52 protein-coding genes, 1 tRNA gene and 2 pseudogenes (1 of these 55 running past the window's edge) are annotated in these 57671 nt (G+C 55.6%); 27 read left to right on the top strand and 28 right to left on the bottom strand.

What is annotated here, in order from left to right; translation table 11 throughout:
- The 4 genes from DOU50_RS22475 to kbl all read right to left on the bottom strand — a co-directional run.
- Positions 1-212: the start of an O-antigen ligase family protein gene (locus DOU50_RS22475; protein ID WP_322742068.1), read on the bottom strand. It extends 1048 nt beyond the left edge of the window; the window shows 212 of its 1260 coding nt (coding positions 1-212); its start codon is at positions 210-212; the stop codon falls past the left edge of the window.
- A 66-nt stretch (positions 213-278) separates the two neighbouring features.
- Complete coding sequence (locus DOU50_RS22470) at positions 279-1859, bottom strand: phosphoethanolamine transferase (RefSeq protein ID WP_024906615.1); 1581 nt, start codon at positions 1857-1859, stop codon at positions 279-281.
- 176 nt (positions 1860-2035) lie between these two features.
- The gene (gene tdh / locus DOU50_RS22465; protein ID WP_024906616.1) at positions 2036-3061 is read right to left on the bottom strand and encodes an L-threonine 3-dehydrogenase; all 1026 of its coding nucleotides are present in this window, start codon (positions 3059-3061) and stop codon (positions 2036-2038) included.
- A 9-nt stretch (positions 3062-3070) separates the two neighbouring features.
- Positions 3071-4267, bottom strand: a complete 1197-nt coding sequence (kbl, locus tag DOU50_RS22460) for a glycine C-acetyltransferase (protein WP_024906617.1) — start codon at positions 4265-4267, stop codon at positions 3071-3073.
- A gap of 215 nt (positions 4268-4482) precedes the next feature.
- Between kbl and rfaD the strand changes: the two genes are divergently transcribed.
- The 5 genes from rfaD to DOU50_RS22435 are packed head-to-tail and all read left to right on the top strand — an operon-like array spanning position 4483 to position 9656.
- Positions 4483-5415, top strand: a complete 933-nt coding sequence (gene rfaD / locus DOU50_RS22455) for an ADP-glyceromanno-heptose 6-epimerase (protein WP_148770331.1) — start codon at positions 4483-4485, stop codon at positions 5413-5415.
- Between the two features lie 2 nt (positions 5416-5417).
- Entirely contained in the window at positions 5418-6464 is a 1047-nt protein-coding gene (gene rfaF / locus DOU50_RS22450) for an ADP-heptose--LPS heptosyltransferase RfaF (protein WP_032650733.1), read from the top strand.
- A 3-nt stretch (positions 6465-6467) separates the two neighbouring features.
- Positions 6468-7454 (top strand): lipopolysaccharide heptosyltransferase RfaC, encoded by a 987-nt coding sequence (gene rfaC / locus DOU50_RS22445; RefSeq protein ID WP_024906620.1) that lies wholly within the window; start codon positions 6468-6470, stop codon positions 7452-7454.
- Entirely contained in the window at positions 7447-8550 is a 1104-nt protein-coding gene (gene rfaQ / locus DOU50_RS22440; protein WP_148770330.1) for a putative lipopolysaccharide heptosyltransferase III, read from the top strand. The genes rfaC and rfaQ overlap by 8 nt, the downstream gene beginning before the upstream one ends.
- The gene (locus tag DOU50_RS22435; protein WP_148770328.1) at positions 8547-9656 is read left to right on the top strand and encodes a glycosyltransferase family 4 protein; all 1110 of its coding nucleotides are present in this window, start codon (positions 8547-8549) and stop codon (positions 9654-9656) included. The genes rfaQ and DOU50_RS22435 overlap by 4 nt, the downstream gene beginning before the upstream one ends.
- On the opposite strand, the gene DOU50_RS22430 is transcribed toward DOU50_RS22435, so the two are convergent.
- A complete protein-coding gene (locus tag DOU50_RS22430) occupies positions 9635-10738 on the bottom strand; it encodes a glycosyltransferase family 4 protein (protein ID WP_148770327.1) in 1104 nt (367 codons plus the stop codon). The two genes, DOU50_RS22435 and DOU50_RS22430, sit on opposite strands and share 22 nt — an antisense overlap.
- A gap of 157 nt (positions 10739-10895) precedes the next feature.
- On the opposite strand from DOU50_RS22430, the gene DOU50_RS22425 reads away from it, so the two are divergent.
- From DOU50_RS22425 to coaD, 4 genes are all read left to right on the top strand, one after another.
- The gene (locus DOU50_RS22425) at positions 10896-11879 is read left to right on the top strand and encodes a glycosyltransferase (protein ID WP_024906624.1); all 984 of its coding nucleotides are present in this window, start codon (positions 10896-10898) and stop codon (positions 11877-11879) included.
- Between the two features lie 66 nt (positions 11880-11945).
- Entirely contained in the window at positions 11946-13220 is a 1275-nt protein-coding gene (gene waaA, locus DOU50_RS22420) for a lipid IV(A) 3-deoxy-D-manno-octulosonic acid transferase (RefSeq protein ID WP_024906625.1), read from the top strand.
- On the top strand, positions 13220-13990 hold the full coding sequence (locus DOU50_RS22415) for a glycosyltransferase family 2 protein (RefSeq protein WP_032650712.1): 771 nt from the start codon (positions 13220-13222) through the stop codon (positions 13988-13990). The genes waaA and DOU50_RS22415 overlap by 1 nt, the downstream gene beginning before the upstream one ends.
- A 3-nt stretch (positions 13991-13993) precedes the next feature.
- Positions 13994-14473, top strand: a complete 480-nt coding sequence (coaD, locus tag DOU50_RS22410) for a pantetheine-phosphate adenylyltransferase (RefSeq protein WP_024906627.1) — start codon at positions 13994-13996, stop codon at positions 14471-14473.
- Positions 14474-14475: 2 nt separating this feature from the next.
- On the opposite strand, the gene mutM is transcribed toward coaD, so the two are convergent.
- The 4 genes from mutM to radC all read right to left on the bottom strand — a co-directional run bounded on the left by mutM (position 14476) and on the right by radC (position 16671).
- Positions 14476-15285, bottom strand: coding sequence for a bifunctional DNA-formamidopyrimidine glycosylase/DNA-(apurinic or apyrimidinic site) lyase (gene mutM, locus DOU50_RS22405; protein WP_032643723.1), 810 nt, complete (start codon positions 15283-15285; stop codon positions 14476-14478).
- Positions 15286-15357: 72 nt separating this feature from the next.
- Positions 15358-15525 carry a 50S ribosomal protein L33 gene (rpmG, locus tag DOU50_RS22400; protein WP_003024094.1) on the bottom strand — a complete coding sequence of 56 codons (168 nt, stop codon included), beginning with the start codon at positions 15523-15525 and terminating at the stop codon, positions 15358-15360.
- A 22-nt stretch (positions 15526-15547) separates the two neighbouring features.
- A complete protein-coding gene (gene rpmB, locus DOU50_RS22395; protein WP_002436699.1) occupies positions 15548-15784 on the bottom strand; it encodes a 50S ribosomal protein L28 in 237 nt (78 codons plus the stop codon).
- A gap of 218 nt (positions 15785-16002) precedes the next feature.
- Positions 16003-16671, bottom strand: coding sequence for a RadC family protein (radC, locus tag DOU50_RS22390; RefSeq protein ID WP_024906628.1), 669 nt, complete (start codon positions 16669-16671; stop codon positions 16003-16005).
- Positions 16672-16843: 172 nt separating this feature from the next.
- Here radC and coaBC point away from each other — a divergent pair, with 172 nt between their 5' ends.
- From coaBC to slmA, 3 genes are all read left to right on the top strand, one after another.
- Positions 16844-18055: a bifunctional phosphopantothenoylcysteine decarboxylase/phosphopantothenate--cysteine ligase CoaBC gene (coaBC, locus tag DOU50_RS22385; protein ID WP_148770384.1), complete on the top strand. Its 1212-nt coding sequence runs from the start codon at positions 16844-16846 to the stop codon at positions 18053-18055.
- Positions 18033-18491 (top strand): dUTP diphosphatase, encoded by a 459-nt coding sequence (dut, locus tag DOU50_RS22380; RefSeq protein WP_194266164.1) that lies wholly within the window; start codon positions 18033-18035, stop codon positions 18489-18491. Before coaBC ends, dut begins: the two co-directional genes overlap by 23 nt.
- 120 nt (positions 18492-18611) lie before the next feature.
- Positions 18612-19208 carry a nucleoid occlusion factor SlmA gene (gene slmA, locus DOU50_RS22375; protein ID WP_008502690.1) on the top strand — a complete coding sequence of 199 codons (597 nt, stop codon included), beginning with the start codon at positions 18612-18614 and terminating at the stop codon, positions 19206-19208.
- An 83-nt stretch (positions 19209-19291) separates the two neighbouring features.
- On the opposite strand, the gene pyrE is transcribed toward slmA, so the two are convergent.
- Both pyrE and rph read right to left on the bottom strand, forming a co-directional pair.
- Positions 19292-19933, bottom strand: coding sequence for an orotate phosphoribosyltransferase (pyrE, locus tag DOU50_RS22365; protein WP_048992803.1), 642 nt, complete (start codon positions 19931-19933; stop codon positions 19292-19294).
- Between the two features lie 67 nt (positions 19934-20000).
- Positions 20001-20717, bottom strand: a complete 717-nt coding sequence (gene rph / locus DOU50_RS22360) for a ribonuclease PH (RefSeq protein ID WP_024906632.1) — start codon at positions 20715-20717, stop codon at positions 20001-20003.
- A 125-nt stretch (positions 20718-20842) separates the two neighbouring features.
- Here rph and DOU50_RS22355 point away from each other — a divergent pair, with 125 nt between their 5' ends.
- Both DOU50_RS22355 and DOU50_RS22350 read left to right on the top strand, forming a co-directional pair.
- Positions 20843-21706: a YicC/YloC family endoribonuclease gene (locus DOU50_RS22355; RefSeq protein WP_032650708.1), complete on the top strand. Its 864-nt coding sequence runs from the start codon at positions 20843-20845 to the stop codon at positions 21704-21706.
- A gap of 204 nt (positions 21707-21910) precedes the next feature.
- Positions 21911-22528: a trimeric intracellular cation channel family protein gene (locus DOU50_RS22350; protein ID WP_148770324.1), complete on the top strand. Its 618-nt coding sequence runs from the start codon at positions 21911-21913 to the stop codon at positions 22526-22528.
- Positions 22529-22530: 2 nt separating this feature from the next.
- Here the strand turns inward: DOU50_RS22350 and ligB are convergent, their stop codons facing one another.
- Positions 22531-24201, bottom strand: coding sequence for an NAD-dependent DNA ligase LigB (gene ligB, locus DOU50_RS22345; RefSeq protein WP_148770322.1), 1671 nt, complete (start codon positions 24199-24201; stop codon positions 22531-22533).
- 251 nt (positions 24202-24452) lie between these two features.
- Between ligB and gmk the strand changes: the two genes are divergently transcribed.
- Genes gmk through recG form a run of 5 tightly spaced genes read left to right on the top strand, consistent with a single transcriptional unit; the run spans position 24453 to position 30319 of the window.
- Entirely contained in the window at positions 24453-25076 is a 624-nt protein-coding gene (gmk, locus tag DOU50_RS22340; protein ID WP_008502674.1) for a guanylate kinase, read from the top strand.
- 54 nt (positions 25077-25130) lie between these two features.
- Entirely contained in the window at positions 25131-25406 is a 276-nt protein-coding gene (gene rpoZ, locus DOU50_RS22335) for a DNA-directed RNA polymerase subunit omega (protein WP_000135058.1), read from the top strand.
- A 19-nt stretch (positions 25407-25425) separates the two neighbouring features.
- On the top strand, positions 25426-27540 hold the full coding sequence (spoT, locus tag DOU50_RS22330; protein WP_024906643.1) for a bifunctional GTP diphosphokinase/guanosine-3',5'-bis pyrophosphate 3'-pyrophosphohydrolase: 2115 nt from the start codon (positions 25426-25428) through the stop codon (positions 27538-27540).
- A 4-nt stretch (positions 27541-27544) separates the two neighbouring features.
- Positions 27545-28234 (top strand): tRNA (guanosine(18)-2'-O)-methyltransferase TrmH, encoded by a 690-nt coding sequence (gene trmH / locus DOU50_RS22325; protein WP_024906644.1) that lies wholly within the window; start codon positions 27545-27547, stop codon positions 28232-28234.
- A 3-nt stretch (positions 28235-28237) separates the two neighbouring features.
- Positions 28238-30319 carry an ATP-dependent DNA helicase RecG gene (gene recG, locus DOU50_RS22320; RefSeq protein ID WP_148770320.1) on the top strand — a complete coding sequence of 694 codons (2082 nt, stop codon included), beginning with the start codon at positions 28238-28240 and terminating at the stop codon, positions 30317-30319.
- A gap of 1 nt (position 30320) precedes the next feature.
- Here recG and gltS read toward each other — a convergent pair whose 3' ends face one another.
- On the bottom strand, positions 30321-31523 hold the full coding sequence (gene gltS, locus DOU50_RS22315; RefSeq protein WP_032650701.1) for a sodium/glutamate symporter: 1203 nt from the start codon (positions 31521-31523) through the stop codon (positions 30321-30323).
- Between the two features lie 226 nt (positions 31524-31749).
- Here gltS and xanP point away from each other — a divergent pair, with 226 nt between their 5' ends.
- A complete protein-coding gene (gene xanP, locus DOU50_RS22310) occupies positions 31750-33141 on the top strand; it encodes a xanthine/proton symporter XanP (protein WP_148770318.1) in 1392 nt (463 codons plus the stop codon).
- A 119-nt stretch (positions 33142-33260) separates the two neighbouring features.
- A complete protein-coding gene (locus tag DOU50_RS22305) occupies positions 33261-34955 on the top strand; it encodes an AsmA family protein (RefSeq protein WP_148770316.1) in 1695 nt (564 codons plus the stop codon).
- Between the two features lie 84 nt (positions 34956-35039).
- On the opposite strand, the gene yicI is transcribed toward DOU50_RS22305, so the two are convergent.
- Positions 35040-37358, bottom strand: coding sequence for an alpha-xylosidase (yicI, locus tag DOU50_RS22300; protein ID WP_148770314.1), 2319 nt, complete (start codon positions 37356-37358; stop codon positions 35040-35042).
- Positions 37359-37370: 12 nt separating this feature from the next.
- Positions 37371-38762 (bottom strand): glycoside-pentoside-hexuronide family transporter, encoded by a 1392-nt coding sequence (locus DOU50_RS22295; RefSeq protein WP_063622793.1) that lies wholly within the window; start codon positions 38760-38762, stop codon positions 37371-37373.
- A gap of 289 nt (positions 38763-39051) precedes the next feature.
- On the opposite strand from DOU50_RS22295, the gene DOU50_RS22290 reads away from it, so the two are divergent.
- Positions 39052-39146: transfer RNA gene (locus tag DOU50_RS22290), tRNA-Sec, on the top strand.
- Positions 39147-39149: 3 nt separating this feature from the next.
- Here DOU50_RS22290 and DOU50_RS22285 read toward each other — a convergent pair.
- Positions 39150-39569 (bottom strand): toll/interleukin-1 receptor domain-containing protein, encoded by a 420-nt coding sequence (locus tag DOU50_RS22285; RefSeq protein WP_228117545.1) that lies wholly within the window; start codon positions 39567-39569, stop codon positions 39150-39152.
- A 134-nt stretch (positions 39570-39703) separates the two neighbouring features.
- On the opposite strand from DOU50_RS22285, the pseudogene rhuM reads away from it, so the two are divergent.
- Positions 39704-39915 (top strand): annotated as a pseudogene (rhuM, locus tag DOU50_RS22280) (RhuM family protein); the annotation flags it as partial.
- Here rhuM and DOU50_RS24035 read toward each other — a convergent pair.
- The 6 genes and pseudogenes from DOU50_RS24035 to DOU50_RS22255 form a co-directional block, all read right to left on the bottom strand.
- A pseudogene (locus DOU50_RS24035) lies at positions 39914-40011 on the bottom strand (GNAT family N-acetyltransferase); the annotation flags it as partial. The pseudogenes rhuM and DOU50_RS24035 sit on opposite strands and share 2 nt — an antisense overlap.
- A 91-nt stretch (positions 40012-40102) precedes the next feature.
- Entirely contained in the window at positions 40103-40390 is a 288-nt protein-coding gene (locus DOU50_RS22275; RefSeq protein WP_061716225.1) for a DUF6966 domain-containing protein, read from the bottom strand.
- Positions 40387-41451, bottom strand: a complete 1065-nt coding sequence (locus DOU50_RS22270; RefSeq protein ID WP_148770310.1) for a hypothetical protein — start codon at positions 41449-41451, stop codon at positions 40387-40389. Before DOU50_RS22270 ends, DOU50_RS22275 begins: the two co-directional genes overlap by 4 nt.
- A 239-nt stretch (positions 41452-41690) precedes the next feature.
- A complete protein-coding gene (locus tag DOU50_RS22265; RefSeq protein ID WP_148770308.1) occupies positions 41691-42134 on the bottom strand; it encodes an acetyltransferase in 444 nt (147 codons plus the stop codon).
- 66 nt (positions 42135-42200) lie between these two features.
- Positions 42201-43247 carry a class I SAM-dependent methyltransferase gene (locus DOU50_RS22260; RefSeq protein ID WP_148770306.1) on the bottom strand — a complete coding sequence of 349 codons (1047 nt, stop codon included), beginning with the start codon at positions 43245-43247 and terminating at the stop codon, positions 42201-42203.
- Between the two features lie 78 nt (positions 43248-43325).
- Entirely contained in the window at positions 43326-43850 is a 525-nt protein-coding gene (locus DOU50_RS22255) for a lipocalin family protein (protein WP_148770304.1), read from the bottom strand.
- A 117-nt stretch (positions 43851-43967) separates the two neighbouring features.
- On the opposite strand from DOU50_RS22255, the gene DOU50_RS22250 reads away from it, so the two are divergent.
- The 4 genes from DOU50_RS22250 (at position 43968) to DOU50_RS22235 (ending at position 47499) form a co-directional block, all read left to right on the top strand.
- A complete protein-coding gene (locus tag DOU50_RS22250) occupies positions 43968-44693 on the top strand; it encodes a MerR family transcriptional regulator (RefSeq protein ID WP_008500116.1) in 726 nt (241 codons plus the stop codon).
- 99 nt (positions 44694-44792) lie between these two features.
- Positions 44793-45203, top strand: coding sequence for a hydroxyisourate hydrolase (gene uraH / locus DOU50_RS22245; protein ID WP_008500117.1), 411 nt, complete (start codon positions 44793-44795; stop codon positions 45201-45203).
- A gap of 102 nt (positions 45204-45305) precedes the next feature.
- Positions 45306-46265, top strand: coding sequence for a YbgA family protein (locus DOU50_RS22240; RefSeq protein WP_048030819.1), 960 nt, complete (start codon positions 45306-45308; stop codon positions 46263-46265).
- A gap of 145 nt (positions 46266-46410) precedes the next feature.
- Positions 46411-47499, top strand: a complete 1089-nt coding sequence (locus DOU50_RS22235) for an AAA family ATPase (protein ID WP_100122868.1) — start codon at positions 46411-46413, stop codon at positions 47497-47499.
- A 38-nt stretch (positions 47500-47537) separates the two neighbouring features.
- Here the strand turns inward: DOU50_RS22235 and DOU50_RS22230 are convergent, their stop codons facing one another.
- The 6 genes from DOU50_RS22230 to DOU50_RS23925 form a co-directional block, all read right to left on the bottom strand.
- Positions 47538-47993 carry a hypothetical protein gene (locus DOU50_RS22230; RefSeq protein ID WP_008500120.1) on the bottom strand — a complete coding sequence of 152 codons (456 nt, stop codon included), beginning with the start codon at positions 47991-47993 and terminating at the stop codon, positions 47538-47540.
- Positions 47994-48598: 605 nt separating this feature from the next.
- Positions 48599-48967, bottom strand: a complete 369-nt coding sequence (locus DOU50_RS22225; RefSeq protein ID WP_148770302.1) for a hypothetical protein — start codon at positions 48965-48967, stop codon at positions 48599-48601.
- Positions 48968-49313: 346 nt separating this feature from the next.
- Positions 49314-49547, bottom strand: coding sequence for a hypothetical protein (locus DOU50_RS22220; protein ID WP_032654403.1), 234 nt, complete (start codon positions 49545-49547; stop codon positions 49314-49316).
- Entirely contained in the window at positions 49544-50227 is a 684-nt protein-coding gene (locus tag DOU50_RS22215; RefSeq protein WP_148770300.1) for a hypothetical protein, read from the bottom strand. Before DOU50_RS22215 ends, DOU50_RS22220 begins: the two co-directional genes overlap by 4 nt.
- Before the next feature lie 198 nt (positions 50228-50425).
- Positions 50426-50806: a DUF6911 family protein gene (locus DOU50_RS22210; RefSeq protein ID WP_227156939.1), complete on the bottom strand. Its 381-nt coding sequence runs from the start codon at positions 50804-50806 to the stop codon at positions 50426-50428.
- Positions 50796-57671: hemagglutinin repeat-containing protein (locus DOU50_RS23925; protein ID WP_228117544.1), on the bottom strand; the 6876-nt coding region annotated here is incomplete at its 5' end. The genes DOU50_RS22210 and DOU50_RS23925, both read right to left, overlap by 11 nt.

Raw genomic sequence — 57671 nt, 5'->3', positions numbered from 1 at the left:
AACAGGACCAGACAAAGCCAGAATGCATCATTCTTTCTGAAATTTTTAATATCCAACAAGAAAATAACGAATGCGGTAACACCCGCCAGGCCCAAAATTTTGGCAGATAAATTGGGTGAAACAACTACGCAACCAAAAGCGATAGCACACAGTCCAAAGAGTAATTGCAACAACGCAAACTGGACCTTATCTCGTTCTACATTAATCATCATTATTCCATTTACTAAGAAGGCAAAGCAGGCTAGCACACTGCTAAATGCAAGTTTATCGCACCAGTGTTAACGAATATTACGCCAGTCATAGGACTTCCCGGTCGTGTCCAGCACGGAAACGTTCTTATTGTAACCGGTAAGCCAGGACTGTACCGACTGGACAGGCTCCCCCTGGCGATGGATCCCAAGCCACAGCTCTGCCAGCGTATTAATATCATCAGCTGACCATACGGTATTGTAATCTCCGGTATATTGCTTACCAGAATCCACCTGATGTCCGTACCAGATAAACACCGGGATATGCAGCGCCTCTCGCGGAGGATTAACGTTACCGTGGGAGTAAGCTACAGCACGTTTCGGATCGCGAATGAGGCCATGATCGGAGAAATACATGACGGATGAGCGCGAGTTTTCCAGAAGGCTAAAGACCTTGCCCATCAACGTATCCGTATATCGCACAGAGTTGTCATAACAGTCATCGGCTTCATTATCACCGTGCAAAACCGCCTGGCTGGCAGGGAAGCGTCGACAGGAAGGTTCGTGACTTCCGTACAAATGCAGAACAATTAATTTCTTGCCCGGCGCTTTAAGCGCATTCTGCAACAGCGGCAAAAGGTCTTCGTCGTAGCCCCCGTCAATCCATTCATGCTGTTTCGTGTTCAGAGCAATGCCGGTAATGACGTTATTATGCGCCCCTCCTTTACCCTGACGACTAAACCAGTACGTATCATATCCCGCTTTATTAGCGATATTGATGACGTTATCGCCATACTTACGCGGATCGCGTGCATTCACAGTATCCGCGGTTAACGCCAGCGGTACCGCCATAATCGTGACCGGTGCAGGCGTAACGGCATTGCGGAACAGTAAGAGCTGCGATTTTTGCTTTTCCAGCTCTGGAGTAGTATCTCGTTGATAACCATAGATACTCATATTTGCCGTACGCTCAGACTCACCAATGATCAGCACATAGTTTTCGATGCCGGTATCGGATAACGTGATTTTATAATCAGGAATATTTTTGCCGATATTGGCCACCACGGCATTATCTTCAATGGCCTGCATAAAGACTTTTGATGTGCTAACAGGCGTCGCCTGAACCACGCGCTGTGCCAGGCTTTCGACGCTGCTTTTCCTGAGTTGATGCTGCAAGGCCTGACCATAAAAAGCCAGCAGCGTGACGGCAAGCGCAACGGCGGGCCAGCGACGAAAACGCGGCGCGACAGGCCATTTGCCGGTATTCGCGGTATAAATGAACAACGCGGACAGGGCGATAAAGATCAGGCAATCGCGCCAGTACAAACCGAGCATCGAACTTGCTTCACCCGGTGTCGTATTGAGTACGCTCAGCGCAAAACCATAACTAAACGCAGAATTGAAATTACTCCAGGCGTATAGCTGTAAAGTAATATCTGCTGCAACCGGAATTAATAAAATAATCGCCAGTACATTCCTGATTAATTTATTGTTTATACATTTTAATGTCAGCAATATCAGCGCGAAAACCAACGTGCGGTTAATCACCGCATTATATTTAGCATGTATAATATTAACGCCAATGACTATTAGCAGAGAAATAACGACAGTAAAGAAAGCGGTAAATCGCGAAGGTGTCTCAACCAACTTCTGTGAAAACAGTGTGGACATAATGACCTGATTAGCCTGGCAATATCTTTCCTGACGAAATCATTTTGATTGCAAGAATGAACGTGCGGAGAAGACAGAATGGATGAAATTTCGCCAGAAGTTAACAAGTAACTTCTGGAAAGTCAAACCGCTAAGAAAGAGTGCTGGCACCCGTAAAAGTGATGCCAGCAGACAGGTTACTCCCAGCTCAGGATCACCTTCCCTGACTGGCCGGAACGCATCGCGTCAAAGCCCTGCTGGAACTCATCGATGGAGAAACGGTGAGTAATAATCGGGGACAGATCCAGACCGGACTGAATTAATGCCGCCATCTTGTACCAGGTCTCAAACATCTCGCGGCCATAGATGCCCTTGATGAACAGCCCCTTGAAGATCACTTTGTTCCAGTCGATAGACATATCCGACGGCGGAATGCCCAGCATCGCGATACGACCGCCGTGGTTCATGGTGTCGAGCATGGTGCGGAACGCCGGCGGTGCACCGGACATCTCCAGGCCCACGTCAAAGCCTTCGGTCATGCCCAGCTCTTCCATCACGTCGGTCAGGCTCTCTTTCGAGACATCCACCGCGCGGGTGACCCCCATTTTGCGCGCCAGAGACAGACGGTATTCGTTCACGTCGGTGATCACAACGTTGCGCGCACCCACGTGCTTCGCCACGGCTGCCGCCATAATGCCGATTGGGCCCGCGCCGGAGACCAGCACGTCTTCACCGACCAGGTCGAAGGAGAGCGCGGTGTGTACCGCGTTGCCGAACGGATCGAAGATGGAGGCCAGATCGTCAGAAATATTGTCCGGGATTTTGAAGGCGTTAAAGGCCGGGATCACCAGGTATTCCGCGAAGCAGCCCGGACGGTTCACGCCCACGCCGATGGTATTACGGCACAGGTGCGTACGTCCGCCGCGGCAGTTACGGCAGTGACCACAGGTAATATGGCCTTCACCGGAGACGCGGTCGCCAATTTTAAAACCTTTTACTTCCTGGCCGATGCCCACCACTTCGCCGACATATTCGTGACCGACAACCATCGGTACCGGAATGGTTTTCTGCGACCACTGGTCCCAGTTGTAGATGTGAACGTCAGTACCGCAGATAGCCGTTTTACGAATTTTGATCAGCAGATCGTTATGACCGACTTCCGGTTCCGGCACGTCGGTCATCCAAATCCCTTCTTCCGCTTTCAGTTTGGATAACGCTTTCATCACACGTCCTCAGGCAATGACGCCCAGCTGTTTGCCGATGCGGGTAAAGGCTTCCACCGCACGTTCAATTTGTTCAGGCGTATGCGCCGCAGACATCTGGGTGCGGATACGCGCCTGACCTTTTGGCACCACCGGGAAGAAGAACCCGGTGACGTAAATACCTTCTTTCTGCAGTTCGCGGGCAAATTGCTGCGCGACGACCGCATCACCCAGCATCACCGGAATGATCGCGTGGTCAGCACCGGCCAGGGTGAAACCTGCGGCGCTCATTTTTTCACGGAACAGACGGGCGTTGGACCACAGACGGTCGCGCAGCTCAGCGCCAGACTCCACCATCTCCAGCACTTTGATGGAGGCGGCAACAATCGCCGGCGCCAGGGAGTTGGAGAACAGATACGGGCGAGAGCGCTGGCGCAGCCACTCAACCACCTCTTTACGCGCGGCGGTATAGCCGCCGGACGCGCCGCCGAGCGCTTTGCCCAGCGTACCGGTGATGATGTCCACGCGGCCCATCACGTCGCAGTACTCGTGGGAACCACGGCCGTTTTCGCCAACAAAGCCGACCGCGTGAGAGTCATCGACCATCACCAGCGCGTCGTATTTGTCTGCCAGGTCGCACACGCCCTTCAGGTTAGCGATCACACCGTCCATGGAGAACACGCCGTCGGTGGCGATCAGCACGTGGCGGGCACCCGCTTCACGAGCCTCTTTCAGGCGTGCTTCCAGCTCAACCATGTCGTTGTTGGCGTAGCGGAAACGCTTCGCTTTACACAGGCGTACGCCGTCGATGATGGAGGCGTGGTTCAGGGCGTCGGAGATAATCGCATCTTCTGCGCCGAGCAGGGTCTCAAACAGACCGCCGTTGGCATCGAAGCAGGAGGAGTACAGAATCGCGTCTTCCATTCCGAGGAAGCTCGCCAGCTTTTGCTCAAGCTGCTTGTGGCTGTCCTGGGTACCGCAGATAAAGCGTACGGAGGCCATGCCGAAACCGTGGGTGTCCATGCCGTTTTTTGCAGCGGCAATCAGCTCAGGGTGATTCGCAAGACCTAAATAGTTGTTCGCACAAAAGTTAATCACATGGCTGCCGTCGGCAACGGTGATGTCCGCCTGCTGGGCAGACGTGATAATACGCTCTTCCTTGAACAACCCTTCCGCACGTGCGGTGTCGAGGTCGCTGTTTAACTGTTTGTAAAAATCACCACGCATTGCAATTCTCCAGACTCGGCAAATTTCGGGACATATTACCCAAACCTATAGTTCATGACGAGATGACACGTCATCTCTTATCGTTTTTGCAGCATAAATCACGCGTACCCCTGCGCTGTGAAGGTGAATGGCTGAAGGGCAGCCATACTAATGATATGATAGAGACATTAGCGTCCGGGATTGTCCCCGGGCTCCACACTTCAAAGGTTACAGTTATGATCATCGTTACCGGCGGCGCAGGCTTTATCGGCAGTAATATTGTTAAGGCTCTCAATGACAAAGGCATCACCGACATCCTGGTGGTTGACAACCTGAAAGATGGCACTAAGTTCGTCAACCTGGTGGATCTGAACATCGCTGACTACATGGATAAAGAAGACTTCCTTATCCAGATTATGGCAGGCGAAGAGTTCGGCGAGATCGAAGCCATCTTCCACGAAGGTGCGTGTTCTTCCACCACCGAGTGGGATGGTAAGTACATGATGGACAACAACTATCAGTACTCTAAAGAGATCCTGCACTACTGCCTGGAGCGTGAGATTCCGTTCCTGTACGCCTCCTCCGCGGCAACCTACGGTGGCCGCACCTCGAACTTCATCGAATCCCGCGAATATGAGCAGCCGCTGAACGTCTACGGTTATTCTAAATTCCTGTTCGACGAGTACGTGCGTCAGGTTCTGCCGGAAGCGAACTCGCAGATCGTTGGTTTCCGTTACTTCAACGTCTACGGACCGCGTGAAGGCCACAAAGGCAGCATGGCAAGCGTGGCGTTCCACCTGAACACCCAACTGAATAACGGTGAAAGTCCAAAACTGTTCGAAGGCAGCGACGGCTTTAAGCGCGACTTCGTTTACGTGGGCGACGTGGCGGCCGTAAACCTGTGGTTCTGGGAAAACGGCGTGTCCGGCATCTTCAACCTCGGTACCGGCCGTGCGGAATCCTTCCAGGCAGTGGCTGACGCCACGCTGGCGTATCACAAAAAAGGCAGCATCGAGTACATTCCGTTCCCGGAAAAACTGAAAGGCCGTTATCAGGCGTTCACGCAGGCCGATCTGACCAACCTGCGCGCCGCAGGCTACGACAAGCCATTCAAGACCGTTGCCGAAGGCGTAACGGAATATATGGCCTGGCTGAACCGCGACGCGTAAGTATGAGAATTCTGGTGATCGGCCCGTCATGGGTGGGCGACATGATGATGTCGCAAAGTCTCTATCGCACGCTCAAGGCGCGTTATCCCCAGGCGATAATCGACGTGATGGCACCCGCATGGTGCCGTCCGCTGTTATCGCGTATGCCGGAAGTGAATGAAGCCATCCCGATGCCACTCGGCCACGGGGCGCTGGAAATCGGCGAACGCCGCAAGCTCGGTCATAGCCTGCGCGAGAAGCGCTACGATCGCGCGTATGTCCTGCCAAACTCCTTTAAATCCGCCCTGGTGCCCTTCTTTGCGGGCATCCCACATCGCACCGGCTGGCGCGGTGAAATGCGCTACGGTCTGCTGAACGATGCGCGGGTGCTGGATAAAGAAGCCTGGCCGCTGATGGTGGAGCGCTATGTGGCGCTGGCCTATGACAAAGGCGTGATGCGCAGCGCGAAAGATCTGCCGCAGCCGCTGCTCTGGCCACAGCTTCAGGTTAACGACGGTGAAAAATCCCAGACCTGTAACGCGTTTGGTCTTTCGTCTGAACGCCCGATGATTGGCTTCTGCCCAGGCGCCGAGTTCGGCCCGGCAAAACGCTGGCCGCACTATCACTATGCGGAGCTGGCGAAACAGCTGATTGACGAAGGCTACCAGATTGTCCTGTTCGGTTCGGCAAAAGATCACGAGGCTGGCAACGAAATTCTCGCCACGCTGAGCAACGAGCAGCAGGCCTGGTGCCGCAATCTGGCAGGAGAAACGCAGCTTGAACAGGCTGTTATCCTGATTGCCGCCTGTAAAGCGGTGGTCACTAACGACTCTGGCCTGATGCACGTCGCCGCTGCGCTCAACCGCCCACTGGTGGCGCTGTATGGCCCAAGTAGCCCGGACTTCACGCCCCCGCTTTCTCATAAAGCGCGCGTCATCCGCCTGATCACCGGCTACCACAAAGTGCGCAAAGGCGATGCCGCAGAAGGCTACCATCAGAGCCTGATCGACATTACGCCAGCGCGCGTTCTCGAAGAGCTTAACGAGCTGCTGTTGAGCGAAGAAGGGTAACGAATGCGGGTACTGATCGTTAAAACTTCTTCGATGGGCGATGTTCTGCATACGCTGCCGTCACTGACGGACGCCATGCGGGCCATTCCCGGCATTCGTTTTGACTGGGTGGTGGAGGAGGGCTTCGCGCAGATCCCCACCTGGCATGAAGCGGTTGACCGCGTGATCCCGGTGGCGATTCGCCGCTGGCGCAAAGCGTGGTTCTCCGCGCCGATTAAAGCCGAACGCAAAGCCTTCCGTGAGGCGGTGCAGGCACAGCGTTACGACGCCATCATCGACGCCCAGGGGCTGGTGAAAAGCGCCGCGCTGGTCACGCGTCTGGCACACGGCGTAAAGCACGGGATGGACTGGCACAGCGCCCGCGAACCGCTGGCGAGCCTGTTTTATAACCGTCGTCATCACATCGCAAAGCAACAGCATGCGGTGGAACGTACCCGCGAGCTGTTTGCCAAAAGCCTGGGGTATGCGAAACCGGAAACCCAGGGCGACTATGCAATTTCCCGGCATTTCCTGCACGCCTCATCGCAGAAAAGCGACCCTTATTTGATTTTCCTTCACGCGACAACCCGCGATGACAAGCACTGGCCGGAAGCGTACTGGCGCGAACTGATCGGCCTGCTGGCAAGCGCGGGGCTGCGTATTAAACTCCCGTGGGGCGCACCGCACGAAGAGGCACGGGCCAAACGTCTGGCAGAAGGGTTTGATTACGTGGACGTTCTGCCACGCATGAAACTTGACGGCGTCGCTCAGGCGCTGGCAGGCGCTACGGCTGTGGTCTCCGTGGATACGGGCCTCAGCCACCTGACGGCGGCGCTGGACCGTCCTAACATCACGCTTTACGGCCCAACGGACCCGGGCCTGATCGGCGGCTATGGAAAAAATCAGTATATCTGCCGCCCGGAACACTCATCGCAGTTGAGCGATCTCAGCGCCGCTGCGGTATTTGCGCAATTAGAGCCTTTGCTGGCAGCAGAGAGAGCCTATGTCTGATTTTTTCTCAGCGGAGCGCCCGCCAAAGCGCGTGCTGATTATTAAGCTGCGTCACCACGGTGACGTTCTGCTTACCTCGCCGGTTTTTACCGTGCTGAAAAAGAACTGGCCGAACGTGGAGGTCGACGCGCTGGTCTATGACGACACGCAGGCGATGCTGACCAGCCACCCGCATATCGACCAGGTCCATACTATTGGGCGCAACTGGCGCAAAAAGGGGTGGTTTGAACAATTCCGCCTCTACCGCGCGCTGCTCAATACCCTGAAAGACCGTCAGTACGACGTGCTCATTAACCTGACCGAACACTGGCACGGCGCGCGTCTGGCGCGTCGCCTGAAGCCGCGCGTCTCCGTCGGCTTTAAGCCGGATAAACGCGGGGGCCTGGCACGTCGTCGCTGGGTGAAGTCGTTCACCACGCTCTACCCGGCGATTCAGGACAACAGCCGCCATATGGTGGAAGTCAATCTGGATGCCCTGCGCCGAATCGGTATTCATCCCCAGTCCGACGAAGACAAGCATACGCTTTTTGTGCCTGGTGACGCGGCAGAAGCCTCTGTGGCCGAAAAACTGGCCGGGTTTGGGCTCAAGAGTAAATCCTATATCCTGGTTCACCCGACCTCGCGCTGGATGTTTAAGGCCTGGGATATCAAAAAGCTGGCAGCGACCATTGATAACCTGGCGGCGCGCGGCTTGCCAATTATCCTTTCCGCCGCACCGTCAAAAGAAGAGAAGGCCTACATGGACGAGCTGCGCGCTGCGCTCACCCAGCCGGTCTTTGATTTGAGCGGTCAGTTGAACCTGAAAGAACTGGGCGCGCTCATGAAGCACGCGCGGGTCTATTTCGGTGTGGACTCCATGCCGATGCACCTTGCAAGCGCCGTCGGTACCCCGACCGTCGCCATCTTTGGCCCTACCGGCGCCATCAAGTGGGCACCGTGGGGGGTGAACTATCGCGTAATCGTTGCCGGGTTTACCTGCCAGCCGTGCGGTAAAGCGGGCTGCGGAGACAGCGGTGTCTCAGACTGCATCACAGCCATCACCCCACAGCAGGTGCTGAGCGCCATCGACACGATGCTCCTGGAAAATCCTGCATGAAGCTGGCGATAGTCCGACAAACCTACAACCCCAACGGTGGTGCAGAGCGTTTCGTCTCGCGCGCGCTTAACGTGCTGTCGCAGGACACGTCCCTGGACGTGACGCTGATTGCCCGCCAGTGGGAAGACGCCACCGGCTGGAAAACGCTGACGGTCAATCCGCCGTTCCGTAACCGTATCGCCCGTGAATCCGGCTTTGCCACCGAAGCCGCTTCGCATTTTGCGCAGTTTGATATTGTGCAAAGTCACGAGCGCATACCGGGAGCGACCATTTTCCGGGCCGGGGACGGGGTTCACGCCGCCTGGCTTGAGCAATATGGCCGCATCCTCTCGCCACTGGCGCGCTGGGCGCAATCTCTGAGCCGCTATCACCGCTACATTCTGCAGGCTGAGACGCAGATGTTTACCCATTCGCAGCTGCGCAAGGTGATCTGTAATTCGAAGATGGTGCGCGATGATATTGCCCGTCGCTTCGGGCTGTCGGAAGACAAGCTGACGGTGATCTACAACGGCGTAGACACCGTTCAGTTTAGCCCTGAGGTCCGCGCCCTTTCGCAGCGTGATGCACTGGGCATTCCCCGTAACGCACCGGTACTGGCGTATGTTGGGTCAGGTTTCAGTCGTAAAGGTGTTGCCACCGCGCTACGCGCCATTGTGCCGCATTCTGACGTCTGGCTGCTAATTGCCGGACGCGATAAACATGCGCGGAAGTTTGAAAAACTGGCACAGGCTCTGGGGGTTTCCTCACGCGTGAAGTTCCTGGGACCCGTTGCCAACGTGCGCGAAGTCTATGGGACGGCTGATGCTCTGATCCTGCCGACGCTTTACGATCCCTTCCCGAACGTCTGCGTGGAAGCGCTGGCCTGCGGTCTGCCGCTGCTTACCAGCCACGGCTGCGGTGCGGCGGAGTGGATAAACGAGGGTAAAAACGGCTGGGTGCGTGATGCGCTGGACAGCGAAGGCTACCAGCAGGCCATATCTCAATGGCTGAAAGGCCGTGAACAGGGTGTCGATTACTCCGCTGCTGCGCGTGCAACTGCAGAGCCCTTCACCCTGGACAGAATGGCGAAAGAGCTGCAGGCACTTTATCGCGATCTGCTGCGCTGAGCCGCATCGGAGAAGACCTTCTCCATCGCGTCCAGCATACATTCGCGGGTAAAATGTGTACTCAGATAGTCATACCCCTGTTGCGCGAGCGTCTCGCGAAGGGCTGAGTCGTCATAGAGTTTCATTATGGCATCGTGCAGTGCGTTTTCGTCGCGCTGCGCGATTAAAATGCCCGTCTGCCCGTTAATCACCGCATCTCCCGTTCCACCGGCGTCCGTCGCAATAGTTGCAATACGGGTGGCTAATGATTGCAGTACGCCCTGTGGAACACCTTCCATATCGTGCGAAGGACTCAGGGCAATATCAAAGGCCGGAAACCAGCGTTCCGGATCGGGTTGATGTCCCGCCATGACCACGCGCTGCTGTAATCCCAGCGCGGCGATTTCCTGTTCCAGCGTCGCCTTGTGCGGGCCTTCGCCGACAATCGCCAGCTTGATGTGTGGATTGTCGATTTTCGCCAGGGCGCGCAACAGTACGCTATGGCCTTTGTTCGGACGCAAATGCGACACCACGCCCAGCCAGAAATCGTCTCCGGACAGGCCACAATGCGCGCGGGCTTCGTGCTTATCTCTCGGGTGAAAACGCTGCGTATCGACACCGCTTGGCACCGAGGTACTCTGGGACATCGGCACGCCAATATTTGCCACCTGATGACGCAACGCCTCCCCCGTGGTCACGATATGTGCACAGGCCGTGCGGAACAGCCAGCGTGTCGTCCAGTTGTTGCGCGGTACGCCTGACGCATGACGGGTGCGGACCAGCGGCACAGGGTTGGCGAGCGTCAGATTCGCCAGCGCCACCAGCCATGTATCGGCAGAGTTGTGACTGTTGATAACGTCAATCGACTGACGGTTATCCTTCAGCCAGCGACGCAGCAACCGCAGATTTTTAAGGTTCTTGCGCTTCAACGGCATCGTGACAACCGTCAATCCGGCATTGCGCGCCAGCGCATGCAGCGGCGCGGTTTCCGGACAAAGGAGAGTAACCTGATGGCCACGCTGAATCATCCCAAGCGATTCGTTGATAATGCGCAGAGGCTGTCCGCCTTTGCCACCGTCTGCTTCAGTGTGAACAATATGCATACATTTCCTGTTAAGAATCTCGTCCGCGTGACGCTAATTTGCCGCCTGGCAGGATCTTTGTCCCTCCAGGCATATGTTTTTAGTATCCACCAGATATAATACAGCACGAATGGTATCACCATATTGGGTGGCCTGCCCTGAACACAACGGAGAAAGCATGTCCGACACACCTTTATTGAGCCTTGTAGTCGCCGTCTATAACGGTGAAAAATTCCTCAGCGCATTTTTCGACAGTATCAAAGCTCAACATCTGGACAGTCTGGAACTGGTCGTTGTGAACGACGGGTCAAGCGACAACTCCTCGGCCATCATTGCGCAGTACGCCGGAGAATTCCCGTTCTACAAGGTCATTGACCAGGCGAACCAGGGCGTCTCGGCGGCCCGTAATACGGGTCTGGCGCAAGCGACAGGCGAGTACGTCGCGTTCCCGGATATCGACGATGTCATTTATCCGGGCATGTATCCGCGACTGCTTGAAATGGCCAAAAATAACAATCTCGATGTGGCTACCTGCAACGGCACGTATATCTACGATGACGGCAGGCCGTCGAAGAAAATCTTCCCGTCCGACAAACTGCAATCTACAGACGTGCTGGATGGCCCAACGTGGCTACAGCGCGCGCTGGCGTCGCGTAAATTCCTGCACGTTACCTGGCTGAATATTTATCGCCACGCATTTATTAAAGAGCAGGGTTTCACCTTTGAGCATGGTCTGCGTCATCAGGATATCCCGTGGACCACTGAAGTGCTGCTTACTGCAAAACGCGTGCAGTACACTGACGAAACGTTCTACGACTACCTGATTCATTCCGCCTCCGTCTCGCACACGCCAGGAACGGATGACACGCGTATGCGTAACGCCCGTCACTACATGAAAATCCTGGAAATGCTGGATGTTATCAACCAGCGCTACCCGGAGGCCGTGCGCCGGGTGCCGGCCTGCAGGTGGCAAATTGCAAAAGAGGGGCTGGGCATTCTGCACGCTATTAACAACATCGGCGATCTCAGCAAAAAACGCGAAATCATCCGTGAACTGTTCGACCGCGGTATCTGGGCACTCATCTGGAAAAATGCCCGTGGACTGCGCCAGCACTGGCGGCTGGGTCGCCGTTATTTCCGTTTGAAACGGTATCTGGCATAAGAGATAGCTTTACCTGGCTTAAATGCTTAGAATTTGCCCGCCGAAACTAAAAAAACGGATAATCGCTTGGAATTGTTGTATACCGCTCTGCTCTACATCATTCAGCCACTGGTGTGGCTGAGGCTGTTGCTTCGTAGCCGTAAAGCGCCTGCGTATCGTAAACGCTGGGCTGAACGCTATGGCTTCTGCCGCAATAAAGTCGCTCCGGACGGTATTTTGCTGCATTCCGTTTCTGTCGGTGAAACGCTGGCGGCAATCCCGCTGGTTCGCGCCCTGCGTCACCGCTACCCGTCGCTGCCAATTACCGTCACGACGATGACGCCAACCGGCTCGGAGCGCGCGTTATCCGCTTTTGGCAAAGACGTCCATCACGTCTATCTCCCTTACGATCTGCCCTGCGCCATGAATCGTTTCCTCAACACCGTGCGCCCGAAGCTGGTGATTGTGATGGAAACCGAACTGTGGCCGAACATGATTTCCGCCCTGCATGCCCGTAAAATTCCGCTGGTGATTGCCAACGCGCGCCTGTCAGAGCGCTCGGCGAAAGGCTACGGCAAGCTGGGTAAATTTATGCGCCGCCTGCTGAGCAAGATCACGCTGATCGCCGCGCAGAATGAAGAAGATGCGGCACGCTTTGTCTCTCTGGGCCTCAAACGCAACCAGCTCGCGGTGACGGGCAGCCTGAAGTTCGATATTTCTGTTACCCCTGAGCTCGCTGCCCGTGCGATCACGCTGCGTCGCCAGTGGGCCCCGCGTCGTCAGGTCTGGATTGCGACCAGTACCCATGACGGTGAAGAAGAGATCATCCTGCAGGCGCACCGCAAGCTGCTGGAAAGCTTCCCTGATTTACTGCTGATCCTCGTGCCCCGCCATCCGGAGCGTTTCAAAGATGCCCGTGAAATGGTGCAGAAAGGCGGTTTCAGCTTCACGTTGCGCAGCAGCGGTGAGATCCCTTCCGGCAGCACCCAGGTGGTGATTGGCGATACGATGGGCGAACTGATGCTGCTGTACGGCATTGCTGACCTCGCGTTTGTCGGTGGCAGCCTGGTCGAGCGTGGCGGACATAACCCGCTGGAGCCAGCAGCCCACGCCATTCCGGTGCTGATGGGGCCGCACACGTTTAACTTCAAAGATATCTGCGCGAAATTACAGCAGGCCGATGGTTTGATTACCGTGACCGATGCAGATTCAGTAGTCAAAGAGGTATCGACCCTTCTGACTGACGAAGATTATCGCCTGTGGTACGGGCGCCATGCGGTCGAAGTGCTGCACCAGAACCAGGGCGCCCTGACCCGTCTGCTGCAGCTTCTGCAACCTTACCTGCCCCAGCGGAGCCACTAATGTCAACGCGTCTGTCGGTCGTGATGATCGCCAAAAACGCCGCCGACCTGCTTCCGGACTGCCTGGCCTCCGTTGCCTGGGCTGACGAGATAGTCATTCTTGACTCCGGAAGTACGGACAACACGGTGGACGTTGCCCGGGCAGCGGGGGTAAAAGTGTTTATCGACACTGACTGGCAAGGCTATGGCATCCAGCGCCAGCGCGCGCAGGGGTATGCCACCGGTGAGTATGTTCTGATGCTCGATACTGACGAGCGTATTACGCCAGAACTTCAGCAGGCCATTCAGGCAGTGCTTTCTTCGCCTGAGCCTGGCGCCGTATACAGCATTGCCCGCCGCAACTACTTCCTTGGCCGATTTATGCGCCACAGCGGCTGGTATCCAGACCGCGTGACGCGCCTCTACGAGCGCGAGCGCTATCAGTACAACGACAATCTCGTCCATGAATCACTGGCCTGCGACAACGCCCGGATCATCCCCCTGACGGGCGATTTGCTGCACCTGACCTGCCGCGATTTCGCCAGCTTCCAGCGTAAACAGCTCAACTATGCTACCGCATGGGCGCAGGAGCGTCACCAGCGAGGCAAGAAGGCCTCGCTGACGGGTATCTTTACCCACACGCTGGGCGCGTTCCTGAAAACACTGCTGCTGCGCGGCGGCGTACTGGACGGTAAGCAGGGCTGGTTACTCGCGGTAGTGAATGCCCAGTATACTTTCAACAAATACACCGAGCTGTGGGCGCTCTGCCGCGGCTACTCAGAGAAAACGTGAGCCATGAGCACAAAAGCGATTTATCCGGGTACCTTCGATCCGATCACCAACGGTCATCTTGATATCATCACCCGTGCGGCATGCATGTTCGACAAGGTGATCCTGGCCATAGCCGCCAGCCCCAGCAAAAAGCCGATGTTTGACCTCAACGAGCGCGTACAGCTCGCCACCGATGCCATTTCGCACCTGCCGAATGTTGAGGTGGTCGGGTTTAGCGACCTGATGGCTAACTTCGCCCGCGCTCAGCAGGCAAACATTCTGATCCGTGGCTTACGCGCGGTGGCAGACTTCGAGTATGAAATGCAGCTGGCGCACATGAACCGCCACCTGATGCCGGAGCTGGAGAGCGTGTTCCTGATGCCCTCCAAAGAGTGGTCGTTTATCTCTTCCACGCTGGTGAAAGAGGTGGCGCGTCATCACGGGGACGTTACCCATTTCCTGCCGGTTAACGTCCACCAGGCGTTGATGGAAAAGCTAAAGTAGCCCTATTTCTGGCACTGACGGCAGTAGAACGTGGCGCGCTGGGCGTGCTTCGTGGCAATAACTGGCGTGCCGCAGACTCTGCACGGTTCGCCCTTACGGCCATACACCTGAAGCTCCTGGGCAAAATAGCCCGGCTTGCCGTCACTTTGCAGGAAGTCCTTCAACGTTGTCCCGCCCTGCTCAATCGAGCGAAGTAATACTGCTTTAATCACCCGGACCAGCAACTCACACTCCTGCGCCGACAGCGAAGAGGCCAGCCGATCGGGATGGATCCCGGCGGCAAACAGCGATTCGCTGGCATAAATATTCCCCACGCCGACCACCAGCTTGTTATCCATCAGCCACGGCTTAATCGGGCTTTTCTTCTTCGCGCACTTCGCCTTGAGATATTCCGCGTTAAACGCGTCTGAAAGCGGCTCCGGGCCCAGATGCGCCAGCACGTTATGTCCTTCCAGCTCCTTCGTCCACAGCCACGCGCCAAAGCGCCGTGGGTCAGTGTAACGGAGCACTTTGCCGTTGCTCATCACCAGATCGACGTGGTCGTGCTTTTCAGCAGGCAGTTCTTCGGTAAGAATGCGCAGGCTCCCGGACATCCCCAGGTGGATAATGATCCAGCCGTCGGGCAGTTCCAGCAGCAGGTATTTCGCGCGGCGCTGCACGCTAAGGACGGGTTGATCGCTCAGGGCATGGATCTCATCGGACACCGGCCAGCGCAGACGTCCGTTACGGACAACCGCGTGAAGAATCGTCGCGCCGACCAGATGGGGCTCAATGCCGCGACGGCTGGTTTCTACCTCAGGTAATTCAGGCATGGTTCCTCCGTTGAGATACAGAATGCAAAAAACCCCGCAGTTGCGGGGTTTTTCGATACAAGGAGACTAAAATTATTTGATTTTAGCTTCTTTGTACAGTACGTGCTGGCGTACAACTGGATCGAACTTTTTCAGTTCCAGTTTTTCCGGCTTAGTACGTTTGTTCTTCGTGGTGGTGTAGAAGTGACCTGTACCAGCAGAAGAAACCAGCTTGATTTTCTCGCGAATACCTTTAGCCATGATTTATTTCCTCTTTAAGTACTTAGTACTTTTCGCCACGGGCACGCAGTTCGGACAGAACTGTATCGATGCCTTTCTTATCGATTACACGCATACCTTTAGCAGATACGCGCAGGGTGACAAAACGCTTCTCGCTCTCAACCCAGAAACGGTGAGAGTGCAGGTTCGGCAGGAAACGGCGTTTAGTCGCGTTCAGTGCGTGGGAACGGTTGTTACCGGTCACCGGACGCTTGCCAGTAACTTGGCAGACTCGGGACATGTCTATTCTCCAAAAATCAAATTAGCTCGAGCTTCGTATGGGGTATCGGCGCCTCGTCAGGCTTTACAGCCCGGTCATCGCATAGTTCTAAGTGAACTCTCGATTGCCAGGCCCAAATGCCAAACCCGAGATTCTCAAAGGTGGCGTAGTATACGCTGACTCGGCGGTGTGCTCAAGTCCCGAACAGACAAAGATCCCGATGGATCGCGAGAAATAGCCTAAATCCAGCCATGTTCTGCGAAAGAAATGTACTCACCGCGGCCAATTATCAGATGGTCCAGCACACGAATGTCCATGAATTGACAGCATTTGATAATGCGTTCGGTGATTTCTTTGTCCGCTCTGCTCGGTTCTGCACAGCCAGAGGGGTGATTATGCGCGAGGATCACGCCCGCTGCATTCACTTTTATCGCTTCCCGCACAATTTCACGCGGATGCACCTCAACGTGGCTCAATGTGCCCGCAAAGAGACAGCTATGTTTCAGCACCCGATTTCTGTTATCAACAAAGATCACCATAAAGATCTCGCGTTCAATATCGGTTAACTGGCTTTGCAGGAATTCGCGCGTCATCGCGGGCGTCAGGATCGGATCGTCCTTCTCCATGCGGACATTGTAAAAACGGCGGGCAAGTTCGGCAATGGCCCGCAACTGGGCATATTTCGCCACTCCGATCCCCTCAACATGCGTAAACTGCGCCAGATCGGCGGTCAGTAAACCGTACAGCGAACCGAAACGTGCTATCAGCTCTTTTGCCAGCGTAAATACCGTTTTTCCGGGCGTTCCGGTACGTAAAAAGAGCGCCAGCAGTTCATCATCTTTTAACAGGGTGACGTCATAGCGCAGCAGTTTTTCGCGCGGCAGCAGCTGCTCATCCTCTTCTTCCATGCTCTTTCTCCTTTTTTTAACCGCATGCTGCCACACGCCAATCCGGCGCTCGACGGCCACGTTGCGTTCTTGCGTAGCGCCTCGCAAAGTGGTCGAAGGACAAAATCACCCCGCTTTGGGGATTGTGATAAAATGCCTGCTCTCTGGTGAAACCCAACAGGAAAGAATCATGATGAGCCTGGCCGGTAAAAAAATCGTTCTTGGCGTGAGCGGCGGCATTGCTGCCTACAAAGCGCCAGAGCTGGTGCGTCGTCTGCGCGAGCGCGGGGCAGATGTGCGGGTCGCGATAACCGAAGGCGGTAAAGCCTTTATCACTCCTCTGAGCCTGCAGGCCGTTTCAGGATACCCGGTATCTGACAGCCTGCTCGATCCGGCCGCCGAAGCCGCGATGGGCCATATTGAGCTGGGTAAATGGGCTGACCTGGTTATCCTTGCCCCCGCCACGGCTGATTTAATCGCCCGGGTGGCGGCCGGTATGGCAAACGATCTGGTCTCTACCATTTGTCTGGCCACGCCTGCCCCTGTTGCCGTCGTTCCTGCCATGAACCAGCAGATGTACCGTAACGCGGCCACCCAGCACAATCTGGAGGCGCTGGCCTCACGCGGCCTGCTTATCTGGGGTCCGGACAGCGGCAGCCAGGCCTGCGGCGATGTTGGCCCGGGTCGCATGCTTGACCCGCTGACGATTGTTGATATGGCCGCAGCCCATTTTTCGCCTGTCAACGATCTGCAACATCTCAACATCATGATTACCGCGGGCCCCACGCGCGAGCCGCTGGATCCGGTGCGCTACATCACCAACCACAGCTCCGGTAAAATGGGCTTTGCGATTGCCGCCGCCGCTGCGAAGCGTGGCGCGAACGTCACGCTGGTGAGCGGCCCGGTCTCGCTGCCTACCCCTGCGTTTGTGAAGCGAATTGACGTTACTACCGCGCTGGAGATGGAAGCCGCCGTACAGGCTCATGCGCAAAGCCAGCAGATTTTTATCGGCTGTGCTGCCGTCGCAGACTATCGTGCCGAGACGATCGCCGAGGCTAAAATTAAAAAGCAAGGCGATGAATTAACACTAAAAATGGTAAAAAACCCGGACATTGTTGCCGGTGTCGCCGCACTAAAAAGCCACCGTCCATACGTTGTTGGGTTTGCCGCAGAAACGAATAATGTGGAAGAATATGCCCGGCAAAAACGTACCCGCAAAAACCTCGATTTGATTTGCGCGAACGACGTATCGCTGGCCACACAAGGATTTAACAGCGACAGCAACGCACTGCACCTTTTCTGGCAGGATGGAGATAAAGTCTTACCGCTTGAGCGCAAGGAACTCCTGGGCCAACAATTACTCGACGAGATCGTTACCCGTTATGATGAAAAAAATCGACGTTAAGATTCTGGACCCGCGTGTTGGCGAGCAATTCCCGCTGCCAACCTATGCCACCTCCGGCTCTGCCGGTCTTGACCTGCGCGCCTGTCTCGATGACGCCGTAGAACTGGCTCCGGGTGCCACTACCCTGGTTCCAACTGGCCTGGCCATTCACATTGCTGACCCGTCGCTGGCGGCGGTGATCCTGCCGCGTTCTGGCCTGGGCCATAAGCACGGCGTTGTGCTGGGGAACCTGGTCGGCCTGATCGACTCCGACTACCAGGGTCAGCTGATGGTCTCCGTCTGGAACCGTGGTCAGGACTGCTTCACCATTGAACCGGGTGAGCGTATCGCACAGATGGTCTTTGTACCGGTGGTACAGGCAGAATTTAACCTGGTGGCAGACTTTGACGCCACCGACCGCGGCGAAGGCGGCTTCGGCCATTCCGGGCGCAAATAACGGCCCGACAGACACGTATCTCACAGCGTCATAATGCAATAACAAACCGCAAACGCCCGTTTGCGGTCGCTGTGTGGATGCCAGCCTGGCAAGTGCTTATTTTCAGGGGTATTTTGTAACATGGCAGAAAAACAAACCGCGAAAAGGAATCGTCGCGAAGAAATACTTCAATCTCTGGCTCTGATGCTTGAATCCAGCGATGGCAGTCAACGCATCACCACCGCTAAACTGGCCGCCTCTGTGGGCGTGTCTGAGGCGGCGCTGTACCGTCATTTTCCGAGCAAGACCCGGATGTTCGACAGCCTGATCGAGTTTATTGAAGACAGCCTGATCACACGCATCAACCTGATTCTGAAAGACGAAAAAGACACCACCGCGCGTCTGCGTCTGATTGTGCTGTTAATCCTGGGCTTCGGTGAACGCAATCCGGGCTTAACTCGTATCCTCACCGGCCACGCGCTGATGTTTGAGCAGGACAGACTGCAGGGCCGCATTAACCAGCTTTTCGAACGCATTGAAGCTCAGCTGCGCCAGGTATTGCGCGAAAAGAAAATGCGTGAAGGCGAAGGTTACAGCATTGATGAAACGCTGCTGGCGAGCCAGATTCTGGCGTTTTGTGAAGGGATGCTCTCTCGCTTTGTGCGCAGCGAGTTCAAATACCGTCCAACGGACGATTTTGACGCCCGCTGGCCGTTAGTGGCTGCTCAGTTGCAGTAACACCGTTGCCGGGTGGCGGCTTCGCCTTATCGGGCCGACGAAATGCGCAGGCCCGTTAAGCGTAGCGCCACCGGGCAATTTAACTACACCCCGAACGCTTCCCGGTACGCACGTACCGCCGCCAGATGGTCCGCCATCTCAGGCTTCTCTTCCAGATACGCAATCAGGTCTTTCAGAGTGATAATCGACGTCACTTTGCAGCTGTAATCGCGCTCGACTTCCTGAATAGCGGAAATTTCCCCGCGACCACGTTCCTGACGATCCAGAGAAATCAGCACGCCAGCCAGCGTCGCACCGTTGGCCTGAATGATCTCCATCGATTCGCGGATCGCCGTACCCGCGGTGATCACGTCGTCCACCAGCATCACGCGGCCCTGCAGCGCGCTGCCAACCAGATTCCCGCCTTCACCGTGGGTTTTAGCCTCTTTGCGGTTAAAGCAGTACGGCACGTCACGGTCATGATGTTCCGCCAGCGCTACCGCGGTGGTGGTCGCAATCGGAATGCCTTTATAGGCCGGGCCAAACAGCAGGTCAAAATCAATCCCGGAATCCACCAGCGCTTCGGCATAGAAACGGCCTAACAATGCCAGATCGCGCCCGGTATTAAACAGCCCGGCGTTGAAGAAATAGGGACTCTTACGCCCGGATTTCAGCGTAAACTCGCCAAACTTGAGTACCTGCTTGTTGAGCGCAAACTCAATAAACTGGCGCTGATACGATTTCATGGATTTGCTCCTTTGGTTTTTCTGTCTTACAGGCAAAAAAAAGGCGACTCATTGGTCGCCTTTAAAATCAATTTTCTAACGCCGCTTTCTGCGTCGTTACAATAGATTCGATTCCCCCTCGGGCCAACGCCAGCAGAGAGAGAAGTTCTTCGTGAGTGAACGGCTCGCCTTCTGCCGTACCCTGTACTTCAATGATGCGACCGTCTTCGGTCATCACCACGTTCATGTCGGTTTCGGCTGCGGAATCTTCAACGTATTCCAGATCGCAAAGCGCTTCGCCGTTAACGATACCGACTGAAACCGCCGCAACCATGCCTTTCATTGGGTTGGTTTTCAGCTTGCCGGCCGCAACCAGCTTGTTCAGAGCGTCCGCCAGCGCCACGCAGGCACCGGTAATGGATGCGGTACGCGTACCGCCGTCTGCCTGAATTACGTCGCAATCGAGAGTGATGGTGAATTCGCCGAGGATTTTCAGGTCAACGGCGGCGCGAAGCGCGCGCGCGATTAGACGCTGAATCTCCATGGTACGACCGCCCTGCTTCCCCTTTGCCGCTTCACGGGCATTACGGGTATGGGTCGCACGCGGCAGCATGCCGTATTCTGCGGTGATCCAGCCCTGACCCTGACCTTTCAGGAAGCGCGGAACACCTTCTTCGATGGAGGCAGTGCACAGCACTTTAGTGTCACCAAACTCAACCAGCACGGAGCCTTCAGCGTGTTTTGTATAGTTACGGGTCAGGATGACGGGACGCACCTGGTTGGCGCTACGACCTGATGGACGCATGATGGATTCTCCGGCTTGAAACGAATGTGGCTGCGCATTATACGGATAAAGGACGCTTATTCCTATCCTGAGAAGCCCCCGAAAGCTATAATCCCCCCATCTCTCCTTTAAAAACGGGAATGTCTATGATCCGCAGTATGACCGCCTACGCCCGGCGTGAAATCAAGGGTAGCTGGGGTAGCGCCACATGGGAAATGCGCTCGGTAAACCAGCGTTACCTGGAAACGTATTTCCGTATGCCGGAGCAGTTCCGCAGCCTTGAGCCTGTTGTACGCGAGCGTATTCGTACGCGTCTGACGCGCGGTAAAGTGGAATGTAACCTGCGCTTTGAGCCTGATGCCAGCGCACAGGGCGAGCTGATCCTCAACGAAAAACTGGCGAAACAGCTCGTGAATGCGGCGAACTGGGTCAAAATGCAGAGCGATGAAGGTGAAATCAATCCGGTTGATATTCTGCGCTGGCCTGGCGTCATGGCCGCCGGTGAGCAGGATCTGGATGCCATTGCCGCTGAAATCCTGGCAGCCCTCGACGGCACGCTCGACGACTTTATCGTTGCTCGTGAAACCGAAGGTCAGGCGCTGAAAGCGATGATTGAGCAGCGTCTTGAAGGTGTGAGCACCGAAGTGGCGAAAGTCCGCGCCCATATGCCGGAAGTGCTGCAGTGGCAGCGCGAACGCCTTGTCGCCAAACTGGAAGAAGCGGAAGTTCAGCTGGAAAACACCCGTCTGGAACAAGAGCTGGTGCTGATGGCGCAGCGTATCGATGTCGCTGAAGAGCTAGACCGTCTGGAAGCGCACGTTAAAGAGACCTACAACATTCTGAAGAAGAAGGAAGCGGTGGGCCGCCGTCTGGACTTTATGATGCAGGAGTTCAACCGCGAGTCGAACACCCTGGCGTCTAAGTCGATCAATGCAGACGTGACGAATTCAGCGATTGAGTTGAAAGTGCTGATTGAGCAGATGCGCGAGCAGATTCAGAACATCGAGTAATGCCTTTCGGGTGGTGTCGACTGCACCACCCATTATTTTTTCTAATCCATATCAACATCCGTTTTTACGTTTTACCGCCTATCACCAAGCATGCTCAAAATAAATTAATAAAATTTTATAGGGCAACCTGACTCGCCTTAGAAAATCTCAATCGTGATCTTGCGCACAAATCGCTAACCTCCCCGCGTTCACACCGGAGGGTCTATGCTGCTTCACATCCTTTATCTCATTGGCATCACCGCAGAAGCCATGACCGGCACGCTTGCCGCCGGACGTCGCCGTATGGACACCTTCGGCGTAATCATTATTGCTACCGCGACCGCGCTTGGCGGTGGTTCCGTGCGCGATATCCTGCTTGGCCATTACCCGCTCGGCTGGGTTAAACACCCTGAATACGTGATTATTGTGGCGACTGCTGCCGTGTTAACCACCATCGTGGCGCCCGTTATGCCCCATCTTCGCCGCCTGTTCCTGGTGCTTGATGCGCTGGGGCTGATCGTCTTTTCGATCATCGGTGCGCAAATCGCGCTCGATATGGGGGAAGGACCGGTTATCGCCACCATTGCCGCCGTGGTCACGGGCGTATTCGGCGGTGTGCTGCGCGATATGTTCTGCAAGCGCATTCCTCTGGTCTTTCAAAAAGAACTGTATGCCGGCATCTCCTTTGCGGCAGCGGTGCTTTATATCGCCCTGCAGCATTACGTTTCTAACCATGATGTGGTGGTCATCTCGACGCTACTGTTTGGCTTTACGGCCCGCATGCTGGCGCTGCGTCTGAAGCTCGGGCTGCCCGTTTTTCATTACAAACACAGCGCACACTAGTTTCAGAACCCGTTGATGTGCTGTTCAGCGAGCCATTTCGCCAGCACATCAATCTGAGGCACGTGCATCCAGTTAACGATTTGTCGCGCTTTTTCTTCTCCCGTTCCCGGCAGGGCCTGCCAGTCCTTTGCGTTGCGCCCGCTCATCTTCTGCCACGATATGTCTCCCATCGCCTTCAGCGAAGCCTGCGTCATTGGCACACCCAACGCCATGAGCCAGCGGATAAACGGCTTCTCGCGCACCAGATTAAATCGGTGCCAGAGCGCCAGCCCGCGTGCTGAGGAAAACCCCGGTGTAGACTGCAGCTGCGCCTGAGTTAATAACAGCCATGAAAAGAGATGTTCAAAATGATGCGCCTGCCAGAGGGTACGCCAGCCTGACTCGCCTAATCCTTCAATATCAAGCACCTGCTTTGAACTGAGCCAGGTCAGCCGGGCAAAGAACTGCTCCATACACTCCGGGGAAGCGTAGAAACAGCTAAGCGAATGATAACGCGAGGCCGGAGGCTCTGGTTTATGTCTGTCCGTCCCGCGCCAGAGCACTTTATCAAACCGGGGGATACCCTGCCCGGCCAGGCTGATCTGTATCTGATCCCCCGGGGCAATATCCAGTATCTGCCAGCGCCCAACCGAGCCCAGGCTCACCCGCTGCACCTGTTTATCATCCAGTTGCACGGGTTCCAGCGCGGCTACAACGGAAATTTTGCCCGTTCGCCCCACGGAAAAATGAATATTACTCACCTCAGCAACCTGGGCTGTAGGCGCATATTTCCACGCAACGACCCAGTTGCCTTCTCCCGGTAACCAATCTTCGCCAGCAGGTTCATCCTCCGAACGCACCACAATGCCATCCGTGGCAAAGGGTAATGCGGTCACGTGCCAGGCCGCGCGCTGTTTCTCGACGCCATCAACAGATTCGGCGGGAAGCGTATACCGTGCCGACAGCGTAAAACCAGCCTGAGACAGTTCAGCTAAAGAGGTCTGCATATCTTTCGGTCCGTCCGGCCAGGCCCAGATGAATACGCCGATCTTGCTCAATAGCGAGTTATCCTTTTGCCGCATCATCGCCCCCGCCACCTTTGCACGAGCGTTCATTCCGCCCATCTGCTGCTGAATGTGGTTGTCGCGCAACCAGAAGAGTTCGCCCTGTAAGACGCTGTTCGCCAGCTTGCCGGTGAGCTTTTGCGGAACAGACGGGACTAAACGCACCTTCCCGGTCCAGTCTTCCCCTTTCAGGCCATCACCACGACTGATGGCCTGGGTTAACTTCCCGTCACGATAGACCAGCGTCACCGCCACACCGTCAACTTTCGGCTGCAGCCACAGATGTTGCCGCGCACGCATCCACTGTCTCAGTTCCTCTTTGCTGGCCACCTTATGCACGCCCGTGTGGGCAACAGGATGTTTTACGCTCCCCGTCAGCGCGGGGAGTTTCTCTTCTGAAGGCTCACTGCCAAAACAGCGCTGCCACTGCGTTAAACGCCCGTGAAGCTGGTCGTAAACCTCGTCGTTGATCTCGCTCACGCCCTGCTTCCAGTAAGCCTCATCCCAGCGTTTGATTTGCGCGCTTAACGACGCCATCTCTTTCTCTGCTTTTGCCTGCGACCACACCGGACACATCGCCGCGCCATAACCGCACCACAATAGCATTAACCCGCTTATCCATCGCCACATCGCTACCCCTCCTTTGCGTTGCAGGAGGTATACCCGGATGCCTGAAACAACGCTAACGGCAACGTTTCGCATTGCGAGACGCTATCCAGTATTTCTTTTGGTTGCTGAAAACCACAGATAAAACCTGAAAACGGCACGCAAAATTCAATAATCGAGGGGAAAAAGTGTGACAAAGGCTACGTCACACGGCGGTGACGTGTATAATAAGCCCGTATGTAGGACTTCTTCGTTAACACATACAAAAGACTCTCATGGCTCAAGGCACGCTTTATATTGTTTCTGCCCCTAGTGGCGCGGGTAAATCCAGCCTTATTCAGGCACTGTTAAAAACCCAACCGTTGTACGACACACAGGTTTCTGTTTCTCACACCACGCGCCAGCCGCGTCCGGGTGAAGTGCACGGTGAACACTATTTCTTTGTGGATCACGACGAATTCAGAGCGATGATCGGCAGAGACGCGTTTCTTGAACACGCTGAAGTATTTGGTAATTACTACGGTACTTCACGTGAAACCATTGAGCAGGTTCTGGCCACGGGCGTGAATGTGTTCCTGGATATCGACTGGCAGGGCGCACAGCAAATTCGCAAGAAAATGCCTGACTCGCGCAGTATCTTTATTTTACCGCCATCGAAAGATGAGCTGGATCGCCGTCTGCGTGGCCGCGGTCAGGACAGCGAAGAAGTGATCGCAAAGCGTATGGAACAGGCTGTTGCAGAAATGAGCCATTACGCGGAATATGATTACCTTATTGTGAATGATGATTTTGATGCCGCACTGAGCGATCTCAAAACCATTCTTCGTGCAGAACGTCTGCGTATGAGCCGCCAGAAGCAGCGACATGACGCATTAATCACCAAACTGTTGGCAGACTGAACCCACTTTCAGTATCATGCCCAGTCATTTCTTCACCTGTGGAGCATTTTAAGTATGGCACGCGTAACTGTTCAGGACGCTGTAGAGAAAATTGGTAACCGTTTTGACCTGGTGCTGGTCGCCGCGCGTCGCGCTCGTCAGATGCAGGTAGGCGGTAAAGATCCGCTGGTACCGGAAGAAAACGATAAAACCACCGTTATTGCACTTCGCGAAATCGAAGAAGGTCTGATCAACAACCAGATCCTCGACGTGCGTGAGCGCCAGGAGCAGCAAGAGCAGGAAGCCGCAGAACTGCAGGCCGTAACCGCTATTGCTGAAGGTCGTCGTTAATTAAACCTGCGGGTCGCCCTTGTATCTGTTTGAAAGCCTGAATCAACTGATTCAAACCTACCTGCCTGAAGACCAGATTAAGCGTCTTCAGCAGGCGTATCTCGTTGCACGTGACGCTCACGAGGGCCAGACACGTTCAAGCGGTGAACCCTATATCACGCACCCGGTAGCGGTGGCCTGTATTCTGGCCGAGATGAAACTCGACTACGAAACGCTCATGGCCGCTCTGCTGCACGACGTGATCGAAGATACCCCTGCCACTTACCAGGACATGGAACAGCTGTTTGGCAAAAGCGTTGCCGAACTGGTGGAAGGGGTCTCTAAGCTTGATAAGCTGAATTTCCGCGACAAGAAAGAGGCGCAGGCCGAAAACTTCCGCAAGATGATTATGGCGATGGTGCAGGATATCCGCGTCATTCTCATCAAACTCGCTGACCGTACCCACAACATGCGCACGCTGGGCTCACTTCGCCCGGATAAACGTCGCCGCATTGCCCGTGAAACCCTCGAAATCTACAGTCCGCTGGCGCACCGTTTAGGTATTCATCACATTAAAACCGAGCTGGAAGAGCTGGGTTTTGAAGCGTTGTACCCGAACCGCTATCGCGTGATTAAAGAGGTGGTGAAAGCCGCACGCGGTAACCGTAAAGAGATGATTCAAAAGATCCTCTCTGAAATCGAAGGGCGCTTACAGGAAGCGGGGATCCCGTGCCGCGTCAGCGGTCGCGAGAAACACCTGTACTCCATCTACTGCAAAATGGTGCTCAAAGAGCAGCGTTTTCACTCGATCATGGATATCTACGCCTTCCGCGTCATTGTCCATGACTCGGACACCTGTTATCGCGTGCTGGGGCAGATGCACAGCCTCTACAAACCGCGTCCGGGTCGCATGAAAGATTACATCGCCATTCCAAAAGCGAACGGCTATCAATCTTTGCACACCTCGATGATTGGTCCGCACGGTGTGCCTGTTGAGGTGCAGATCCGCACCGAAGACATGGACCAGATGGCAGAGATGGGGGTTGCCGCACACTGGGCGTATAAAGAGCACGGTGGCGAAAGCAGCACGACCGCACAAATCCGCGCCCAGCGCTGGATGCAGAGCCTGCTGGAGCTTCAGCAGAGTGCGGGCAGCTCGTTTGAATTTATCGAGAGCGTTAAATCCGATCTCTTCCCGGATGAGATTTACGTTTTCACCCCAGAAGGTCGCATTGTCGAACTGCCTGCGGGCGCAACGCCAGTCGACTTCGCTTACGCCGTGCATACCGATATCGGGCATGCCTGCGTCGGCGCGCGCGTCGACAGACAACCTTATCCACTGTCTCAGCCGCTCTCCAGCGGCCAGACGGTAGAAATTATTACCGCGCCGGGTGCACGTCCTAACGCGGCCTGGCTGAACTTTGTCGTGAGCTCCAAAGCACGCGCCAAAATTCGTCAGTTGCTGAAAAACCTCAAGCGTGATGATTCCGTCAGCCTGGGGCGTCGTCTGCTCAACCACGCGTTGGGCGGCAGCCGTAAGCTGGCTGAAATTCCGCAGGAGAACGTCCAGCGTGAGCTGGAGCGCATGAAGCTTACGTCGCTTGACGACTTGCTGGCAGAGATTGGCCTCGGCAACGCCATGAGCGTGGTGGTGGCGAAGAATCTGCAGCAAGGCGACACGACAGCGGTGCCGGCAACCACGCAAAGCCACGGACACCTGCCGATTAAAGGCGCGGACGGCGTGCTGATCACCTTCGCAAAATGCTGTCGTCCAATTCCTGGCGATCCGATTATTGCGCACGTCAGCCCGGGCAAAGGGCTGGTTATCCACCACGAATCCTGTCGTAACATTCGCGGCTATCAGAAAGAAGCCGAGAAGTTTATGGCGGTCGAGTGGGATAAAGAGACCGCGCAGGAATTTATCACCGAAATTAAGGTGGATATGTTCAACCACCAGGGTGCCCTGGCGAATCTGACGGCAGCGATCAACACGGCTTCGTCCAACATTCAGAGCCTGAATACGGAAGAGAAAGATGGCCGCGTGTATAGCGCCTTTATTCGTCTGACCGCTCGCGACCGCGTGCATCTGGCGAATATTATGCGCAAGATCCGCGTCATGCCGGACGTGATTAAAGTCACCCGAAACCGAAACTAGGTTTATGAATTCACAACGTTATGCACGTATCTGCGAAATGCTCGCCAGGCGTCAGCCTGACCTGACGGTCTGCATGGAGCAGGTGCATAAACCTCATAACGTCTCTGCTATCGTTCGTACCGCAGATGCCGTCGGTGTGCATGAAGTGCACGCCGTCTGGCCGGATGGCCGTATGCGCAATACGGTCTCGGCGGCGGCAGGCAGCAACAGCTGGGTGTCTGTTAAAAATCATCACACCATTGGCGAAGCCGTATCGCACCTGAAAGGGCGCGGGATGCAGATCCTGGCCACTAACCTGTCCGCTAAAGCCGTAGATTTCCGCGAGATCGACTACACCCGCCCGACCTGCATTTTGATGGGTCAGGAGAAAACCGGGATCACCCAGGAAGCGCTGGATCTGGCGGATCGGGACATCATCATTCCGATGATCGGCATGGTCCAGTCTCTTAACGTCTCCGTGGCGTCCGCGCTCATTCTGTATGAAGCGCAGCGCCAGCGTCAGAACGCCGGGATGTACGAGCGCAGCAACAGCATGCTGCCGGAAGAGGAACAGCAGCGCCTGCTGTTTGAAGGTGGCTATCCGGTGCTGGCTCGCGTTGCGAAGCAGAAAAAATTGCCTTACCCCCACGTCAACGCGCAGGGCGAAATTGAAGCCGATGCCGAGTGGTGGGCCACCATGCAGTACGCCGGGTAAGCGATGAAAGGCCGCCTGCTGGATGCCATCCCGCTTAACAGCCTGACGGGCGTGGGCGCGGCGCAAAGCAATAAGCTGGCAAAAATTGGCCTGCACACCGTTCAGGATCTCCTGCTTCACCTCCCCCTGCGTTACGAAGACCGCACCCAGCTCTATAAGATTGGCGATCTCCTTCCCGCCATTTACGCCACCGTTGAAGGCGAAGTCCTGAACTGCAACATCACCTTCGGCGGACGCCGGATGATGACCTGCCAGATCAGCGACGGCACCGGCATTCTCACCATGCGTTTTTTCAACTTCAGCGCGGCGATGAAAAACAGCCTGGCGACGGGCCGAAGGGTGCTGGCCTATGGCGAAGCCAAACGCGGGAAATACGGCGCAGAGATGATCCACCCGGAGTACCGCGTGCAGGGCGATCTCAGCACGCCGGAGCTGCAGGAGACGCTCACCCCGGTTTACCCGACGACCGAAGGAATCAAGCAGGCGACGCTGCGTAAGCTCACCGATCAGGCGCTGGAGCTGCTGGATACCTGCGCCATTACCGAGCTGCTGCCGCCCGAGCTGGCGCAGGGCATGATGAGCCTGCCCGAGGCGCTGCGCACCCTGCACCGCCCGCCGCCAACGCTGCAGCTCAGCGACTTAGAAAGCGGCAAACACCCCGCCCAACGGCGTCTTATCCTTGAGGAATTACTGGCCCATAACCTGAGCATGCTGGCGCTTCGCGCGGGCGCGCAGCGTTTTCACGCCCAGCCCTTAAGCCCGCGTGATGAGCTCAAAGATAAACTGCTGGCCTCGCTGCCGTTTAAACCCACCGGCGCACAGGCGCGCGTCACCGCCGAAATCGAACGCGATATGGCGCTCGACGTGCCGATGATGCGCCTGGTGCAGGGCGACGTGGGTTCCGGCAAAACGCTGGTTGCCGCGCTGGCAGCCCTGCGCGCGATTGCCCACGGCAAACAGGTCGCGCTGATGGCACCGACCGAACTGCTGGCGGAACAGCATGCCAACAATTTCCGCGCCTGGTTCGCGCCGCTGGGCATTGAAGTGGGCTGGCTTGCCGGGAAGCAAAAAGGCAAAGCGCGCCTTGCGCAACAGGAGGCTATTGCCAGCGGGCAGGTGCAGATGATTGTCGGCACGCACGCCATCTTCCAGGAACAGGTGCAGTTTAACGGCCTTGCGCTGGTGATTATCGACGAGCAGCATCGCTTCGGCGTGCACCAGCGTCTGGCATTATGGGAGAAAGGCCTGCAGCAGGGCTTCCACCCGCATCAGCTGATCATGACCGCTACGCCGATCCCGCGCACCCTGGCGATGACGGCCTACGCCGATCTGGATACCTCCACCATCGACGAACTGCCCCCGGGCCGTACGCCGGTCACAACGGTCGCCATTCCTGACACGCGCCGCAGCGATATCATTGACCGCGTGCGCAACGCCTGCACCCACGAAGGGCGCCAGGCCTACTGGGTCTGTACGCTGATTGAAGAGTCGGAACTGCTGGAAGCGCAGGCTGCCGAAGCCACGTGGGAAGAGCTTAAGCTGGCACTGCCGGAGCTGAACGTGGGCCTGGTTCATGGACGCATGAAGCCTGCCGAAAAACAGGCGGTGATGCAGTCGTTTAAGCAGGGCGAGCTGCATTTGCTGGTCGCCACGACGGTGATTGAAGTGGGCGTGGACGTCCCGAACTCCAGCCTGATGATCATCGAAAACCCGGAACGTCTGGGCCTTGCCCAGCTCCACCAGCTGCGCGGGCGCGTTGGCCGTGGCGCGGTGGCGTCCCACTGCGTACTGCTTTACAAAGCCCCGCTCTCGAAAACCGCCCAGATGCGTCTGCAGGTGCTGCGCGACAGCAACGACGGTTTTGTGATTGCGCAAAAAGACCTGGAGATCCGCGGCCCTGGCGAGCTGCTGGGCACGCGTCAGACGGGGAACGCGGAATTCAAAGTGGCGGATTTGCTGCGCGATCAGGCTATGATCCCCGAGGTTCAGCGCCTCGCCCGCCACATTCATGAACGCTACCCCGAACAGGCGGCAGCGTTAATTGAGCGCTGGATGCCGGAAACCGAACGCTATTCCAACGCCTGATTCAGGCAAACATCGGCAGCATCAGGTACAGCTTAATCACCAGCGCGTTGACAATATCAATAAAGAACGCCCCGACCATCGGGACCACCAGAAACGCCATGTGCGAAGGCCCGAAGCGTTCGGTGATCGCCTGCATGTTGGCGATAGCCGTTGGGGTAGCCCCCAGACCAAACCCGCAGTGACCCGCCGCCAGCACCGCCGCATCGTAGTTTTTGCCCATCATGCGCCAGGTCACGAACATGGCGTACAGCGCCATAAACAGCGCCTGTACCGCCAGAATCGCCACCATCGGCAGCGCCAGCGAGGCCAGCTCCCACAGCTTGAGACTCATCAGCGCCATCGCCAGGAACAGTGACAGGCAGACGTTGCCGAGCACCGACACCGCCCGTTCAAACACGCGATAGAAGCCCATCAGCGCCAGGCCGTTGCTCAGGATCACCCCAATAAACAGCACGCAGACAAACGTCGGCAGTTCAAACGCTGAGCCCGCCAGCCATTGCGCAACCACTTTGCCCACGGTCAGGCAGATGGCGATCATCGCGATGGTTTCAATCAGCACCAGCGAGGTAATGCTGCGCCCGACGTCCGGCTTTTCAAATGCGGTCGGCACCAGCTCATCGTCCGGCCTGCCGTCCGGTGTGGTGGAGTGCTTCACCAGATAGCGTGCCACCGGGCCGCCAATCAGGCCACCCAGCACCAGCCCAAAGGTCGCGCAGGCCATCGCCACCTCCGTCGCGTTTTCAAACCCGTAGCGCTCGATAAATAGCTTGCTCCATGCGGCCCCGGTACCGTGGCCGCCCGAAAGGGTAATTGACCCCGCCAGCAGCCCCATCAGCGGATCCAGTCCCAGCAGCGTCGCCATCCCGATGCCGATAGCGTTTTGCATCAGCAGCAGCCCCACCACCACAATCAGGAATACGCCGAGCACTTTACCGCCCGCCCGCAGGCTCGCCAGGTTGGCGTTCAGGCCGATGGTGGCAAAGAAGGCCAGCATCAGCGGGTCCTTCAGGGACATATCAAAATCGATTTCCCAGCCCATGCTTTTTTTCAGTATCAGCAGGGCCAGCGCCACCAGCAGACCACCGGCGACAGGTTCAGGAATGGTGTATTTCTTCAGAAGGGAAACGCTATGTACCAGCTTACGGCCAAGCAGTAAGACCAGCGTTGCGGCAACAAGTGTCGACAACGTATCGAGATGAATCATAGAAGGCTCCTGTTTTGCGCGTGTTCCATACACACGCGGCGTTATCCTGGGCCGGTTTGCGCTCTTCATGAGCTCCCGGCGCGAAAAAGTGTAATTTTTTTTCCCGATACGTTGTAGAAAACCTGCTCACAGCGGCAGATTTTCTTCCCTTTTTTTGCTGGCAATCGTTTGCTTTTACCAGGTGGTCAGATAAAATGCCCGCTTTTCCACCGTGGGATTGCCGCCGATGTCCGTTAACACCATAGAGTCGCCTGATGCGCAACCGATTGCGCAGAAGCAAAATAGCGAACTGATTTACCGCCTTGAAGACCGCCCGCCGCTGCCGCAAACGCTGTTCGCCGCCTGCCAGCATCTTCTGGCGATGTTTGTTGCGGTGATCACCCCGGCGCTGCTGATTTGCCAGGCGCTCGGTTTACCGGCGCAGGACACGCAGCACATTATCAGCATGTCTCTTTTTGCCTCCGGCGTGGCCTCGATTATTCAAATTAAAGCATGGGGTCCGGTGGGGTCGGGATTATTGTCGATTCAGGGCACCAGCTTTAACTTCGTGGCGCCCCTGATCATGGGCGGTACGGCGCTGAAAACCGGCGGTGCAGATGTCCCGACCATGATGGCGGCGCTGTTCGGCACGCTGATGCTGGCCAGCTGTACGGAGATGGTGATCTCCCGCGTTCTGCATCTGGCTCGCCGCGTTATCACCCCGCTGGTTTCCGGCGTCGTCGTGATGATTATCGGCCTGTCGCTGATTCAGGTGGGTCTTACCTCCATCGGCGGCGGCTATGCCGCAATGAGCGACCACACCTTCGGCGCGCCGAAAAACCTGCTGCTGGCAGGCGTCGTGCTGGCGATCATTATTCTGCTTAACCGTCAGCGTAACCCTTACCTGCGCGTGGCCTCGCTGGTGATCGCCATGGCGGCGGGTTACCTGCTGGCGTGGGCACTGGGCATGCTGCCGGAGAACACCGCGCCGACCAACAGCGCGCTGATCACCGTTCCTACGCCGCTGTACTACGGTCTGGGCATTGACTGGGGTCTGCTCCTGCCGCTGATACTGGTCTTTATGATCACCTCTCTGGAGACCATCGGTGATATCACCGCCACCTCCGACGTCTCCGAGCAGCCGGTGTCCGGCCCGCTGTACATGAAGCGCCTGAAAGGCGGCGTGCTGGCGAACGGCCTGAACTCGTTTGTCTCTGCGGTATTCAACACCTTCCCGAACTCCTGCTTCGGTCAGAACAACGGCGTGATCCAGCTGACCGGCGTGGCCAGCCGCTACGTTGGCTTCGTGGTGGCGCTGATGCTGATCGTCCTCGGCCTGTTCCCGGCGGTGAGCGGCTTTGTGCAGCACATCCCTGAGCCGGTGCTGGGCGGCGCAACGCTGGTGATGTTCGGGACGATCGCGGCCTCCGGCGTGCGTATTGTCTCCCGCGAGCCGCTGAACCGCCGCGCGATCATGATTATCGCTCTGTCGTTGGCCGTCGGTCTGGGCGTTTCCCAGCAGCCGCTGATCCTGCAGTTTGCACCTGACTGGGTGAAAAACCTGCTCTCTTCCGGCATTGCCGCAGGCGGTATCACCGCTATCGTGCTGAACCTCGTTTTCCCGCCTGAGAAAAATTGATTTCTCTCACGGCAGGCAGTCAATGCCTGCCGTGACATCTAATTACACCATTCCCGCCTTGAGGATTGCGCATAAATCGTGCATAACTCCCTTATGTGCGTTTTGCGGGATGGAAGACCATGAAATTTATTGGAAAGCTCCTCATCTATCTTCTGGTAGCCCTGCTCATTGTGATGCTGGCGCTCTACATTCTGCTCCAGACCCGCTGGGGCGCGTCTCAGGTCAGCAGCTGGGTGACGGTGAATACCGATTACGAACTCAGTTTCGACAAGATGAATCACCGCTTTTCGTCGCCTTCCCACATTATTCTGGAAAACGTCATCTTTGGTCGGGACGGTAAACCCGCCACGCTGGTCGCCAAAAAAGTCGATATTGGCCTGAGCAGCCGCCAGGTAACCGATCCGCTGCATATGGACACCATCACCCTGTTCGACGGCACGCTGAATCTCTCGCCGCAGACGGCGCCGCTGCCTTTCCAGGCGGATCGCCTGCAGCTGAACAACATGGCCTTTAACAGCCCGAATACCGAATGGGACCTGAGCGCGCAGAAGGTGACGGGCGGCGTCAGCCCATGGCAGCCGGAAGCCGGGAACGTGCTGGGGAACAACGCGCAGATTCAGATGAGCGCAGGCTCGCTGACCCTGAACGGCGTACCGGCCACCAACGTGCTGATCGAGGGGCAGCTTAACGGCAAGGAGGTGGTGCTGAACACGATTGGCGCCGATATGGCCCGCGGCTCACTCACCGGCTCCGCCCTGCGCAACGCCGACGGGAGCTGGATTATCGACACCATGCGTCTGAACGAGATCCGCCTGCAGAGCGATAAAACACTGACGGCGTTCTTCGCGCCGCTGGCCACCATACCCTCTCTGCAGATTGGTCGTCTGGACGTGACCGACGCCCGGCTTCAGGGCCCGGACTGGGCGGTGACCGATCTCGACTTAAGCCTGCGCAACCTGACTCTCAGCAAAGGCGACTGGCAGAGCCAGGAAGGCCGCTTGTCCATGAACGCCAGCGAGTTTATCTACGGCTCGCTGCATCTTTTCGACCCGATTCTGAATGCAGAGTTTTCCCCGCAGGGCATGGCGCTGCGTCAGTTCACTTCCCGCTGGGAGGGCGGCATGGTGCGCACCTCCGGTAACTGGCTGCGCGACGGTAAAGCGCTGGTGCTGGACGATGTCGCCATCGCCGGGCTGGAATACACCCTGCCGCAGAACTGGAAGACGCTGTGGATGGAGCCTCTGCCGGAATGGCTGAACAGCGTCACGCTGCAAAAATTCGGCCTGAGCCGCAACCTGGTGATCGACATCGATCCCGCCTTCCCGTGGCAGATCACCTCTCTGGACGGTTATGGCGCAAACCTGCAGCTGGTGAAAGATCGCCAGTGGGGCATCTGGGGCGGCAGCGCAACATTGAACGGTGCGGCCGCAACCTTTAACCGCGTGGACGTGCGCCGTCCGTCGCTGGCGCTGAATGCGAACGCCGCCACGGTGAACATTACCGACCTGAGCGCGTTTACCGAGAAAGGTATTCTGGAAGCAACGGCGACGGTTTCGCAGCTTCCGCAGCGGCAGACCACGGTGAGCCTGAACGGGCGCGGCGTGCCGCTCAACGTGCTGCAGCAGTGGGGCTGGCCTGCGCTGCCGATTGCGGGCGACGGCAATATTCAGCTCACCGCCAGCGGCAGCGTGCAGGCGAATGCCCCGCTGAAGCCAACGGTAAATGGGAAGCTGAGCGCGGTGAATATGGATAAGCAGCAGGTGCAGCAGACGATGGCGGGCGGTGTGGTGTCGACGGTGGCTCCGGCACAGTAAATAGCCGGGTGGCGGCTATGCCTTACCCGGCCTACGATCCCATGTAGGCCCGGTAAGCGAAGCGCCACCGGGCATTTTTACGGCTCAGAGGTGAACCACCACCTCATCCCCCTCGGCTTTCACCACCACGCCCCACTCGCTGCCCGCGTGTGAACCGCCTTTCACGCCGCTCACCTTCTGCACGTTACGCAAGCACACCGACCAGTTTTGCGCGTCTCCCGCACCGGTAAAGGTCACGGTGTCGCCCTGACGCGATGCCTTCAGCGTAAACGCCACTGCGCCGTCCGCCGCAGGCACTTCGCTCACCGCCGTTGCGCCATCGTCCAGGTTAAACAGCTGGAAGGCCGTCCCCTCGTGCCACGCGTAGTCCGGCTTCTGGTTGTTGCTGCCCAGCGCCAGCAGCGTATTGTCGCGCACGTAGACCGGCAGGCTCATGAAATCGTGCTGCTGCTTATGCCAGCGGCTGCCCTGAATTTCGTCGTTGTGCCACAGGTGCGTCCAGCGGCCTTCCGGCAGGTAGAACTGCACGTCGCCCGCCTCGGAGAACACCGGTGCCACCATCATTGCATCCCCCAGCATGTACTGACGATCGAGGTAATCGCACGCCGGATCGTCCGGAAACTCCAGCATCATCGCGCGCAGCATCGGCGTGCCGAATTCGCGGGCCAGCGCCGCCTGACGGTACAGGTACGGCATTAGTTGGCATTTCAGCTGCGTGAAGTGGCGCACCACGTCGCAGGACTCGTCATCGTAGGCCCACGGCACGCGGTAGGATTTACTGCCGTGCAGGCGGCTGTGGCTGGAGAACAGCCCGAACGCGCACCAGCGTTTGTAGACGTGCGCCGGGGCGGTGTTTTCGAACCCGCCAATATCGTGGCTCCAGAACCCGAAGCCGGACAGGCCAATCGACAGCCCGCCGCGTAGGCTCTCGGCCATGGATTCATAGTTGGCGTAGCAGTCGCCGCCCCAGTGCACCGGGAACTGCTGCGCACCGACGGACGCGGAGCGGGCAAACAGCACCGCCTCTTCTTCCCCCACCGTCTCTTTCAGTACGTTCCACACCAGCTCGTTATAGATGTAGGCGTAATGGTTATGCATCCTCTGCGGATCGGACCCGTCGAACCACTGCACGTCCGTCGGGATACGCTCGCCGAAGTCGGTCTTGAAGCAGTCGACGCCAATGTCCACCAGGCCTTTCAGCTTGTCGGCATACCACCGGCACGCTTCCGGGTTGGTGAAGTCATAAATCGCCAGCCCCGGCTGCCATTTGTCCCACTGCCACAGGGAGCCGTCCGGGCGTTTGAGCAGGTAGCACTTCTCTTTCAGCTCCCGGAAGATCGGGGATTTCTGGCCGATGTACGGGTTAATCCACACGCAGACCTTCAGCCCTTTCTCCTTCAGGCGGCGGATCATTCCTTCAGGGTCCGGGAAGGTCACCGGATCCCACTCGAAGTCACACCACTGGAAGGCCTTCATCCAGAAGCAGTCGAAGTGAAAGACGTGCAGCGGCAGGTCGCGCTCGGCCATGCCGTCGATAAAGCTGTTCACCGTCGCTTCGTCGTAGTTGGTGGTGAACGAGGTGGTGAGCCACAGGCCGAACGACCAGGCAGGCGGCAGCGCCGGACGCCCGGTGAAACGGGTATAGCGGTTTAATACCTCTTTTGGCGTCGGGCCGTCGATCACGAAGTATTCGAGATATTCGCTTTCCACGCTGAACTGCACTTTGGAGACCTTCTCGGAGCCGACTTCAAACGAGACGTTCTCGGGATGATTCACCAGCACGCCGTAGCCGCGATTGGTCAGGTAGAACGGGATATTTTTGTAGGACTGCTCGGTGCTGGTGCCGCCGTCGCGGTTCCAGGTTTCGACCGTCTGGCCGTTGCGCACCAGCGCGGTAAAGCGCTCGCCGAGGCCGTAGACCGTTTCCCCCACGCCCAGATCCAGACGTTCGAACACGTAATTGCGGTCGGCGTTGGTATCCTGCACGTAGCCGTTGTTTTTCAGCTGGCTGCCGGTAATGCGCTGGCCGTTACGCAGGAAATCCAGCGCCCAGAACTCGCCTTTGGTGACGCGCACGCTGACGCTGCCGCTTTTCAGCTCGGCAAACTCGGCGTTGTTTTCAATCTCTACCTTCACGTCCTTCAGAACGTTCAGCGGATAGTGCGGGCCGTTGTTCAGCGCGCCCTGGAAATGCTCAATGCGCACCCCGACAATCCCTTCCTGCGGGGCAAACAGGCGCACCGTGAACATCAACGTGTCGAGCTGCCAGGTGCGTTCGCGCACGTCGCGCGGCGCCACGTACACCACCAGGTCATTCCCCTGCTGCTCCACGTCGAACACCTGAACCGGATAGGTCACATTCAGGCCCGGTTGAATAAGCCAGTTTCCATCACTGATTTTCATGCTTTCATCCTCTTAGTTCTGCAATTCTTTGCTGACCGGCAGGGTTTCAAATTCCTGCTGATTACGGCGCGCGCCCTGTGCCAGCTCGCCCAGAATTTTGGTCAGGAAGGGGGTTTTCAGCGTGTAGTAGCGTTTGGCGATGATGGCGCTCAGCACATAGCAGACCGCAGGGGCCAGGGTAAACAGGCCGATAATGATGCTGATGGTCGCGCTGTTCTGGGTTTTGGCCGCCGCGTCGTAGCCGCCGCCTGCCAGCATCCAGCCGATCATCGCCCCACCCAGCGCCAGACCCAGCTTCAGCACGAACAGCGTGCCCGCAAAGCTGATGCCGGTCAGGCGCTTGCCGTTGGTCCATTCACCGTAGTCGACGGTATCGGACATCATTACCCACTGGATCGGCGTCACCAGCTGGTGCAGCACGCCAATGACGAAGATAAAGGCGAACATCACCACGGTGGCATGCATCGGGACGAAGAACATCGCCACGCTGACCACCGCCAGCGCGGCGTTAGTCCACCAGAAGATGCTGACCTTGCACTTCCAGTCGGTGAGCGGTTTCGCCAGCGCGGAGCCAATCAGGTTGCCGACGCAGTAGGTGGTGAGGAACGCGACGAACACTTCCGGCGAGCCCATGATCCAGGTGCAGTAGTACATCATCGCGCCGCCGCGCACGCAGACGGCAAGGATGTTGAGGATGGTCAGCACGCCCACGATGCGCCACTGGTCGTTTTGCCAGATATCGCGCAGGTCTTCGCGCATGGAGGTGGTGCTCGGGGGCACCTGGATACGCTCTTTGGTGGTGAAGAAGCAGAACGCCAGCATCAGGAACGCGACCACCGACAGCACGGCGATGCCGCCCTGGAAGCCGAACGCCTTATCGTCGCCGCCAATCAGCTTCACCAGCGGCATCATCAGCACCGTGGAGAGCATGCCGCCCGCGGTCGCCAGCACAAAGCGCCAGGACTGAAGGGAGATACGCTGCGTCGGGTCACTGGTGATCACGCCGCCCAGCGCGCAGTAAGGAATATTGACCACGGTATAGAGCAGGGTCAGCAGCGTGTAGGTCACGGCGGCATACACCATTTTGCCGTTGAGGCTGAGGTCCGGCGTGGTATAGGCCAGCACGCAGACGATACCGAACGGGATCGCGCCGAACAAAATCCACGGTCGGAACTTGCCCCAACGGCTGCGGGTACGGTCGGCAATCAGCCCCATGCACGGGTCGGAGATCGCATCCAGCGCGCGCGCCAGCAGGAACATGGTGCCGACAAATCCGGCGGGAATGCCGAAAATATCGGTATAGAAAAACATCATGTACAACATGACGTTATCAAAAATGATGTGGCTGGCGGCGTCTCCCATGCCGTAGCCAATCTTCTCTTTTACTGACAAAACTTCGCTCATCTTTTTTATCCTTTACGCTAAAGGGGGCGCTGAGACCGGTTACAGTGTTTTTAAACCATTGTTTCTTGAGCGGGTATTGCGTTTTCTGGTTAGCAGATTACGTTTCTTGTTTTTTGTGATCGCGGTAAATATTGGAGAGCACGAAGGGCTAACATGAGGATTTTCTTAGGAATTAACTGAAACAGGGGGGTGCAGGTCAAAAGAGAGGTGAAAAAAGTGGTGTGGGGTATGTGGTAAATGCCTGAAAGTAGCTATAATGCGCCCCGCCTCCATGTAGCAATCGAGGCGCGGAAGATCGTCATCTCCGGTGAGGTGGCTGGACTTCAAATCCAGTTGGGGACGCCAGCGTTCCCGGGCAGGTTCGACTCCTGTGATCTTCCGCCAAAATCATTCCTTTTTATACAAACTTTCTAGTGCTGCCAATAAGTCCCTTAATCCACTGTTAAAATCATTTCTAAAATCTGCGTATTTTTTTGTTTTTAACAACTCAGGTATTTTGCAATCTTTCAAAAGTAAAGGAAGCACATGAATACAATTGTGTTGAATTTCATTCCAATATTTTGTTTGCCATTCTCTTTCTACCCATTTTGATGAAACCGCATTTTCAGAAAGAATAACAATTACAAAATCAGCTTCTTCTAGTCCGTCTGAAATTCGCTCAGGAATAATCCCCCCCACTTTTATGTCCCATTCATCCAACCAAGGAGCATACCCATTTGCTTCAAGGTCCATACATAACATCTTTGCAAACGGTTTATCTAATGATGAATGAGAGATGAAAATTTTTGCCCCGTTAGGTTTATTCATATAGCGCTGCTCCACAATTTGGTCCAGAAGAGTAGTTTCAATGTAATGTAATTCTGAAAAATAACTGCACAATTTCTTATATGATATTTTATTGTATGGAGAGCACAGTTTAGTGAGTTCAGCTTTACGATTTATTACGAGACAGGCAAACCAAACTCGAGCAGTTCCTGCAATTTAACGACCGGACGTTTTAGAAGGGGCAGGCAAGATCAGCAAGAAAGTGGCTGATGAAAAGGCGTGCTCAGAATACATTGAGTTTGAAAAAAAGCAGCGCCTGCTGAAAGAAGCCGAGGGTGAGAAAGATATCGTCGGCTTATTAAAATGGGATAAGCAGGCTAAGCGCTAATCCCGGTCCCCCGGCTCGCATCATCCACAAACAGCATTTCAATGCGGTTTCATCCATGCCTAAAAAGCCGTGAATAACGCCTGCGTCATCCAGGGCTGAGCGCGACGATTAACTCCGTGTAACTGCCGGTGGGCAGCAGGACAGGGCTGATATTCAGCCCTGTGACAGTTATTTTCAGCGACATCTTTCAGATATTACGCTCTGAGATCTCTGCTTTTATTAAGCTGTATAGCTTATCTGATAACTCATTAAGGGTATTGTTTTCAGCTTGCAGCATTTTGCCGTTATTTTGCAATATTAAGTCGTTAAAGGAACCAGCCCCTCTGAAAATAGACCTAATACCTAACACGACCTGGTCATAATCAGAATCCAGGTGCTCACGATAATAAATTAGTCTTTTTGACCAAACACTTTCATCACAAGAGACAAGTAATTCAATGATTTGATTAAGTAACGTATGTATTTCTGATTTCATTTCAATCCCCCAAAATTAACCGTCTCTACGCCTGGAATATTCCAAGGTGCAGGGATTACGACTTGCTCAGTACCTCCAGGGAAAATATCAGACTGGTAGCCCACCTCTCCGACATATACCTTCGATCCTGCAGGAATTTTTATCTCATAAAAACTATCGATCACAGATTCAGAACCGTCAGGCCATTTTGGTAACACAGCTTTATCGACACGCGTCTGTAGTACTCCTAAAGGTCGTTCATAACTGAAAAATCGACCCAACTCTGTGCCGCTTTGACCACCTCTAAAAAATGTGGTGTCCTGGGACAATGTTATTTCCTTGTAAGCTCCGCCTGAGAATGTTTCGGCAAAGCGCTCATTTAATGGTCCGGGCTTTATCATCGAGTATTCACCCTCGACTTTTCCCAGAACATGGAGATTGTTAAGCTCACTCGCCGCCCCCAGTCTGCCAAGGCCAAGACCCGCAGCAACAGAAGCGCCAGCAATAACCAGCCCTTTATTGTCCATAACCTGATTGTAACCCGCTGGCGCATCGCCACCGAGCTGCTGCACGGTCTGATGGAATCCCTCGATATTGCCATTATAGATCCCGCCCGCGGCCAACAAGCGACCAGCAGCTTTGCTGTTGATGATTTTTGCAGCCTGAGCATGTTGCGCAGGTGCCGCCGGGCGAACGTGATATCCCGGGCGTTTCAGTTGCCGGGACAGGAGATGGCTGAGCCGGGTATGAAGGAACAGCGGCAGATCATTGCGAAGGTCACCGGATGTCGTCAACACTCCCGAAATAGCATGCCCGGTTATGTCTTTTCTCAGCAGAACGAGCTTCCCAGATTTGATGTCGGCAAGAGTGTCACGGTATGCCATCCACGGATGCTGCCAGTGAAACGGTTGATAACGGCTGACAAACCGGGTGTAGCCCTGTGGTAAATTCCACTCCTGAATTATGCGGTTGGGCAGTGCAGTTTCTGCGAGATCTCCTGCCGCAGTGTCCGGATGGATAATGTGAGGAATGTCCTCAAGGTAGATGTCGTCCAGTGACATTGCCTGACTGTGATGAAGCATAGTGTCCCTTTTACGCTGCCGTTATACGCCCAATTATTGCGCATTCCAGGCAACAGGCAAAGACCCCTAATGCCCCGCGGTTGATTGACCACATACCCTGCCTGGGTTATGTCTGACCGGAGATGGACCAGAAAACGTCCGCTACGAGCGAGGAACTGAAGTTCGCAGTTACTCTCAAAGTCGATGAAGAAATTGCCAGCATTACTGTGTATTAATCAATGGGGAGCAGGTCAAGGGCGTTAAGCCTGTCCACCCAACCGCATATGCAACAGCGGAAACGGATTCCCCTGCCCGTCCAGTTCCGAGCGTCCGACCTGCTCAAACCCCATATGGCGATAAAATTCCACGCCCTGCGGGTTCTGCTCATTCACGTCCACTTCGTTCGCGCCGAACGCTGCGATGGCGTGTTGCAGCAGAAATTTCCCGACGCCCTTCCCCCGGCTCGCGTCATCAACAAACAGCATTTCAATACGGTTTTCATCCACGCCTAAAAAGCCGTGAATAACGCCTGCATCATCGCGAGCCATCACGACCTTGAGGTTAGGCAGATAGGCGTTAAGCAATAACGGGCGCAGCGCCGCAATATCGCTTTCCTGCAAAAAATGATGGGTGGCGCGGACGGAGGATTCCCAGATCGCGACCAGACGTTCGAAGTGTGAGGGGTGTGCGGTTTCTATTTTCATGGGGGGATCATGTTTGGAAAACCGAATTATTTCAAGCCACGCTTTGCGGTCTGTTCCCCCCTCACCCTAACCCTCTCCCTCAGGGAGAGGGAACTGACCGTGCGATTTTTCATCCCCTACCCTAATCTCCATCACCGCGTACACCCCATCCTTCGGCACGACGACGGTGACGTTTTCCACCGGCACACCCGCCGCGAGGTGGATATCCTGCAGCTGCTGTAACGATCTCGGATAAATATCCTCCCAGCCGATACCCCGCAGCACAAAGTCAATGTGCGGGCTACTGGTGAGCATGTTCGACACAATCACCGCCCCGCCGGGCTTGACCAGCCGCAGCGCGCGCTGGAGGAAAGTCACCGCATCGGTATCGTTGAAGTATTCGAAGATCCCCAGCGCGTCGACCAGTTCGGCCTGATGCTCGCCCAGCTCCAGCAGCAGGTCCTCGTTACGCACCAGCGTATGGAGCAGGTTGCGCCTGAGCAGCGTCAGCTGTTCACCCACCACAATGCCTTCCTGCGCCGCCATGGTTTCGGCCCAGCTGAGCGCCACCGGGTCTTTGTCCACCAGCGTGAGATAGACCTGCTGGCCGTCGAGCTTTGCTTCACGCAGCGCCTCCAGCACCGGAATGGCGGCACCGCTCGCGAGGCTGACCCAGTTGTTCTCGCTTTCATTATGAATGTACTTATCCACCAGCGCGGCCAGCACCCGGGCGCGGGAGCGCACGCCAACCGCATCGTTAGCGTGGATAAACCACTGGCGGCTGTCGCTGTCCATTTTTGTGCCGTCGGGCAGGCGGTCCTCCAGCGGGTTTTGCACCACAAACAGCGCCAGCGCGGAGGGGACCAGCCGGGTGCGCCACGCGGTGAGCGCCGGACGGTTGCGGAAGGCCTGTTCGGAATAGCGGTTCTGCGGAACAAGCACGGCCTGCCCCCCTTCGTCGTATTCCACCCTCGGCGGCCGGAGCGCTGGCTCGGCTTTCAGGGCGCGGTCAAGGGAGGCGATCTCATGAGCAGCATCGTCTTTCATCGGCCACTGGTCGCTGACGTCGGGAAATGACGCGCTGAAAATCGTCATATTTTCCGGCGCATCGCCGCGAAAAGGCTGCCAGTTCATGTCGTCTTCTCCCCGTTAGGCTTTTAACGGAAGTCTATCCAGGCGAGCCAGTAATGCCCCAGGAAGAAAGCACGATTTTTATTGCTTCACCCACACCAGCTGGTCAACCCGGAAGCCCAGACTGCGCGCGGTATTCAGGTAATCCTGCTTCACTGCATCCGGGATGGTCGGCGTGCGCGACAGGATCCACAGGTAATCGCGGTTCGGGCCGCTGACCAGCGCGTACTGATACTTGTCATCCAGTCTGATCACGTTATAGCCGCCGTAGAACGGGCCGAAGAAGGAGACCTTCAGCGCGGCCGTGGTCGGTTCGCCGGTAAAGTACGCTTTCCCCTCGCTCTCGTTCCACTTGTTCTTCATCGGATCGTAGCCCCGGTTAAGCACGCTGATACCGCCGTCGCTGCGCTTGCCGTAGGTCGCCGTCACCTGCTCCAGGCCGCGTTCGAAGCGGTTTTCCAGACGGGCGACTTCGTACCATTTGCCGAGATAGCGGCTGGCTTCGAAGTTGGTAATAGGCTGCACGCCTTTCGGCGGCGTGGGGGATTTACAGGCGACCAGCGTCAAAGCAATCGCAACACCGGTCACAACAGGCCATAGCTTCATGAGAATTCCTTTCATTTGCACGGTTGGATGTTAAGTGTAGTGCACCGTTTCGGCGCTTCATCCCGTTCGGGAAAATTCGTAGTATATTGAGAGTATTCCTCCACTCTGGACACGGACATGGCTTACTCCATCGGCGAATTCGCCAGACTCAGCGGCATCACCGCCACCACCCTGCGGGCGTGGCAGCGTCGCTATGGTTTACTCAAGCCACAGCGCACGGAAGGCGGCCATCGCCAGTACAGCGATGAGGACGTCCAGCAGGCGCTCAAAATCCTCGACTGGGTAAAAAAAGGCGTCCCGATCGGCCAGGTCAAACCGCTGCTGGAACGCCCGACGCCGGGCCGAACCAACAACTGGCAAACCCTGCAGCAGAACATGCTGCAACGCCTGCAGGACGGCAAAGTCGAGTCCCTGCGCCAGATGATTTACGACGCCGGGCGCGAATACCCAAGGCCGGAGCTGGTCGCGAACGTGCTGCGCCCGCTGCGCCGCCAGGTCTCGGCTAACGTGGCCGCCGCCATGACCCTGCGCGCGATCCTCGACGGCATCATCATCGCCTATACCTCGTTTTGCCTCGAAGGCGATAAAAAAGCGCCGGGCGATAATATTCTGCTTAGCGGCTGGCACCTGAACGACCCGTGCGAGATCTGGCTCGAAGCCCTAACGCGCACCGGGCAGGGCCACCGCATCGACATTCTGCCAGTTCCGCCAGACGCCCTGGCTCCGGACATTTTCCCGGAGCGAAAATGGCTGCTGGTCACCAGCGGTAAACTCACCGCCGGGCGGAAAAAGCAGGTGGAGCAGTGGCAGCAGCAGGTATCGCTTGAAGTGATTATCCTCTGATCATTTTCTCCTGCGGGAATCTTCACGAAAAGTTGAATATTTTCCCGCGCCGCAAATGCTAACGTTTTCCTGTGACGAATAACTCCACAGGAAAACACCATGAAAAAAACTGCCCCTCTGCTGATCCTGGCCTCAATGGCCTTTGCCCCCGCCGCCTTTAGCGCCCCTGCCGGTACGCTGAGCGTCCACATTCTCGACCAGCAAACCGGGATGCCGCCATCAGACGTGAGCGTTACGCTGGAGAAGCAGCAGCAGGACAAATGGACCCCGATTGCCAGCGGTAAAACCGACCATGACGGACGCATCAAATCGCTTTATCCGCAGGATCAGGACATGCAGCCTGGCGTGTATAAAGTGACCTTCAAAACCGCTGAGTACTTCCACGGCAAAAAGCTGGACTCCTTCTTCCCGGAGATCCCGGTGCTGTTTACCGTGACCCGCACCAACGAGAAGCTGCACATCCCGCTTCTGCTGAGCCAGTACGGTTACTCGACCTATAAGGGCAGCTAAGACGCATTGATTCTAAAGGAATAAAAAAAATAGTTCCGCGAATACTTGGACAAATTAGTCATGTTGTGTAAGTTTTAATTATATGAACGGGAGGACCACACCATGACGACAAAACCAGTGCTGGGTATTAGCGGATGTTTGACCGGATCCGCCGTTCGCTTTGACGGCGGACACAAGCGTATGGGCTTCGTCATGGATGAGCTCGCCCAGTGGGTGAATTTCAGGCCCGTCTGCCCGGAAATGGCCATCGGCCTGCCGACCCCTCGCCCGGCGCTGCGTCTGATCGTGACGGAACACGGTGAAACACAGATGCGTTTTAGCCATGCACCTCACGAAGACGTTACGCAGAAAATGGCGGACTTTACGGCAGATTTTTTGCCGAAAATTGGCGATCTCGCTGGTTTTATCGTCTGTGCTAAATCCCCAAGCTGCGGCATGGAACGCGTGCGGCTGTATGATGAAAACGGCAACCGGGGCCGCAAGGAGGGGGTCGGGCTGTTCACCGCCGCCCTCCTTGAAACCTGGCCGTGGCTGCCCGTGGAAGAGGATGGACGCCTGCACGATCCGGTGCTGCGGGAAAACTTTGTCGAACGTGTTTTTGCCCTGCACGAACTCAACACGCTGCGTAAAAATGGCCTCACGCGCCGCGCGCTGCTGGACTTCCACAGCCGTTACAAACTCCAGCTGCTGGCGCACCATCAGGCGGGTTACCGTGAAATCGGCCCGTTCGTTGCCTCGCTGCACGAGTGGGAAGATCTGGACGCTTTCTTCGTGGCGTACCGGGAAAAGCTGATGACCATCCTGAAAAAACCCGCTTCGCGGAAGAATCACACCAACGTGCTGATGCATATTCAGGGGTATTTTCGTAACCAGCTGAACACCCGCCAGCGCGGCGAGCTGCGCGACGTGATCCTGCACTATCGCAACGGACAGTTGCCTATCCTCGCCCCGATCACGCTGCTGAAGCACTACCTGGCCGAATACCCCGACCGGTATCTGATGACGCAAAACTACTTTGATCCCTATCCTGATGATTTGGGTCTGCGTCTGGCAGTCAAGTGATCATAAAAATGCGAAGGCCCCATTGACCCGTAGAGGCCCAAAGCAGTACCCCGTTTAGACGACATCCTCACTGTCGTCTCTTTTTTGCATTTCATCCAAAAGCCTGTGATTATATACAGTCTTATTCTGCGAAAGGGGCCTGCCTGTGATCCACACCCTGCACATTCAAAACTACCGCTCCATCCGCGAGATGTCGCTGGAGCTGGAGCAGCTCAATATCGTCTTCGGGCCGAACGGGACCGGAAAATCAAATATCTACAAGGCGATACACCTGATGCACAGCGCCGCGCAGGGGCAGTTTTCCCAGGCGCTGGCGAACGAGGGCGGCATTCTGAAGGTGTTCTGGGCAGGCAAAACCCGTAGCGACCAGCTGCGGCGGATGAACCTCGCGGTGGAAACAGAGAGCTACGAATACGAGCTGCAGGTCGGGTTTGTGGAGAAGCTGCCCTATCCCTCGCAGTTTCAGCTCGACCCGGTGATCAAAGAGGAGTCCATCTGGCTGAGCGGCCAGCACCGTCGACCTTCGTCACAGCTGATGAAGCGTAAGAACCAGGCGGTGTTTCTGAACAACGTGCATCACGAGAAGGTGACCCACAGCGGCACGCTGTACGAGAACGAATCGGTATTCGGCCAGCTCGGCGAACCGCACCTTTACCCGGAAGTGTCGCAGATGCGCGAGTCCCTGCGTAACTGGCGCTTTTATCATGAGTTTTCTGTATCAATCGGCTCGGCGATGCGCGCCCCGCAGGTCGGTTTCCGCTCCCCGGTGCTGGCCAGCGACGGCGCTAACCTGGCGGCGGCGTTTCAGACCATTGTCGAGATTGGCGACGAGCTGCTGCTGATGCGCATCCTTGACCAGGCCTTCCCCGGCTGCGTGTTTTACAGCGACAACACCGGCGGACGTTTTCGCATGATGATGCAGCGCGAGGGATTGAGCAGGCCGCTGGAACCGGCAGAGTTCTCCGACGGCACCCTGCGCTTTCTGTGCCTGGCGGTGGCGCTGTTAAGCCCGCGTCCGCCTGCGTTTATCGCGTTGAACGAACCGGAAAACAGCCTGCACCCGCAGATGCTGCCCGCGCTGGCGAGCTTAATCGCCGAGGCCAGCCGCTACTCGCAGATCTGGCTCACCAGCCACTCGCCGGAGCTGGCGACGTTGATTGAGAAGCAGCGATCGTTTTCGCTGTATCAGCTGTCGATGGTTGAGGGGGAGACGCGGGTGGAGAGGCTGGGGTAGTCTCAATGGGCACGGAGGCTGTTTTTTCGCATCTCGCTTCAGTGAAGCATGCCAATAAAGAACCCCAGATACCCGGCCCTGCTTAACCATATAAAGGGGCTGGTAAGGCCGGAGCGCCGGATATTAATCAACTCTCTCATGGGGGCCAGGCCATCATTTTTGATAACGACATTTTTTGCACAATAGCGGCAATGCATAATCAGAAATAAAATTCCGGCGATCGCAAAACCAAAATAACTTTCGCGACTTCCCCAAAAATGAGTGCTTAATTTTAAATAAGTTAATCCCCAGATACTGACTAGAAAGACGATAAATGAAGATGCTGCGATGTTCATGTCTCGCTTACTACCCAGACCAAAAAAAAGCGCATCAAAGAAAAACATCGTGGTAAGAGGTGACTGAACGCTTCTTCCCGTCACTTTACTAAAACGGACAAACACGACAGTTCCGATGAAAAATGCGAACAGCGCAATTCCTAACAGCAGATAAATCATTTGATTAGTCCTTTTTGAAGGGCCAGGATATGAGGTCGGGACTGTTAGAGCCGTTAAGTTTGGAGAGAAATGGCTCAGCAAACACTGTAAAAAACTTTCTTCAATCCTGCTTAGGGCGCGATTTTATACTAACCAACATCCACTAAACGATTGTTTTTGCTCATCTGCGTCCAGATTTTTCAGTTAAGACAGAAGCTGATATATCTCGGCCTCAGCCTTCTCACTTACGTATTTTGCAGTGAAGGTTGTGATGTACTTATCACCCAAAAACTGATTCTCAACAACAACCAAATCCTATGATTTGTATTTTTTCATTTTTAAGAATAAATTCACAAAAAACATGAGCGTACCAAAAATAACCCCATTGAAAAGGCTAAAGTTAAAGTCGTCAAGGAAATTAGCAATCGAATAAGAAGGCCAATGTCCTTCTATCAGTAAAGCAGGGAATCTGTTAAACACCCAAACTAAAACACATCCGGCTAAAAGGGTGATGAAGCCGATAAGTAAAAAAAGAAGAAATGAAAAAAGTATTTTTTTCATTTCAGTTTTCCCCTGGCAAAATCTTCGCCTGCTATTACTGGTAATTGGTTTACGGTACCACACCGCTATCTAGTCCCGAGCCGAAGTGCATCGGTTGGAAATAGTGGTTGCAAAATCATACTTTCATTAAAAATAAATATTTTTGGTGACAATGCCGCGACATCATAAATATTTTCAAGCACTAATCTCAAATTTGTTCTGAATATAGGTATATTTGCATCATCTGCAATGACATAAACATTTTCATTTTTTAGCCAGGATTGACAGAGTAACTCATCACTTGTTTCAAAGTCTCTAAAGCTTATTTCAGACCAAGATATGTTTCCGCTAACAAAGGGATACCCTTCCAGAATAGTAGTTACTCGCTCTTCTTCTTTATCAATGATAGTGAAATCAGCACTAAGAGCTTCTTTACACTCTTCGAATAAACTCATGAGATCTACCTGTTCATTTATTTAAGCCTTAATGGTTTTTCCATTACCTCAAATAGTATTACTTGCTTAACACCATTTCCTGCCCCTTTGTAGGATCTCTATCATTCATATGGATACCTTTTACAGGATCATAATCGACTCGCCGCGCAGAGCCCACCGAAAATATTCCAATTATATTTCTCGGACAGAGTTCTTCAGAAGATTCGCGCTAACATTAATATGTAATTTTAGCCGATTATAAGCACTGGATACCGCGACTATCCCTCGCCAGATTCAAGACAGACTGCCATTTCTTTATCGAAAGTTTTTTCCTCATTTCAGCTTAAAAACTTACTCTCAGCAACAACTAATATTTTTTAAAAGAAATATACCAGCAACCTACACCAACAATAACCCCACCCAACGATGCGCCCTTAATAATCCTCACTAACTCAAAAAGACTTATCTCAACAGGGATATTACGAATGAAATAGAGATAGGCTTTTGCAAAAAAATAAGTTAGCAAAGCAATAATATCCATTGTTAAGATCAGCGTCAGCAAAATCAAAATAAAAGATATTAGCCATCTTTTTTCGTTCATTTTGCTGCTCCATTCTTGTTATTAGCAGGAGTAGATGGGTCTACCACCACATTAAATACTTCATCTGCAACGCCGCCGCCTGCAGCTCCAACAATCCCAGGCACTGGACTCAATCGATAAGGCTGAGATATACCATATCCCATATCCTCCCACTGTAAAGATTTCCACATGGGGTTAACAACCTCACCCAATATCTGTTCTATTAATTTATTACCTACTCCATAACCAATTGCTCCACCCAAACCACCGATAGTTCCGTAAAGGAATGGATTTTTTCCATCCAGGTAGCTTACGATGGCGCTGCTACCAGTATTGATAAGAACTGTTGATTCAAATCCAGTATAACGGGTTAAAGCACCGCTCCAGTAGGCAGCAATAACGTTTTTAGGATCAACGGAACCATTCATTGCATAATCAACACCACACACAGCTCCGGCGCTGATTACACCAGAAATCACTATTGCTTCAGGAAGAATGCCTCCGTACAACACTGTTCCCATAGCCGCTATCGCCATCTGGCAGGATACCGGTGTGCCTCCGCTGCCGGCTTCTTTAATCGCGGCCTGCTGCTCTGCCTGCCATTTTTCTTTCGTTCCCGGTTTTACAGCATTTGCAGCTGCCAGAACGCTGGCAAGGTTGTTATTCTCAACAACAACTCTTTCCGGTGCGAACTCAGCCACCGCAACCACTTTTCCTTTTTCTTTCAGTTGGTTACAACTACTTTTCCCTGTTGTATTTTATGTCCAGGATTTTTGCGCTGTTAAGCGTTTTTGGGGCCACAGACGCTACCGCCCTGCCGTGACACAAGGTCTATCGCGCCACCATCATATAAGCAAACTACAGCATCACTACGGACGCCGAAATCTTGGATTTATATTTCAATTAAGAAGTTCCTTTGATACATTGCCAGTATCGAAGAACTCCCTAAAGATCCTGACAACAAGATCATAATTTTTTGTAAGCTGACTTGCTGGCCAGTAATCTCCGAAAATTAACACTTTTTCATCTGGTTGTGTTAAATCAGTAATTGACATAACCTCATCATCTTCGTTCAAAAACGTAACCAGATAGAAACCTTTTTCCATTCTTACTTGTACTTCTGAGATTAAATAACCTTCGCAGTCTAATCTGTCGACGGTTACACAACCACTAAATAAACGAACTTTGGCTAATAAGTTAACAATATCTTCCCAGCAATCAGGCTTCTTCGTACCACCTTTTTGTGATATCGACCATGAAACAAGCAACCTATTCATCATTAGCTCCTTTTACGCGGAAGCCCTTTGTTCCTGACTGCCAATATAAGGTCCTACCAGTAGTTTCTTCAAATAATGTTAACGACTTAAGCCCTGATCTTTCAGCCATAATTTTTATATCGCTAAGACAGTATGAGCAAACTTTCTCCCCACTTACCGACATAAGCATATCTTTGCCGTTAGTCATTCCTTTTTCATAAGCTTGCTGAATTACACCTACCTCTGCATGAGCTGTTCCCATATTCCCATTGGGAAGGTTTTTATCCGGCCGCTTGTCTATCTTGGCCTGCACAACATCATTGATAAGCGTCGGTTTATTGAAATCAGCTAACTGTGAAGGTCTTATACCTTGGTTGGTGTCAGAAAACTTCACTCCATCCACATTTCCCCTGGCTACGACTTTTAGATTGGCATCAACAACTTTACTTAATTGTTTTGCCGCAGCAGAACCCAAAATTGGTGTTACCGAAGCCGCAATGATCTCCAGACCCTGCTTCGTTTCGGTGTAGCTTTCTGCGGTCTGACGATCAACCCCTTTGGTGACCATGAAATAGTTAATCATGGCATCTTTCACCTGCTGCTGATTCTGTGCATCAACACTAGTGATATCAAGGAGATTGACTATCTGCCCATACGCATCAGCGTACTGTTGGCTATATTTCGAGTTATAAGGGCCATCTTCATATCCCTCTTTTGTCGCAATGACTTTTAGTCTTGCACCTGCACACGCTGAGCTACCCGCATTACCATTACCGCAGGCATCAATAACGTCTTTATCGCTGGAAATATCTTTTTCAATCAACGCATCATATTTCTGCTGCGCCTTTTCGCGCTCTGCCGGATCTTTACTGTTTTTAAGCGTCTGTTTTGCTATCTCAAGCTCTGTCTTTTCAGACACGCTAAGATAGTTATTCTCCACCGCATTCTTCCCTGCACTGGCCCCTGTCGCCGCACCAGCCGTATTTCCCCCGGCAATCCCGCCAGCTATGCCCGCTGAAACAGATGCCAGCGTACTCACGGTCTGCTTCTGCTCTTCCGTCAGCTTCGACGGGTCTGTGTCCGGATAGAACTGTCTGGCGATAGCTGTCGCAATCAGTTCGCCGGATGCGGCTCCCACAGCGCCCGCTGCGGCACTGTTGCCCTGAAGGGCTGCGGTTACGCCGCCGAGGATGGCATGGGCAATCGCTTTTGCCGCCGTATCGTCATCAATGCCTGCATGATGGCCGATGATGTTCGCCAACTCCGGCGCTGATGCCCCCGCCAGCGCACCCGCAATATTGCCGCCCGCCAGTCCCTGCAGCGCTGCTGTGGCCGCCTGGATGCCGCGCTGCATGGCGCTGCCGGTTCCGTAGGTCACCATCACGTTTTTGTATGCCTGGGTATCACGCAGTTTCGCAAGATAGTTCTGGCGCTCTTTTTCTGTCGCATTTGCGGGGAGTGTTGCGCCGGTTTCTTTCTGGGCCGCCTTCAGCCCGTTAAGATCACCCTGCGTCCTGGCAATATCCGCCACCTGGCTGCCAATTTCGCTGATCATTCCAACTGCGTTCAGGCGGTTCTGCTCTTTCTCCTTGTCGAAGATCGGGCTGATGCTGTCGTTGGCATGTTCGGTGTCGCGGCTCAGATCGGCCACGTCCTGCTTCTGGTTTGCCTTGTCGCGGATGGTGAGGGAGCCCTCCGCCACAGCGGCCTGCGTGGTGCCCTCCTTATGGCCTTTATTACCCGCAGCGGAGATCATGCCGCCCGGCAGGTTGCCCTGGAATTTATCCCCGAAGCTGCCGCCGCCGCTCAGGCTGATACCGGAGTGCGAGGTTTTAAAGTCCGCTTCGTTGTGGATATCGCTGAAGCCCAGCGTCCCGGTATCGACGCTGTTTTTGTCCGGTGTGGCGGTAGAGGCGATAACCGCGCCATCAAGCTGGGTGTGATGCCCCACGGTGATATCGAAGCCGCCGTCCCCGGCATACAGCCCGGTTTGTTCGGCCACGGAATCAAAGCGGCTCTTCATCTTGTCCTGGCTGGCGTTGATATAGCCTGAACCGGACATGGTGCCGAAGGTGAAGCTGCCCCCCGCAGCAACGCTGGTCTGCTTGCTGTCGTAGTCGCTGTTGTTCTGCTGGCTGCGCATCAGCAGGTCGTGACCAACATCTGCCACGATTTTATTGCCGTTAACCTGAGCGCCATCAAGCACGGTGTCGTGCCCGCTTTTTAGGATGACGTTTTTGCCGCTGTCGATGGTGGTTTCGGTCCAGTCGGTACCGTTACCTTTATCCTTGCCGTGCGCGGCGTTGACGTTGGCAAACACGCTGATACCCGCACCGTTGCCGCCGGCACCGATGCTCACGCCAATGCCGCCACCGCTGCTGCTGTTCTTGCCGCTGGTTTTTTGGGTATTCGCCGCGCCGGACAGCAGAATGTCGTTCTGTGCATCCAGCGTGGTGTCGCCCCCGGCTTTCAGCTGGCTGCCCGCAATCACGATGTCGCCGCTGTTCGCGCCTTTGTTTTTACCGTTCGCGGTGATGGCAAGATTGTTGCCTGCGTTCAGCGTGCTGCCTGCCACCGCATCACTCTCAGCATGCTGCTGTGATTTCGACTTCTGGGTCGTCAGCGAGAGGCTCACACCCATTGCGTTCGGGTCACCGGTGGTTGCCGCCATATCCGCTGCCTGCCCGGCCTGCACGCCGGACAGCACCGTTTTGGTGGCCTGAAGGGCTTTCAGACGGCCATCACTTTGCTCTTTGGTCTCCTGCGCCGCGCTCACGGCATTGTTAATAGCGCTACCGACGGTGCCGGAGAGCGCCACGGTGAGTCCGCTTTTCTTCTGCTCGAAGGTTTCATCCCGGGTGCGCTTGTCGTGCCCCGGCTCGATGATGACGCTGTCGCCGCTGAGGCTTAAATCTTTCCCGGCGATAAGATCCGCGCCGCCGATGTGGGCCTGGTTTCCTGCAGAAATCGCGACGTTACCCCCCGTCGAGCCCACCGTACTGAAGCTCTGACTCTGGGTGGTGCCCTTCTCACGGAGATCGTGCGTGCTTTTGCTGCTGCCGATGGTGAAACCAATCCCGCCCGAGCCCATCAGGCCGGATTTTTTCTCTTCCTTAAAGCGCCAGGAGGTATCGCTGTTCGTGGCCGCCACAATATCGACGTTGTTGCCCGCCTTAAGCTTCACGTCGCCATCGCCCGCCACGGCGGATCCGTTCACCAGCAGGTTATTGCCCGCAACGACCTGCACGTTATCGCCGCTCAGCAATGAGCCGGATTCACGCGTCGCGCTGTTCTCCTCGATGGTGTGGGTGGTTTTCTTGCTGAGGAAACCTTTTTTGGTTTTGGCCTGCTCTTTGTAGTGATAATCGCTTTCGGTTGCGGTATTGAGAGTGACGTCGCGGCCCGCCGCCACGCCGATATCGCCCTTCGCCGTCACCTGCGCGGCTTCGGTGGTGACATCGCGCCCCGCGAGGATCTGGGTATTCGCCCCGCTGGCGATCTCGGTTCCCTGCTGGCGTACCGATTCGTTGATGACGGTTTTCTTGCCTGACTTATAGCTATCGCCCTGCGTGGTCTCTTCCGCAGCCAGATTCACGTCGCGACCCGCCTGCAGCCCGACGCTTTTCTCCGCCGCCAGCGCGGCGGCCTGCGCGTTGATATCCTGCCCGGCCTTCAGCACCAGGTTATCGCCTGCGGAAATCGTGGTGCGAGCGAGTCTGGTGCTGTGGGATTCGCTTTTCCCTTTACGGCTGCTTTCGCTGATCTGTACCGCGTTCATATTGAGATCGTTGCCCGCGTTCAGCAGCATATCGCCGCCGGAGGTCAGGTTTGCCCCGGTAACGGTGATGTTTTTCCACGCCTCAAGCGACAGGCTATCCTGTGCGGTAATGGACGCCGTGTTGCCCAGCTGGGTGTCTTTCAGGCCGATCGTGCCGTACTTCCCTCCGGCGTTGATATCAATCTGTTCAACCTGGGTCAGGTTGTTGATGCTGCCGTCCATGCTCTCCAGCGCGACCGTTTTGCCGCTGATGGTAGAGCTGATGTTATTGATATCGCCGATGGCGCTCAGGTTGAGGTCGCCGCCCGCTTTCATCAGGCCATTGCTGAGGTTGCTGATGCTGTTCTGGCTATCGAGCGTCAGGCTGTTTTTCGCCAGCAGCGAGCTGCCGCTGTTTGTGATGTCGCCGCCCTTCAGGGTGACGTTGTTGCCCGCGATTACGCTGCCGTTATAGACGGTGACGTCCTTCGGAGACAGGTAGAGTTTCGGTACCATCACGGTTTCGCCGTTGACGGTGGCTTTCTCCCACCACAGCAGGCTGTGGTCGAGCGCGGCAATCTGATCGGCGGTCAGCGAGACGCCAAACTGCAGGCCCAGCGACTGCTGCGCCGCCGCCGCGTTATCCATCAGATAGCGCATTTGATCCAGATCGGAACCGATGCCGTTCAGGTAGCGGTTACCGGTCTGGTTGAGCACCACGTTGGAGACATAGCGGGTATCGAACGCCGCATCGCCGAGGAAGCGGTAGTCGTAATCCGGGTTCAGGTTGAGGCGGCCGAGCATGTAAGACGAGCCGAGGAACTGCTTCTCGTCGGTAAACGCCAGCCGCGTCTCCTGCGGCGCCGTGGACGACGGTTTGACCCCGAGCATTGCGTTCAGGTCGGCAAACAGGGCGGGATCAAGCTGTCCGAGACCGTTCAGTTTCGGGTTGATGCTGATCAGGTACGGGCTTTTCGGGTTGTCGGAGAAGACAAAATAGCCGTTGTTGCCCGACGGAAGCGGGTAAGCGCTGGTATCGACGCGCTGGCCCTGGTAATGCCCGACGGCGCCGCCCTGAGCGGTTCTGAGATCGGCGGTGGTGACCCCGGCGTTCGCCAGTGCGCCCAGCTGGCCGAGGTTCGCGTTGCCTTTCTGCGTGGTGCCAATGTTGCTGAGAGGCGTGCCGGACGCGCCGCCGTTTTCCAGCGCGCCGCCGCCGTTAAGCTGCTGCAGCGCACCCTGGAGCTGATCGTTCCACTGCGGCGAGTTCACCGCCACGGTGCCGGTAGCGTTCAGCCCCTGTTTTTGCACGCCGCTGCCGACGCTCTGGTTGCTTAGGGTGTTCAGCGACGGCGTGGAGATAACGTTGCTAACGCCGCCCGCGTTCGCTGTGGTATTGGTGTTGCTGATGTTACTGGTGAAGTTTGCGGTGACGTTACCGCCGGCTTGTATAACAGCGCGGTAAACAGGGCCATCAGGAACAGAACCTGAAGAACTCTTAGGCCTGTAAACAACCGTAGGGAAATCACCATCGGAGCCTGACATAGTGGATAATTGGTAAACAATTTCACTGGAGCTTTTACCAGACTGGTAACTTTGATTATTTAACTGATTTCCGGAAATATTGATATTGCCAGTTGCCAGCATATTACTGGCCTGATTAATAAGCTCATTGCTGGAAATATTCAAATCTTTTCCTGCAGAAAGTCTCCCTGCGGTACCTTGCGTGTGTATAGTTACATTTTCTTCCGGTCCGTTACTGAGTACAACTTCATCGGGTATAAGATCAATATGCATCTTAACTTCAATGTAAGGACCTTTACTGTCCTCCCCAAAATGGGCATTGGAAGGTAATTGTTTATTTAAGTCCCCTGAATTAGTCGGACTACTGCTTTCTGTTTTTACATCAAAAACTTCGTAATGATTAAAAAAACGATTAGTTTTAATTGTAATATCGCCATTCTGCGTCTCAATATTCCCCGACGTATTCACCACCTGGCTGTTCGCATTCCCTGCCGCATCCCGCTGCATCCACAGGTTGTTTCCCGCCATGATGTCGCCGCGCTGGTTGGTGATGCTGTCGGCAAACAGCGCCAGGTTATTCGCCGCGTACAGCAGCGCGGTGTTGACGATGGCGCCCGGCGCGCTCAGGGTCAGCGAGCCGCGCGTGCCGGTGAAGCCGTCGACGGTAATGTTGCTCCGGCTGGCCACGGTGATGTCGCCCCCGCCCTGCACCGAGCCCGCGGCGTTCAGCGCCACGCTGCTGCCGGAGAGCGTGCTCGCGCCGCCGCCGGTGGTGATTTGTCCGTTGTTGCTGAGCTGCCCGCCCGCATTCAGGTTGACCGCCTGCCCCTGCAGCACGCTGCGGTTATCAATGTCGCCGCCGCTGTTGATGGTGAGGGTTCTGCCTGCCGCCACGGCGGTTCTGCTGGTAAACGCGTTCGTCAGCTGCAGCGTTAAGTCCCCCAGGGACACCAGCTGGCCGGTAAGGTCCAGCCCCCGGCTCTGCAGCCACAGGCTGCCGCCGCTCAGCAGCTTGCCGCCCGCGCTCTGGGTTACCTGGTCCGCGCCAATATTCAGCTGCGTGTTGCCGAGCAGCGTGCCGCTGTTGTTCAGCTGGCCGTAGTTAACCGTCAGCTGTCCCGCCTGGGTGGTGCCCTGGCTGGCGAAATTGGTGCCGGTCAGGGTGGCGCGATCGGCCACCCACGTGCCGCCGTTGGTGGCGTTTGCCGCATTGAGTATCAGGTCGGTGGCCTGCAGCCAGCCGGTGCCGGTGAACTGCGGCGTGCCGAGCGTCAGGCGCGCGCCGGAGAGGACTCTGCCGTCGTTACGCGCCTGCGAGGAGGCGGTCACGCGCGTCTCGCCGCCGCCCTGGATCAGGCCGTAGTTAAACAGCGCGGGCGTGGTCAGCGTCAGCGCATCGCGGCTGACGATTTCGCCCCCGCTGTTGTTGGTCAGCGTCCCGCTGAGGGCCAGCGTCGCGCCGTTATCGCCCTGCAGACGTCCGTTGTTGGTGAGCGCCCCGGTGGTGATACCGAGCGTGCCCCCCTGCATTTTGCCGTCGCTGGTGACGGAGGCCGCCGTGACGTTCAGCGCCCCGCCGGACAGCAGGGTGCCGCCAGACTGCTGGCT

Source organism: Enterobacter sp. C6 (genome assembly GCF_008122455.1).
Lineage (GTDB): Bacteria > Pseudomonadota > Gammaproteobacteria > Enterobacterales > Enterobacteriaceae > Enterobacter > Enterobacter pseudoroggenkampii.
The sequence above is the reverse complement of the archived record's forward strand: the minus strand, read 5'-3'. Positions and strand labels throughout refer to the sequence as shown.

Bases quoted from the DNA above. Each gene is read 5' to 3' on its own strand.
- coaBC (WP_148770384.1), top strand. From the start codon at position 16,844: ATGAGCCTGGCCGGTAAAAAAATCGTTCTTGGCGTGAGCGGCGGCATT.
- DOU50_RS22355 (WP_032650708.1), top strand. From the start codon at position 20,843: ATGATCCGCAGTATGACCGCCTACGCCCGGCGTGAAATCAAGGGTAGC.
- DOU50_RS22265 (WP_148770308.1), bottom strand. From the start codon at position 42,134: ATGAAAATAGAAACCGCACACCCCTCACACTTCGAACGTCTGGTCGCG.
- DOU50_RS22435 (WP_148770328.1), top strand. From the start codon at position 8,547: ATGAAGCTGGCGATAGTCCGACAAACCTACAACCCCAACGGTGGTGCA.
- trmH (WP_024906644.1), top strand. From the start codon at position 27,545: ATGAATTCACAACGTTATGCACGTATCTGCGAAATGCTCGCCAGGCGT.
- rfaD (WP_148770331.1), top strand. From the start codon at position 4,483: ATGATCATCGTTACCGGCGGCGCAGGCTTTATCGGCAGTAATATTGTT.
- DOU50_RS22350 (WP_148770324.1), top strand. From the start codon at position 21,911: ATGCTGCTTCACATCCTTTATCTCATTGGCATCACCGCAGAAGCCATG.
- coaD (WP_024906627.1), top strand. From the start codon at position 13,994: ATGAGCACAAAAGCGATTTATCCGGGTACCTTCGATCCGATCACCAAC.
- DOU50_RS22430 (WP_148770327.1), bottom strand. From the start codon at position 10,738: ATGCATATTGTTCACACTGAAGCAGACGGTGGCAAAGGCGGACAGCCT.
- rfaF (WP_032650733.1), top strand. From the start codon at position 5,418: ATGAGAATTCTGGTGATCGGCCCGTCATGGGTGGGCGACATGATGATG.
- rfaQ (WP_148770330.1), top strand. From the start codon at position 7,447: ATGTCTGATTTTTTCTCAGCGGAGCGCCCGCCAAAGCGCGTGCTGATT.
- recG (WP_148770320.1), top strand. From the start codon at position 28,238: ATGAAAGGCCGCCTGCTGGATGCCATCCCGCTTAACAGCCTGACGGGC.
- mutM (WP_032643723.1), bottom strand. From the start codon at position 15,285: ATGCCTGAATTACCTGAGGTAGAAACCAGCCGTCGCGGCATTGAGCCC.
- DOU50_RS22305 (WP_148770316.1), top strand. From the start codon at position 33,261: ATGAAATTTATTGGAAAGCTCCTCATCTATCTTCTGGTAGCCCTGCTC.
- rph (WP_024906632.1), bottom strand. From the start codon at position 20,717: ATGCGTCCATCAGGTCGTAGCGCCAACCAGGTGCGTCCCGTCATCCTG.
- DOU50_RS22210 (WP_227156939.1), bottom strand. From the start codon at position 50,806: ATGATGAATAGGTTGCTTGTTTCATGGTCGATATCACAAAAAGGTGGT.
- DOU50_RS22230 (WP_008500120.1), bottom strand. From the start codon at position 47,993: ATGATTTATCTGCTGTTAGGAATTGCGCTGTTCGCATTTTTCATCGGA.
- ligB (WP_148770322.1), bottom strand. From the start codon at position 24,201: ATGTGGCGATGGATAAGCGGGTTAATGCTATTGTGGTGCGGTTATGGC.
- DOU50_RS22260 (WP_148770306.1), bottom strand. From the start codon at position 43,247: ATGAACTGGCAGCCTTTTCGCGGCGATGCGCCGGAAAATATGACGATT.
- DOU50_RS22295 (WP_063622793.1), bottom strand. From the start codon at position 38,762: ATGAGCGAAGTTTTGTCAGTAAAAGAGAAGATTGGCTACGGCATGGGA.
- xanP (WP_148770318.1), top strand. From the start codon at position 31,750: ATGTCCGTTAACACCATAGAGTCGCCTGATGCGCAACCGATTGCGCAG.
- DOU50_RS22425 (WP_024906624.1), top strand. From the start codon at position 10,896: ATGTCCGACACACCTTTATTGAGCCTTGTAGTCGCCGTCTATAACGGT.
- kbl (WP_024906617.1), bottom strand. From the start codon at position 4,267: ATGCGTGGTGATTTTTACAAACAGTTAAACAGCGACCTCGACACCGCA.
- slmA (WP_008502690.1), top strand. From the start codon at position 18,612: ATGGCAGAAAAACAAACCGCGAAAAGGAATCGTCGCGAAGAAATACTT.
- DOU50_RS22225 (WP_148770302.1), bottom strand. From the start codon at position 48,967: ATGAGTTTATTCGAAGAGTGTAAAGAAGCTCTTAGTGCTGATTTCACT.
- gltS (WP_032650701.1), bottom strand. From the start codon at position 31,523: ATGATTCATCTCGATACGTTGTCGACACTTGTTGCCGCAACGCTGGTC.
- DOU50_RS22220 (WP_032654403.1), bottom strand. From the start codon at position 49,547: ATGAACGAAAAAAGATGGCTAATATCTTTTATTTTGATTTTGCTGACG.
- rpmG (WP_003024094.1), bottom strand. From the start codon at position 15,525: ATGGCTAAAGGTATTCGCGAGAAAATCAAGCTGGTTTCTTCTGCTGGT.
- rpoZ (WP_000135058.1), top strand. From the start codon at position 25,131: ATGGCACGCGTAACTGTTCAGGACGCTGTAGAGAAAATTGGTAACCGT.
- DOU50_RS22415 (WP_032650712.1), top strand. From the start codon at position 13,220: ATGTCAACGCGTCTGTCGGTCGTGATGATCGCCAAAAACGCCGCCGAC.
- DOU50_RS22250 (WP_008500116.1), top strand. From the start codon at position 43,968: ATGGCTTACTCCATCGGCGAATTCGCCAGACTCAGCGGCATCACCGCC.
- pyrE (WP_048992803.1), bottom strand. From the start codon at position 19,933: ATGAAATCGTATCAGCGCCAGTTTATTGAGTTTGCGCTCAACAAGCAG.
- rfaC (WP_024906620.1), top strand. From the start codon at position 6,468: ATGCGGGTACTGATCGTTAAAACTTCTTCGATGGGCGATGTTCTGCAT.
- radC (WP_024906628.1), bottom strand. From the start codon at position 16,671: ATGGAAGAAGAGGATGAGCAGCTGCTGCCGCGCGAAAAACTGCTGCGC.
- DOU50_RS22270 (WP_148770310.1), bottom strand. From the start codon at position 41,451: ATGCTTCATCACAGTCAGGCAATGTCACTGGACGACATCTACCTTGAG.
- DOU50_RS22470 (WP_024906615.1), bottom strand. From the start codon at position 1,859: ATGTCCACACTGTTTTCACAGAAGTTGGTTGAGACACCTTCGCGATTT.
- rpmB (WP_002436699.1), bottom strand. From the start codon at position 15,784: ATGTCCCGAGTCTGCCAAGTTACTGGCAAGCGTCCGGTGACCGGTAAC.
- yicI (WP_148770314.1), bottom strand. From the start codon at position 37,358: ATGAAAATCAGTGATGGAAACTGGCTTATTCAACCGGGCCTGAATGTG.
- DOU50_RS22240 (WP_048030819.1), top strand. From the start codon at position 45,306: ATGACGACAAAACCAGTGCTGGGTATTAGCGGATGTTTGACCGGATCC.
- DOU50_RS22275 (WP_061716225.1), bottom strand. From the start codon at position 40,390: ATGAAATCAGAAATACATACGTTACTTAATCAAATCATTGAATTACTT.
- gmk (WP_008502674.1), top strand. From the start codon at position 24,453: ATGGCTCAAGGCACGCTTTATATTGTTTCTGCCCCTAGTGGCGCGGGT.
- dut (WP_194266164.1), top strand. From the start codon at position 18,033: ATGATGAAAAAAATCGACGTTAAGATTCTGGACCCGCGTGTTGGCGAG.
- DOU50_RS22285 (WP_228117545.1), bottom strand. From the start codon at position 39,569: ATGAATAAACCTAACGGGGCAAAAATTTTCATCTCTCATTCATCATTA.
- uraH (WP_008500117.1), top strand. From the start codon at position 44,793: ATGAAAAAAACTGCCCCTCTGCTGATCCTGGCCTCAATGGCCTTTGCC.
- tdh (WP_024906616.1), bottom strand. From the start codon at position 3,061: ATGAAAGCGTTATCCAAACTGAAAGCGGAAGAAGGGATTTGGATGACC.
- DOU50_RS22255 (WP_148770304.1), bottom strand. From the start codon at position 43,850: ATGAAGCTATGGCCTGTTGTGACCGGTGTTGCGATTGCTTTGACGCTG.